The organism is Micrococcus luteus (assembly GCF_022664405.1).
Taxonomy (GTDB): Bacteria; Actinomycetota; Actinomycetes; order Actinomycetales; family Micrococcaceae; genus Micrococcus; species Micrococcus luteus.
The window spans coordinates 1-56926 of record NZ_JAKRLB010000018.1 but is presented as its reverse complement, the minus strand read 5'-3'; the positions used below and the strand labels follow the sequence as shown (position 1 = coordinate 56926).

At 74.8% G+C, this 56926-nt stretch carries 50 protein-coding genes; 18 read left to right on the top strand and 32 right to left on the bottom strand.

Annotation, left to right across the window (positions count from 1 at the left end; all coding sequences use genetic code 11):
• Positions 1-478, bottom strand: a 478-nt coding sequence (locus tag MF605_RS09085) for an FAD/NAD(P)-binding protein (protein ID WP_242821270.1), incomplete at its 3' end; no start/stop codon positions are given.
• A gap of 142 nt (positions 479-620) precedes the next feature.
• Between MF605_RS09085 and rarD the strand changes: the two genes are divergently transcribed.
• The 3 genes from rarD to MF605_RS09070 are packed head-to-tail and all read left to right on the top strand — an operon-like array spanning position 621 to position 2638.
• Positions 621-1640 (top strand): EamA family transporter RarD, encoded by a 1020-nt coding sequence (rarD, locus tag MF605_RS09080; RefSeq protein ID WP_134415914.1) that lies wholly within the window; start codon positions 621-623, stop codon positions 1638-1640.
• Between the two features lie 9 nt (positions 1641-1649).
• Positions 1650-2144: a hypothetical protein gene (locus MF605_RS09075; RefSeq protein WP_041104945.1), complete on the top strand. Its 495-nt coding sequence runs from the start codon at positions 1650-1652 to the stop codon at positions 2142-2144.
• Positions 2141-2638 carry an HIT family protein gene (locus tag MF605_RS09070; protein WP_134415767.1) on the top strand — a complete coding sequence of 166 codons (498 nt, stop codon included), beginning with the start codon at positions 2141-2143 and terminating at the stop codon, positions 2636-2638. The genes MF605_RS09075 and MF605_RS09070 overlap by 4 nt, the downstream gene beginning before the upstream one ends.
• A 43-nt stretch (positions 2639-2681) precedes the next feature.
• Here the strand turns inward: MF605_RS09070 and MF605_RS09065 are convergent, their stop codons facing one another.
• The 6 genes from MF605_RS09065 to MF605_RS09040 all read right to left on the bottom strand — a co-directional run bounded on the left by MF605_RS09065 (position 2682) and on the right by MF605_RS09040 (position 11407).
• Complete coding sequence (locus MF605_RS09065; RefSeq protein WP_134415769.1) at positions 2682-3746, bottom strand: polyprenyl synthetase family protein; 1065 nt, start codon at positions 3744-3746, stop codon at positions 2682-2684.
• Complete coding sequence (locus MF605_RS09060) at positions 3743-5143, bottom strand: geranylgeranyl reductase family protein (protein WP_036318070.1); 1401 nt, start codon at positions 5141-5143, stop codon at positions 3743-3745. The genes MF605_RS09065 and MF605_RS09060 overlap by 4 nt, the downstream gene beginning before the upstream one ends.
• A complete protein-coding gene (menD, locus tag MF605_RS09055) occupies positions 5140-7080 on the bottom strand; it encodes a 2-succinyl-5-enolpyruvyl-6-hydroxy-3-cyclohexene-1-carboxylic-acid synthase (RefSeq protein WP_134415771.1) in 1941 nt (646 codons plus the stop codon). Before menD ends, MF605_RS09060 begins: the two co-directional genes overlap by 4 nt.
• A gap of 116 nt (positions 7081-7196) precedes the next feature.
• On the bottom strand, positions 7197-9338 hold the full coding sequence (locus tag MF605_RS09050; RefSeq protein ID WP_134415773.1) for a PhoX family protein: 2142 nt from the start codon (positions 9336-9338) through the stop codon (positions 7197-7199).
• Between the two features lie 228 nt (positions 9339-9566).
• On the bottom strand, positions 9567-10640 hold the full coding sequence (locus MF605_RS09045) for an o-succinylbenzoate synthase (protein WP_134415775.1): 1074 nt from the start codon (positions 10638-10640) through the stop codon (positions 9567-9569).
• 80 nt (positions 10641-10720) lie between these two features.
• Positions 10721-11407, bottom strand: coding sequence for a hypothetical protein (locus tag MF605_RS09040; protein ID WP_036317999.1), 687 nt, complete (start codon positions 11405-11407; stop codon positions 10721-10723).
• A 110-nt stretch (positions 11408-11517) separates the two neighbouring features.
• Between MF605_RS09040 and MF605_RS09035 the strand changes: the two genes are divergently transcribed.
• Entirely contained in the window at positions 11518-12378 is an 861-nt protein-coding gene (locus tag MF605_RS09035) for a phosphatase PAP2 family protein (protein WP_041104931.1), read from the top strand.
• 126 nt (positions 12379-12504) lie between these two features.
• Here MF605_RS09035 and MF605_RS09030 read toward each other — a convergent pair whose 3' ends face one another.
• From MF605_RS09030 to MF605_RS09020, 3 genes are read right to left on the bottom strand one after another with little or no spacing between them, the layout of a single operon-like run.
• Positions 12505-13992, bottom strand: a complete 1488-nt coding sequence (locus MF605_RS09030; RefSeq protein WP_134415777.1) for a dihydrolipoamide acetyltransferase family protein — start codon at positions 13990-13992, stop codon at positions 12505-12507.
• Complete coding sequence (locus MF605_RS09025; protein ID WP_134415779.1) at positions 13989-15068, bottom strand: alpha-ketoacid dehydrogenase subunit beta; 1080 nt, start codon at positions 15066-15068, stop codon at positions 13989-13991. Before MF605_RS09025 ends, MF605_RS09030 begins: the two co-directional genes overlap by 4 nt.
• A 2-nt stretch (positions 15069-15070) precedes the next feature.
• Positions 15071-16273, bottom strand: a complete 1203-nt coding sequence (locus tag MF605_RS09020; protein WP_041104050.1) for a thiamine pyrophosphate-dependent enzyme — start codon at positions 16271-16273, stop codon at positions 15071-15073.
• A 189-nt stretch (positions 16274-16462) separates the two neighbouring features.
• Between MF605_RS09020 and MF605_RS09015 the strand changes: the two genes are divergently transcribed.
• A complete protein-coding gene (locus tag MF605_RS09015) occupies positions 16463-16936 on the top strand; it encodes an Lrp/AsnC family transcriptional regulator (protein ID WP_036316705.1) in 474 nt (157 codons plus the stop codon).
• A gap of 21 nt (positions 16937-16957) precedes the next feature.
• On the opposite strand, the gene MF605_RS09010 is transcribed toward MF605_RS09015, so the two are convergent.
• Complete coding sequence (locus tag MF605_RS09010; protein ID WP_134415781.1) at positions 16958-18256, bottom strand: MFS transporter; 1299 nt, start codon at positions 18254-18256, stop codon at positions 16958-16960.
• A 65-nt stretch (positions 18257-18321) separates the two neighbouring features.
• Between MF605_RS09010 and MF605_RS09005 the strand changes: the two genes are divergently transcribed.
• Both MF605_RS09005 and MF605_RS09000 read left to right on the top strand, forming a co-directional pair.
• Positions 18322-19812: an NCS2 family permease gene (locus tag MF605_RS09005; RefSeq protein ID WP_134415783.1), complete on the top strand. Its 1491-nt coding sequence runs from the start codon at positions 18322-18324 to the stop codon at positions 19810-19812.
• A 102-nt stretch (positions 19813-19914) separates the two neighbouring features.
• A complete protein-coding gene (locus MF605_RS09000; protein ID WP_113913867.1) occupies positions 19915-22161 on the top strand; it encodes a S9 family peptidase in 2247 nt (748 codons plus the stop codon).
• 12 nt (positions 22162-22173) lie between these two features.
• Here MF605_RS09000 and MF605_RS08995 read toward each other — a convergent pair whose 3' ends face one another.
• Positions 22174-24057, bottom strand: a complete 1884-nt coding sequence (locus tag MF605_RS08995) for a glycoside hydrolase family 15 protein (RefSeq protein WP_010080321.1) — start codon at positions 24055-24057, stop codon at positions 22174-22176.
• A 162-nt stretch (positions 24058-24219) separates the two neighbouring features.
• On the opposite strand from MF605_RS08995, the gene MF605_RS08990 reads away from it, so the two are divergent.
• The 5 genes from MF605_RS08990 (at position 24220) to MF605_RS08970 (ending at position 30626) form a co-directional block, all read left to right on the top strand.
• Positions 24220-25620 (top strand): glucose-6-phosphate dehydrogenase, encoded by a 1401-nt coding sequence (locus MF605_RS08990; protein WP_010080320.1) that lies wholly within the window; start codon positions 24220-24222, stop codon positions 25618-25620.
• 190 nt (positions 25621-25810) lie between these two features.
• On the top strand, positions 25811-26782 hold the full coding sequence (locus tag MF605_RS08985) for a 1,4-dihydroxy-2-naphthoyl-CoA synthase (RefSeq protein ID WP_134415785.1): 972 nt from the start codon (positions 25811-25813) through the stop codon (positions 26780-26782).
• 30 nt (positions 26783-26812) lie between these two features.
• Positions 26813-28378 (top strand): aspartate:alanine exchanger family transporter, encoded by a 1566-nt coding sequence (locus MF605_RS08980; protein WP_020627260.1) that lies wholly within the window; start codon positions 26813-26815, stop codon positions 28376-28378.
• A gap of 66 nt (positions 28379-28444) precedes the next feature.
• Positions 28445-29626, top strand: a complete 1182-nt coding sequence (locus MF605_RS08975; RefSeq protein ID WP_134415787.1) for an AMP-binding protein — start codon at positions 28445-28447, stop codon at positions 29624-29626.
• 127 nt (positions 29627-29753) lie between these two features.
• Positions 29754-30626, top strand: coding sequence for a 1,4-dihydroxy-2-naphthoate polyprenyltransferase (locus MF605_RS08970; protein WP_134415789.1), 873 nt, complete (start codon positions 29754-29756; stop codon positions 30624-30626).
• 57 nt (positions 30627-30683) lie between these two features.
• On the opposite strand, the gene MF605_RS08965 is transcribed toward MF605_RS08970, so the two are convergent.
• Positions 30684-30959 carry a DUF4229 domain-containing protein gene (locus MF605_RS08965; protein WP_134415791.1) on the bottom strand — a complete coding sequence of 92 codons (276 nt, stop codon included), beginning with the start codon at positions 30957-30959 and terminating at the stop codon, positions 30684-30686.
• A 65-nt stretch (positions 30960-31024) separates the two neighbouring features.
• On the opposite strand from MF605_RS08965, the gene MF605_RS08960 reads away from it, so the two are divergent.
• On the top strand, positions 31025-31429 hold the full coding sequence (locus tag MF605_RS08960) for a PLDc N-terminal domain-containing protein (protein WP_134415793.1): 405 nt from the start codon (positions 31025-31027) through the stop codon (positions 31427-31429).
• A 15-nt stretch (positions 31430-31444) separates the two neighbouring features.
• Here the strand turns inward: MF605_RS08960 and ccsB are convergent, their stop codons facing one another.
• The 5 genes from ccsB to MF605_RS08935 form a co-directional block, all read right to left on the bottom strand.
• Positions 31445-32545: a c-type cytochrome biogenesis protein CcsB gene (gene ccsB, locus MF605_RS08955; RefSeq protein ID WP_134415795.1), complete on the bottom strand. Its 1101-nt coding sequence runs from the start codon at positions 32543-32545 to the stop codon at positions 31445-31447.
• A 2-nt stretch (positions 32546-32547) separates the two neighbouring features.
• Positions 32548-34245, bottom strand: coding sequence for a cytochrome c biogenesis protein ResB (gene resB, locus MF605_RS08950; RefSeq protein WP_134415797.1), 1698 nt, complete (start codon positions 34243-34245; stop codon positions 32548-32550).
• Positions 34242-34997, bottom strand: a complete 756-nt coding sequence (locus MF605_RS08945) for a cytochrome c biogenesis CcdA family protein (RefSeq protein WP_134415799.1) — start codon at positions 34995-34997, stop codon at positions 34242-34244. Before MF605_RS08945 ends, resB begins: the two co-directional genes overlap by 4 nt.
• 15 nt (positions 34998-35012) lie before the next feature.
• Positions 35013-35624 carry a TlpA family protein disulfide reductase gene (locus MF605_RS08940; protein ID WP_134415801.1) on the bottom strand — a complete coding sequence of 204 codons (612 nt, stop codon included), beginning with the start codon at positions 35622-35624 and terminating at the stop codon, positions 35013-35015.
• 153 nt (positions 35625-35777) lie between these two features.
• Positions 35778-36452 (bottom strand): histidine phosphatase family protein, encoded by a 675-nt coding sequence (locus MF605_RS08935; RefSeq protein WP_134415803.1) that lies wholly within the window; start codon positions 36450-36452, stop codon positions 35778-35780.
• Between the two features lie 125 nt (positions 36453-36577).
• Here MF605_RS08935 and MF605_RS08930 point away from each other — a divergent pair, with 125 nt between their 5' ends.
• Entirely contained in the window at positions 36578-37318 is a 741-nt protein-coding gene (locus MF605_RS08930; protein WP_134415805.1) for a Bax inhibitor 1 family protein, read from the top strand.
• A gap of 6 nt (positions 37319-37324) precedes the next feature.
• Here MF605_RS08930 and MF605_RS08925 read toward each other — a convergent pair whose 3' ends face one another.
• The 3 genes from MF605_RS08925 to MF605_RS08915 all read right to left on the bottom strand — a co-directional run bounded on the left by MF605_RS08925 (position 37325) and on the right by MF605_RS08915 (position 39205).
• Positions 37325-37594, bottom strand: a complete 270-nt coding sequence (locus tag MF605_RS08925; RefSeq protein ID WP_122054565.1) for a glutaredoxin family protein — start codon at positions 37592-37594, stop codon at positions 37325-37327.
• Between the two features lie 95 nt (positions 37595-37689).
• On the bottom strand, positions 37690-37788 hold the full coding sequence (locus MF605_RS08920; RefSeq protein ID WP_005504750.1) for a 30S ribosomal protein bS22: 99 nt from the start codon (positions 37786-37788) through the stop codon (positions 37690-37692).
• A 163-nt stretch (positions 37789-37951) separates the two neighbouring features.
• Positions 37952-39205, bottom strand: a complete 1254-nt coding sequence (locus tag MF605_RS08915) for an acetoin utilization protein AcuC (RefSeq protein ID WP_101966214.1) — start codon at positions 39203-39205, stop codon at positions 37952-37954.
• 137 nt (positions 39206-39342) lie between these two features.
• Here MF605_RS08915 and MF605_RS08910 point away from each other — a divergent pair, with 137 nt between their 5' ends.
• Positions 39343-40818, top strand: a complete 1476-nt coding sequence (locus MF605_RS08910; protein ID WP_101966215.1) for a TrkH family potassium uptake protein — start codon at positions 39343-39345, stop codon at positions 40816-40818.
• Positions 40811-41488, top strand: coding sequence for a potassium channel family protein (locus MF605_RS08905; protein ID WP_010080303.1), 678 nt, complete (start codon positions 40811-40813; stop codon positions 41486-41488). Before MF605_RS08910 ends, MF605_RS08905 begins: the two co-directional genes overlap by 8 nt.
• 15 nt (positions 41489-41503) lie before the next feature.
• Here MF605_RS08905 and proC read toward each other — a convergent pair whose 3' ends face one another.
• The 6 genes from proC to trhO form a co-directional block, all read right to left on the bottom strand.
• Positions 41504-42334 carry a pyrroline-5-carboxylate reductase gene (proC, locus tag MF605_RS08900; protein ID WP_101966216.1) on the bottom strand — a complete coding sequence of 277 codons (831 nt, stop codon included), beginning with the start codon at positions 42332-42334 and terminating at the stop codon, positions 41504-41506.
• Complete coding sequence (locus MF605_RS08895) at positions 42331-43218, bottom strand: sugar phosphate isomerase/epimerase family protein (protein ID WP_101966217.1); 888 nt, start codon at positions 43216-43218, stop codon at positions 42331-42333. The genes proC and MF605_RS08895 overlap by 4 nt, the downstream gene beginning before the upstream one ends.
• A gap of 2 nt (positions 43219-43220) precedes the next feature.
• Positions 43221-44243, bottom strand: a complete 1023-nt coding sequence (locus MF605_RS08890; RefSeq protein WP_101966218.1) for a Ppx/GppA phosphatase family protein — start codon at positions 44241-44243, stop codon at positions 43221-43223.
• Positions 44244-44248: 5 nt separating this feature from the next.
• Positions 44249-47083, bottom strand: coding sequence for a type I DNA topoisomerase (gene topA / locus MF605_RS08885; protein ID WP_101966219.1), 2835 nt, complete (start codon positions 47081-47083; stop codon positions 44249-44251).
• 143 nt (positions 47084-47226) lie between these two features.
• Positions 47227-48903, bottom strand: coding sequence for a DUF7059 domain-containing protein (locus tag MF605_RS08880; protein ID WP_134415807.1), 1677 nt, complete (start codon positions 48901-48903; stop codon positions 47227-47229).
• Positions 48900-49829, bottom strand: a complete 930-nt coding sequence (gene trhO, locus MF605_RS08875) for an oxygen-dependent tRNA uridine(34) hydroxylase TrhO (protein ID WP_134415809.1) — start codon at positions 49827-49829, stop codon at positions 48900-48902. Before trhO ends, MF605_RS08880 begins: the two co-directional genes overlap by 4 nt.
• Positions 49830-49921: 92 nt before the next feature.
• On the opposite strand from trhO, the gene MF605_RS08870 reads away from it, so the two are divergent.
• Positions 49922-50695 (top strand): GNAT family N-acetyltransferase, encoded by a 774-nt coding sequence (locus MF605_RS08870; RefSeq protein ID WP_134415810.1) that lies wholly within the window; start codon positions 49922-49924, stop codon positions 50693-50695.
• Positions 50692-53292: a DNA 3'-5' helicase SftH gene (locus tag MF605_RS08865; protein ID WP_134415812.1), complete on the top strand. Its 2601-nt coding sequence runs from the start codon at positions 50692-50694 to the stop codon at positions 53290-53292. Before MF605_RS08870 ends, MF605_RS08865 begins: the two co-directional genes overlap by 4 nt.
• On the opposite strand, the gene MF605_RS08860 is transcribed toward MF605_RS08865, so the two are convergent.
• The 5 genes from MF605_RS08860 to MF605_RS08840 form a co-directional block, all read right to left on the bottom strand.
• A complete protein-coding gene (locus tag MF605_RS08860; RefSeq protein WP_134415814.1) occupies positions 53208-53651 on the bottom strand; it encodes an Rv3654c family TadE-like protein in 444 nt (147 codons plus the stop codon). The genes MF605_RS08865 and MF605_RS08860 overlap by 85 nt on opposite strands.
• Positions 53648-54100 (bottom strand): TadE family type IV pilus minor pilin, encoded by a 453-nt coding sequence (locus tag MF605_RS08855; RefSeq protein ID WP_134415816.1) that lies wholly within the window; start codon positions 54098-54100, stop codon positions 53648-53650. The genes MF605_RS08860 and MF605_RS08855 overlap by 4 nt, the downstream gene beginning before the upstream one ends.
• A complete protein-coding gene (locus tag MF605_RS08850; RefSeq protein ID WP_010080291.1) occupies positions 54093-54326 on the bottom strand; it encodes a DUF4244 domain-containing protein in 234 nt (77 codons plus the stop codon). Before MF605_RS08850 ends, MF605_RS08855 begins: the two co-directional genes overlap by 8 nt.
• 176 nt (positions 54327-54502) lie before the next feature.
• The gene (locus MF605_RS08845) at positions 54503-55630 is read right to left on the bottom strand and encodes a type II secretion system F family protein (RefSeq protein ID WP_134415818.1); all 1128 of its coding nucleotides are present in this window, start codon (positions 55628-55630) and stop codon (positions 54503-54505) included.
• A partial coding sequence (locus MF605_RS08840; RefSeq protein WP_277933440.1) for a TadA family conjugal transfer-associated ATPase occupies positions 55627-56926 on the bottom strand: 1300 nt, incomplete at its 5' end. The genes MF605_RS08845 and MF605_RS08840, both read right to left, overlap by 4 nt.

Genomic DNA, 56926 nt, shown 5'->3' with positions numbered 1-56926 from the left:
CCACGTTCCCGTTGCCGATCACCGCCACCTGCGTGGCCTCCAACGGCCAATGCCGCGGCACATCCGGGTGCCCGTCATACCAGGACGCGAAGTCCGCGCCACCGAACGAGCCGGCCAACTCCACCCCGGGCACGTCCAGGGCCGCGTCCCGCACAGCCCCGGTGGAGAACACGATCGCGTCGTAATGCCGACGCAGATCCGCCAGGCTCAGGTCCGTGCCGTAGTCCACGTTGCCCAGGAAACGGATGTCGCCGCGGTCCATGACCTTGTGCAGGGCGGTGACGATGCCCTTGATGCGCGGATGGTCCGGGGCCACCCCGTAACGGATCAGACCGAACGGGGCCGGGTACCGGTCGAACAGGTCGATGCTGACACGGAAGTCCCGCTCCTCCTTGGTCAGGATGTCCGCCGTGTACACCCCGGCGGGTCCGGCACCGATGATGGCGATGCGCAACGGGCGGTCAGGGCGAACGGTCACGGCGGGTGGGTCCTTTTCGACGACGGCGGGGCGCGCCGGCAGGACGCAGGGCGGGGCCCGGCGCCGGCGCGCGGGATCGACCCCCCAGTCTACCGCCGTGACCGGGAGGAACCTGGGTGAGAGTGCTCACCCGGACCGTACAGTGGTCCGCGTGAGCCCCTCCTCCCCCGCTGCCCGGCCCGGCGCGACCCCCGACGGCGCCGCCCCCGACACCGGCGCCCTGCCCACCGTCTCCCCTGCCCCGGACGACGACCCGCGCGGGCTGGCCCTCGGCTTCACCGCCTACTTCGTGTGGGGCCTGCTGCCGCTCTACATGGCGATGCTCGCGCCCGCCGGGACCCTGGAGATCGTGGTGGTGCGCATCGGCTTCGCCCTGATCTTCTGCCTGCTGCTGCTGACCGTGATGCGCCGCCTGCGCGAGCTGGGGACGGCGCTGGCCACGCCCGGCCGCTGGGGCACCACGGGTCTGGCCGCCGGGATCATCGCGGTGAACTGGCTGCTGTACGCGGTCTCGGTCACCACGGGCAACGTGCTCCAGGCCTCGCTGGGCTACTTCATGAACCCGCTGGTGAACGTCCTGCTCGGCGTGCTCTTCCTCGGGGAGCGGCTGCGGCGGGGCCAGTGGGTGGCCGTCGGGATCGCGGTGGCCGCCGTCGTCGTGATGTCCGCGGCGATGGGGCAGGTGCCGTGGATCGCGCTCGGGCTGGCCACCTCGTTCGGGCTCTACGGCTTCGTGAAGAAGCGCTTCCCCTCCCCCGTGCACGCAGTGACCGCGATGACCGCCGAGACCGTGGTGCTGATCCCCGTGTTCGTGGTGGGCAGCGTGCTGCTGGCGCAGGCCGGGCTGCTCACCACGGTCACCGAGGGGCCCGGCCACTTCTGGCTCATGGCCGGGCTCGGCGTGCTCACCGCCGTTCCGCTCATCCTGTTCTCGGCGGCGGCCCGCTCCCTGACGCTGACCACGCTCGGGATGCTGCAGTACACGGCGCCCATCCTGCAGTTCCTCGTGGCGGTCACGGTGCTCGGCGAGCAGATGCCCGCGGCCCGCTGGGCGGGCTTCGGGCTGATCTGGCTGTCCCTGGCGGTGTTCACCGTGGACCAGCTGAACGCCTCCCGCCTGCAGCGTCGGGCGGTCCGGGCCGGGCGGGGCGCGCACGCCTAGACTGACGACATGCCCGCCAAGCCCCCCGCCCCCGTGTACCTCCCGGCCTTCCAGCGGCTCGTCCCGGACCTGCTGGGCGACGCCTGGGCCGAGGACGACGGCCTCGCCCCCGCCGACGTCGACGCCCGGCTGGCCCAGTCCCCCGCGGCGGAGCAGCTCGGCGCCGGGCTCATGATCCCGGCTGCTCTCCGCGAGTTCTACCTCGCCCTGGGCAACTGCGGCGACCTCATGGAGACGGACCACTACGTGTGGGACCCCGAGGACCTCGAGGTGCGGGACGGCTTCCTCATGTTCCTGGAGGATGCGGACGAGACGGTCGTGTGGGGCCTGCCGGTGGACAACCTGGCGTTGCCGGACCCGCTGGTGTGGCGGCGCTCCGCCGGTGCCGACGCGCCCGAGGGCGAGTGGCAGGACGAGGGCGGCACCTTCAGCGAGTTCCTGACGGACCTGCTCGCGTGGACCTTCGAGGACCCCGAGGACGACGACGAGGGGCCGGACCGGTGACCGCGCCCGCCCCGGTCTCCCACGCCCCGGACGGCTACGTCTGCCCGTTCTGCGGGCTCGTGGCCGGCGACGTCTCCGACCCGGGCAACCGCTGCGAGCTCGGGGACACCGTCTACCAGGACGAGGACCTGATCGTGCTGATCGCCGTGGACGGGTTCGGCGACCACGAGGGCCACGCCATGGTCTGCCCGGCCGAGCACTACGAGAACCTCTACGACCTGCCCCCGCGCGTGCTGCAGCGCATCGCCCTGATGGCCCAGCAGGTGGCGCTGGCCATGAAGCGCGCGTGGGCCCCGGACGGGGTCTCCACGCGCCAGCACAACGAGCCCGCCGGCAACCAGCACGTGTGGCACTACCACCTGCACGTGTTCCCCCGCTTCGAGGAGGACATGCTCTACCGGCAGCTGCGCCACCCGGTGGCCCCGGAGGTCCGCGCCGGCAAGGCGCGGGAGCTCGCGGCCGCGCTGGACCCCGCCCCGACCCGCCTGGACTGAGCGGCCGCCCCGGATCGAGGCGGCGACGCCGCCGACCGCGGCGTCAGGCCGAGCGCCCGACCACGTAGTCGGCGAACGCCTCGAGCGCCGCCTTCACGGCGGAGTCCGGCAGCGGGGCGAGCGCCTGCTTGGCCTGCTCCGCCCAGCCGCGGGTGATCGCCCACGCCTCGTCGATGGCGGGGTGGCCCGTGAGCGCGGCGACGGCGGCGGCCAGCTGCTCGTCGGTGTCGAGCGGCCCGTCCACGAGCGCGCGCACCCGGCGGGCGTCCTCGGCCTCCGGCCCCTCGCCCTGCGCGGCGCGGGCCAGCAGCAGCGTGGTCAGGGTGGGCACGCGCTCGCGCAGGTCCGTGCCGGGGACCTTGCCGATCCGCTCGGCGTCGCCGGTGAGGTCGATCAGGTCGTCGGCGAGCTGGAAGGCCAGGCCCACCTTCTCGCCGTATGCGCGCATCACCTGGACGGCGGCCTCGTCGGCCCCGCCCAGCAGCGCGCCGAGCATGCCCGCCGCGGCGATCAGCGAGCCGGTCTTGCCGGAGAGCACCGCGTAGTAGTGCTCGATCGGATCCGCGCCCTCGGCCGGGCCGCGGGTCTCCCACAGCTGGCCCTGCACGAGGCGTTCGAAGGTGTCCGCCTGGATCTGCACGGGCCGCGGGCCGAGCTCGGCCATGAGCTGGGAGGCGCGGGCGAAGATCAGGTCGCCGGCCAGGATCGCCGCCGAGTTTCCCCACAGTCGGTGGGCGGCGGGGGCGCCGCGGCGCACGGGGGCCTCGTCCATCACGTCGTCGTGGTACAGCGTGGCCAGGTGCGTCAGCTCCATCACGACGGCGGCCTGGCGGGCGGGCGCGTCCACGTCGGCGACCTCGCCGGAGGCCAGGGCGGGGTCGCCCAGGAGGGAGGCGAGCACCGTCAGGACCGGACGGACCCGCTTGCCGCCGGCGGCCAGCAGGTGGTGGGCGGCGGTGTCGGAGAAGAGGTCGTCGAAGCCGAGGGCGCTGTCCAGCTGCTCCTCGACCTGCTCGAGCGCGGTCAGCACGACCTCCAGGACACGGCCGTGCTCGGCGAGGGGTTCGAAGCCGGAGGGCAGGGCGAAGCCGGGGTCTGCGGTGGTCACCGGGCAAGCCTACCCAACGGCGCGCCGCCCGCGGTCGTCAGCGCGGGGGTGAGCGCCTCGAGCACGCGGACGGCCCGGTCGACGGCGTCGCCGCCCCGCGCGTCCACCGTGTTGCCCATGACCTTCACCGCGGCCCGCAGCAGCGGGGGTGCGGCCATCCCGGCGCCCAGCGCCGCCTTCATCACGCGCGGATCGCCGATCAGGCGGGCGAACCGGGCGCCGAGGGCGAAGTGGCGGCCCCACAGGTGCTGGGTGATCACCGGGTAACGGGACAGGATCGCGTCCGCGGCGCCGTCGGTCCCGGCCGCGTGCGCCTGCACCGCCAGCTCCGCGGCGAGGCGGGCCGCCTCCATCGCGAACCCGATGCCCTCGCCGTTGAACGGGGACACCATGCCGGCCGCGTCGCCCACCAGGAGCATGCCCGGCACGTGCTGCGGGGTGCGGTTGAACGCCATCGGCAGGGCCGCGCCGAGGATCCGCGAGGTGCGCGTCTGCTCGGCGATCCCCCAGTCCGCGGTGAGCGCCCCGGTCCAGGACTTCAGCAGCCCGCGGTAGTCCAGCTTCCCGAACTGCGGGGAGGTGTCCAGGATGCCCAGGCCCACGTTCACGGTGCCGTCCGCGAGCGGGAACAGCCAGCCGTAGCCGGGCAGCGGGTTGCCCTCGGCATCCGGCAGGCGCAGCCAGGACTCCATCCACTCCCCCCGGTCGCCGGGCGGGGCGGGGATCGCCCCGTCGACGGCGGCGCCGGCGGTGTAGTAGGCCCGCACGGCCACGCCCATGGGCCGGTCCTCGCGGCGGTGCAGGCCCGCGGAGACGGCGGCGCGGGCGGAGACGCCGTCGCACGCGAGCACGATCGGTGCGGTGAAGCGGGCGGTCTCCCCGGTCTTGCGGCCGTTCGGCGCGATCAGCTCCGCGTCCAGCCCGACCACGCGTCCGGCCTCGTCCCGCACGACGCCGGTGACGGCGTGCCGCTCGCGGACCTCGGCGCCGCGGGTGCGCGCCAGGTCCGCCAGGAGGGCGTCGAAATCGCGTCGGGTGCGCGTGAGCGCGTAGTCCGGCCAGGTCTGGGTGGGCGCCCACGGCACGTCCACGCTGCGCTCGCCCGCGCGCAGCCGCAGGCCGCGGATGACGCGCCAGCCGCCGTCGTCGCCGGGCTCACCCCGGTGGGGCACGCCGAGCAGCTGCAGCTCCCGGACCGCCTGCGGGGTCAGGCCGTCGCCGCAGACCTTCTCACGCGGGTGCGCGGTCTTCTCGAGCACCACCACGTCCAGCCCCGCCGCGGCGAGGTGGGCGGCGGCGGTGGCGCCGGCGGGGCCGCAGCCGGAGATCAGCACGTCGGCACGGCGCACGACGGCGGGGGTCGAGGCGGGCGCGGGCGACGTCGGCGTGCCGGTCACTGGGGGGCCTCCTCGGCGGCGAGCTCGGCGGTGGGCGGGGCGGGGGCCGGGCCGGCGTCCGGCGCGGGGTCCGGGACGGGGCACGCGGGCGGGAACGTGGCGCGCACCGCCGCGGCCAGGGCGGCGGCGACGCGCGGGCGGTCGGCGCGGTCGCAGCGGACCTCGAGCAGACGCCGGCCGCGCACCGGGTCGGACAGGGCCCGGACGAGGTCGACGCGGTCGGTGACCCGCGTGTGCGGGACGCCGTACGCGGCGGCCAGGGCGGCCAGGTCCACGCCGTGCGGGGTGCCGAAGAGCCGTTCGATGGGGTCCGCCATGCCGGGCGCCTCGGCCACGGCCCCGTGTTCGAGGCTCGCGAAGATCGCCCCGCCGTCGTCGTTGACGACCACGAGGTCGAGGTCCGGCTCGGTCTCGGTGGGGCCCACGAGCAGGCCGCCCGCCTCGTGCAGGGCGGTGAGGTCGCCGAGCAGGGCCACGGTCCGCCGTCCGCGCGCCAGTGCGACGCCCGCGGCCGTGGAGACGGTCCCGTCGATCCCGGCGAGCCCGCGGTTGGCGTACACCTCCGCGTCCGGCGCCGAGGGGGGCCGCCAGGTCAGGTCCACGTCCCGGATCACCGAGGACGAGCCCAGCACGAGCGGACCCCGGACCATGGCGGCGCTCACGTGCGCCACCGTCTGCGGGCTGAGCCGGTCGCCGGCGTCGGTGGTGACGAGCACGTCCTCCACGGCGGCCTGGGCGCGCATCGAGGCGTGCTGCCACGCGGCGAGCCAGCCGGGCTCGCCCTGCCCGGCGAAGGCGGCGAGCTCCTCGAGGGTCTCCACGGGCGTCTCCCGGCGCCGGCCCGGCTCGAACCACGGTGCGGGCTCGGGGGCGTGCAGGGCCGTGGCGACGTCGGGGCGGGCCAGCAGCGCGTTGACCGTCCGGGTGAGCGTGGGCCGGCCGAACAGCACGACCCGTTCGATGCGGGCGGCCAGGGGGTGTGCGTCCGCGTCGCGCCCGCCGGCCGCGCCCAGCAGGAGCGGGTACGCGGCGATGGCGTTGGCGGAGAACCGCGCGTTCGAGGACGGCTCGGCCAGCAGGGGCAGGCCCAGGGACAGCGCGAAGGCCGCGGCCGCGGGGCCGGCACCGTGGCAGGCCAGCACGACGGTGCGCCGCTGGTCCAGGCGGGCGACGTCCAGCTCGGGCAGCCCCGAGAGCACCGCCCCGGGCGCCCGGTAGGCCGACGCGGCGGCGGCCGGGCTCGCGCCGGTCGGGGCGACGGCCGGAGCAGGGGTGTGCGGCGCCGCGGCGGCGGCGCCCATGGCGGCCGCCTCCTCAGGGCTCGGCACGAGCGGGTCGCGGAAGTGCAGGTTCAGGTGGACGGGTCCGGCCGGGGCCTCGGCCATCGTCACCGGACCGGGCGCGCCGTCGTCGGAACCGGTCTCGGCGACGACCCCCTCGGCCGCCAGCAGGGCCCGGCGCACGGTGGCCCGCACATGGCGCAGATGCTGCTCGGCGTCCACGCCGTCGGCCGCGTCGCAGCCGAGGGAGGCGGCATGGCGGACGTGCGTGCCGAACACGTCCCTCTGGTCCGTGGTCTGGTTCGCGCCGGTGCCGTGCAGCTCGGGCGGACGATCCGCGGTCAGCGCGATCACGCGCGTGCCGGCGTGGAAGGACTCCATCAGGGCGGGCACCAGGTTCCCGACGGCGGTGCCCGACGTGGTCAGCACGCCCACCGGGCGCCCCGAGGCCAGCGAGAGCCCGTGGGCGAGGAAGCCGGCCGAGCGCTCGTCCACCCGCACGTGCAGGCGGACCTCGCCGGCGTGCTCGAGGGCCGCGAGCGCGTAGGCCAGCGGGGCGGAGCGGGAGCCGGGGCAGACCACCGCGTCCCGCATGCCGGCGTCGATCAGGGCGGTGGCGACGGCGCGCGCCACGGAGAGGGAGTCGACGGAGGTCATGGTGGCCACCAGTCTAGGCCCGGGCGCGGGCGGGCCCCGGACGCGGCGAGGCCGCCACGGTGACGCGGTGGCGCCGGCCGTGACGGCCTCGTCGAGGGTCCGCGCGGAGGCGGGGGTCAGCCCTTCGGGCCCTTGCCGTTGCCGTTGCCCTTGCCCTTGCCGTTGTTGCCCTTGCCCTTGTTGCCCTTCTCCTTGCCGGCGCCCTTGCCGATGCCGTTGTTCCCGGTGGCGTTGAACACCTGGACGACGCTCGGACGCGGGGCCGCGACCTTGTCGCCCACCTGGACCGGGCCGGTCGGGCTCAGGAAGTCCGGGAAGGAGGAGGTGTGCGCGCCCCAGGTGCCGTCCTCGCCCGGGTGCTGGACGTTGACGAACACGGAGTTGTCGCGGTCGTGGATCACGGGGCCGCAGGTCTCGGCGTCGCGCGGGACGGCGAGGAACTGCTGGACGCGGCCGCGCTCGGCGCCGTCGAGGGTGACCTTGTGCAGCGCGTCGGCGTAGCCGATGGTGCCGGGCTGGCCGTCGGTGGAGATCCAGAGGTTGCCCTCGGAGTCGAACGCCAGGTTGTCCGGGCAGGAGATCGGGGAGACCTTCTCCTTCGGGTAGCCGGCGAAGTAGGCCGAGGAGGAGACCGCCGGGTCGCCGGCGAGCAGCAGGATGACCCAGGTGAAGGCGGTGGAGGTGTGATCCCCGCCCTGCTCGGTGATCTCGATGACGTGGCCGTCGCGGTTGCCGATGACCGGGTTGGCCTCGTCCACGGCGGTGCGCTTGGTGTTGTTGGTCAGGGCCGCGTAGACCTTGCCGGTGACCGGGTTGGTCTCGACGTCCTCCGGGCGGTCCATCTTGGTGGCGCCCATCTTGTCTGCCGCGAGGCGGGTGTAGACGAGGACCTCGGCCAGGGACATGCCCGGGACGAAGGACGTCTTCTCGTCGGCCAGGGCGATCCACTCTCCGGAGCCGTCGAAGGCGCCGTCCGAGGGCAGGGTGCCCCTGCCGTCGATCTGGGCGGCCGGGGAGTCGCCGGAGAACCTGGCCACGTAGAGGGTGCCCTTGTCCATCAGGCGCATGTTGTGCTTCTTGTCGCCCTCGCGGACCTTCTCGGCCGAGACGAACTTGTACAGGTAGTCGTGGCGCTCGTCGTCGCCGGAGTAGACCACGGCGTGGCCGGACGGGGAGATCACGGCGGTGCCGGCCTCGTGCTTGAAGCGGCCCAGGAGGGTGTGCTTCACGGGCGTGGAGGTGGGGTCCTCGGGGTCGATCTCGACGACCCAGCCGAAGCGGTTGGCCTCGTTCTCGTAGCCGGGCTTGGTCAGGTCGAAGCGGTCGTGGACCTTCTCCCAGCCGCGGCGGGTGGCGGAGGTGGAGATGCCGTAGCGCTTCTCCTCGGCGGTGCCGCGGCCCTTGAAGTACTGGTTGAAGTTCTCCTCGCCGGAGAGCACGGTGCCCCACGGGGTGGTGCCGCCGGCGCAGTTGTTCAGGGTGCCCAGCACGCGGGTGCCGGTCGGGTCCTCGACGGTCGTGAGCAGCGCGTGGCCGGCGGCCGGGCCGCGGACCTCGAACTCGGTGGTGCCGGTGATGCGGCGGTTGCGGCGGCCGCCGCGGACGTACTCCCACTGGGCGCCGCGCTTGGCACGCTTGAGGTCCACGATGGACAGGCCGTGGGCCTGGAGGCCGACGTTGACGACGTCCTCGAAGTTCGAGGCGATGTACTCCGGGGAGAACATGATGTTCTCGTTGGTGTACTCGTGGTTGGAGACGAGGTAGCCGGAGCGGTCGTTGCCGCCGTCGGTGATGATGTTCAGGTAGTCGTTGTTGTAGCCGAACTGGGCGGCCTGCGACGCACCGGTCTGGTGCTCGATGTCGAACTCCGGGGAGTCGGCGAACAGCGGGTCGCCCCAGCGGATCACGGTGCCCCAGTCGTAGCCCTCCGGCACGGTCATGGTGTCCACGGTGCGGGTCACCGGGGCGATGGGCTCGAAGGGGAGCTTGCCGCCGCCGGTCGGGCGCCGGCCGTTGTCTGCGAGCGCCTCGGGGGCCTGGGCCACCTGGGAGCCGATGACGACGGCGGCGGCGAGGCCGGTGCCGCCGACCAGGGCGGAGCGGCGCGAGATGGCGGTCTCCGCGATCTGCTGGAAGGTCGGGTTCGCCGAGGTGTTGGGCACCGGGTGGGCGCACGCGTTGCCGCACTTGAGCTCGCACGTGACGGCGGAGCGGTTGCCACGGGTGTGGCCGGCCATGGGGAGGAGGCGCTTCAGCATGACGGGGTCCTTCGCGTCGTGGGGATGGTTCGGGGTCCGGTGCCGGGCCGGAGGCGACCCCGGGGGTGAGGCCGGCCGGGGCTGCCATCACCTTGGCCCCTCGCTCCGAGCGGCGAGCCACGCCCAGGTGGCCGCGAGTTGAACTCTTCCCGGCCGCCGGATTTCGTCCCGTTGACGTGCTGTAATCCGGCTCACATTCCCCGCGTCGACGGGGACCGGGCGGGCCCGTCAGCCCTGCGCGGCCAGCACCGCGTGGGCCGCGCGCAGGCGGTCGGCCCACCACGCCTGCCGCGCCCCGTCCGCCCGGACGCGGTCGAGCAGCTCCGGGTCGGGGGCGGGGGCCCGCTCCCCCGGTGCCGGGAGGGCCCCCGCGCGTGGGCGCCAGGCCGGGGCGACGACGTCGTGCTCGAAGAGGGCCGCGGTGCCGAGCCCGCATGCGTGCGGCAGGGACGGCAGGCAGGCGGCGAGCGCGGCGCCGCCGGCAATGCCCACGGAGGTGTCCAGCGCTGAGGAGACCACCGCGGGCAGCCCCGCGGCCGCCACGATCGCCGCGGCCCGGCGCACGCCCCCGAGCGGCTGGACCTTCACCACGATCAGGTCCGCGGCGCCGGCGGCCGCGACGGCGAGGGGGTCCTCGGCCTTGCGGACCGCCTCGTCCGCGGCGATCGGGGTGGGGACGCCCCGGGCGCGCAGCTCCGCGCGGACCTCCGCGAGGTCGGTGATGCCGGGCACGGGCTGCTCGGCGTACTCGAGGCCGACGTCGGCCAGCGCGGTGAGCACGTCGACGGCCTCGGCGGGCGTCCAGCCGGCGTTGGCGTCGACGCGGACCTGCGCGTGGGGCAGCAGCGCGCGCACCCGCCGCACGCGGGCCAGGTCGGCCTCGCGGCCGCCGGGGACGAGACCGCCCTCGGGTCCGTGCTCGGCCACCTTGACCTTGACCGCGGTGATGCCGTCGCCGTAGCGGGCCAGGACGGCCTCGACGTCGTCCGCGGCCACCGCGGGCACGGTGGCGTTGACGGGGACGGTCTGGCGGACCGGGCCGGGCCAGCCCTGCCAGCCGGCCTCGATCGCGGCGGCCAGCCACGCGGCGCACTCGTGCGGACCGTACTCCGGGAACGGGGAGAACTCGGCCCAGCCCGCCGGGCCGCGCAGCAGCAGGGCGTGACGGAGGTCCGTGCCGCGGAACCGCACGCGCATCGGCAGGGCGACCGCGACGGCGTCGGCCAGCAGCTCCTCGACGCTCGGCAGGGCGGGACCGCCCGGCGCGCCGGGCAGCGGGGGCAGGGCGGGGGCGGTGCTCATGCGGCCAGTGTAGGAAGGGCGCTCGGCTCCCGTTCCGACGGGCGCCGGCGGGGTGGGACTGTCTGTGTCGGCGCCGACGCTCAGACGGCGCGGAGGTAGCCGAGGGCTCGGGCCAGGTCCACGGCGCGGTCGTGGGCGCCGAGCACCCCCTCCAGGCCGGCGACGACGGCGGCCGTCACCTCCTCGGTGAGATGCCAGTCGGCGGTGAACGGGTCGTCGAAGCGCGCCCACGCCGTGCCCACGGCCGCGAGCGCGCGGGTCATCTCGGTGAGGTCCCGGAAGACCGGTCGCGGCTCGTCCAGGCGGTCCTCCCAGCCCTCGTCTCCCGGGGCCATGAGCACCTGGCCGGTGGAGGCCGCGTGGATGAACGGGTCGGCGCCCTGCTTGGCCACCACGGTCCAGTCGTCGTTCCAGTCCACCAGCAGCGCACCGGTTCGGGGGTTCCACCGGTAGCCGGCCTGCTCGTCCCACAGGCGGTCCAGCGGGAAGAACATCACAGGCAGGCCGAGGGTGTCGATCTCCAGCCACTCCGGTCCCACGTAGCGGTAGAAGTCGGCCAGGTCCGGGGCGAGGGGCTCCTCGGCGGCCCACTCGATGGGCTCCTGCCGGCTCAGCCGGCCGAAGGGGGCCAGGGCGTCCCGGGCGGCCAGCAGGTCCTCGGCCGAGAGACGGGGCCGGGCGCCCGGCTCGACGCCCGGGCCGTGAGCCGAGCCGGTGGAGTCGCGGAGGGCCGGGCGATGTCCGTGGGCGGGGGGCACGCGGGTCATGGCCCCAGGCTAGGCAGGCGGCTCAGGGGCGCGGAGGACGGGACGGCGACGGGGGCGTGACCGTCCGATGAAGCCTGCATGACGGCTGCGCGTCCGACACAATGGAACCCATGCCCCCCACCGCCCGCGCCCCCCGCCGCCTCCCCTCGTGGACGTGGTGGCTGGCGCTGGCCGCGTGCGTGGCCGGCGTCGTGCTGGTCTACGCCGCCCTGGTGTGGTCCTCCGCCGGCCAGGTGCTCGAGTACCAGGTGTTCCGCGCCGTCGAGGAGCGCTACGCGGACACCGTGCCGGACGTGACCTCCCAGGTGGTGCGGATCCTGCCGCTCGCGTTGGCGGTCGGCATGGCGCTGGCCTCGCTCGGCGCGCTCGCCGTGGCCCGGTGGCGGCGGCGGGGGCTGCTCGCCCTCCTCGTGCTGGCCGGGTCCAACCTCACCACGCAGCTGCTCAAGGCGGCGCTTCCGCGGCCCGAGCACGCCGACGGGGTCCCGTGGTCCGGCGGCAACTCACTGCCCTCGGGCCACATGACGCTCGCGACGGGCGCCGCGGTGGCCGCGCTGCTGCTCGTGCCCGCCCGGTGGCGACCTCTCACCACCGTCCTCGGCGCCGTGGTGAGCTCCTGCACCGGCGCCGTCGCCTACACGGAGGCCTGGCACCGGCCGTCGGACATGGCCGCCGCGGCGCTCGTGTCCGCCGCCTGGGGCCTGCTCGCCGTGCCGTTCGCCCGGTACGACGGCGCACCGCGGCCCGTACCGCGCGGCGCCCGCGGCGTGGAGGCCACGCTCTGGTCCCTGGGCGTCGCGGGCCTGGCGGCCGGGCTGACGCTGCTGGCCCTCACCCTCGACACCCCCGCGACCAGCGGCGCCGGCCCCCACCCGGCGGCCGAGCCGGCCGGGATCCTGCTCAGCGCCTCCCCCGCGGTCCTGCTGTGGGGCGCGCTCGGCACGGCCTTTCGCCGCGGCCGCGCGGACTGACCCCTCCCCGCACGCTCACCGCACCCCCACCACGCGACGAGCCCTGCGATGTGGCGGCCATCCGCGAGGTATGGCCGCCACATCGCAGGGCTCGTCCGGGGTCGGGGCGGGCGGGGATCGTCCGGATCAGATCCGGGCGAGGGCCGCCGTCGGGTCGTGGAGGCAGTCCGCCACGAACGTGAGGAACGCGCTCGCGGTGGCGCCGTCGGTGACGCGGTGGTCGAAGGTCACGGTCATCTCGGTGACCTTGCGGACCACGATCTCCCCGTCCACGACCCACGGGCGGTCGATGATCCGGCCGATGCCGAGCATCCCGGCCTCGGGCACGTTGATGATCGGCGTGGCGCCGTCCGTGCCCAGCGGGCCGTAGTTGTTCAGCGTGAACGTGCCGCGGGTGAGCTCGGCCGGGGCGGCCCTGCCCGCGCGGGCGCGGCTGACGGTGTCGTTGATCGCGGCGGTGAGCTCGTCCGCGGACAGCTTCTCCGCGTGCTCGACGGACGGCACCATGAGGCCGCGGTCGGTCTGCACGGCCAGGCCGAGGTGGACGCCGTCGACCTCCACGATCTCGTCCTGGCCGTCCGCCCCGGCCTCGATGCGCGCGTTCATCACCGGGTACCGGCGCAGGCCGGCCAGGGTGAAGCGGGCAATCAGGCCGAGCAGCGAGGGCGCGTTCTCCGGGTCCTTCGCCTTGAGCGCGGCCCGCAGCTCGAGCAGGGCGGTGACGTCGACGTCCAGCCACGCCGTGACCTCCGGGACCTCGCGGCGCGAGCGGGAGAGCTGGTCCGCGATCACCTTGCGCACCCCCGAGATCGGGGTGCGGGCGACGACGGCCAGGCCGGTCCGCCCGTCCACGGCGCCCGGCTGCGCGGTGGCCGCGGCCGCCGGGGCGGCGGCCGACGGGGCCGGGGTCGGGGCGGTCTGCGGCGCGGAGCCCTCGGCCGCGGCGAGCACGTCGGCGCGGGTGATCAGGCCGTCCGGGCCCGTGCCGGTCAGCGCGGCCACGTCCACGCCCTTCTCGCGGGCGAGCTTGCGGACGATCGGGGAGGTCACGCGCGGGGCGCCGGCCCCGGCCGTGGGGGCCGGTGTCGGGCGGGCGGCGCCGCGGCCGCGCTTGGACGGACGGCTGCGGGAGGTGGCCCTGTGGCCGGAGGTGCCGTAGCCGATGAGCACGGCGCCGGAGGCCTCGTCGTCGGAGCCGGCGACGTCGCCGTCGCCGCCGCGGGCCTTGTCCGGCTTCGGCTGGACGCCGGCCATCTCCTCCTCGCGGTAGCTCAGCGCGCCCGGGCGGGCGGCCTCGGCCGCCGCCGCACCGGTCGACGGCGGGACGGCGAGGGTCTCGGTGCCGGCGACGGGCGCGGAGCCCTCACCGGACTCGCCGGCCGCGCCGATGGTGATCAGCGGGCTGCCGACGTCCATGGTCTCGCCCTCGGCGCCGTGCAGGGTCAGCACGGTGCCGGCGTACGGGCTCGGCACCTCGACGAGGGCCTTGGCGGTCTCGACCTCGACCATGGGCTGGTCGACGGCCACGGTGTCGCCCTCGGCGACGAGCCAGCGGACGATGTCGGCCTCGGTCAGGCCCTCGCCCAGGTCGGGCAGCAGGAAGGTGTTGCTCATGCGCGGGCCTCCTCGGCGTCCAGGTCCCAGTTCAGGTCGTCGATCGCGTCCAGGTCCCAGTTCAGGTCGTCGATCGCGTCCAGGATGCGGTCGATGTTCGGCAGGTGGTGCTCCTCGAGCTTCGGCGCGGGGAACGGGATGTCGAAGCCGGTCACGCGGCCCACGGGCGCCGCCAGCGAGTGGAAGCAGCGCTGCTGGATCCGGGCCACCAGCTCGGAGGCCACGGACGCGAAGCCCTGCGGCTCGGCGACGACGACGGCGCGGCCGGTCTTGGTGACCGAGGCGGTCATCGTGTCCTCGTCCAGCGGGTTCACGGTGCGCAGGTCCACGACCTCCACCGAGAGCCCCTCCTCCGCGGCCGCCTGGGCGGCGGCGAGGCAGGTGGGGACGGAGGGGCCGTAGGAGACGAGGGTGACGTCCGTGCCCTCGCGGACGACGGCGGCGCGGGCCCAGGCCTCGCCGTGCTCCTTCTTGTCCTCGACGCGGGCCCAGCCCTCCTCGAACTCGGCGCGCAGCTGGTCGAGGTCGAGCTCGGCCTTGGTCCAGTACATCTTCTTGGGCTCCATGAAGACCACCGGATCGTCCAGGCGGATGGCCGAGCGCAGCATCATGTACGCGTCCTTCACCGAGGCCGGGGTGTACACCTTCAAGCCCGGGGTGTGCGCGTAGTAGGACTCGGAGGAGTCGCAGTGGTGCTCCACGCCGCCGATGCCGCCGCCGTAGGGGATGCGGATGGTGATCGGCATGGGCGTGGCGCCCTTGGTGCGGTTGCGCATCTTGGCCACGTGCGAGGCGATCTGCTCGAAGGCCGGGTACGCGAACGCGTCGAACTGCATCTCGATCACGGGGCGGGCGCCGCCGAGGGCCATGCCCACGGCCATGCCCGCGATGCCGGACTCGGCCAGCGGGGTGTCGAAGCAGCGCTCCTCGCCGAAGCGCGCGGTCAGCCCGTCCGTGATGCGGAAGACGCCGCCGAGGGTGCCGACGTCCTCGCCGAACACCACCACCATGTCGTCGGCGGCCATCTCGTCGGCCAGCGCCGCGTTGAGCGCGGCGGCGAAGGTCAGGGTCGCCATGCTCAGGCCTCCTGGTTCTCGGAACGGGACAGCTCCTCGGCCAGCTGCGCGCGCTGGGCGGCGAGCTGCGGGGTCTGCACGGAGTAGACGTGGTCGAACAGCTCGAGCGGATCGAGCTCCGTCTCGGCGTTCATGGCGTCACGCAGCTGCTGCGCGACGTCCTCCGCGTCGCGGGCGATCTGGGCCGAGACCTCCTCGGTGAGGGCGCCGGTGGACTCGAGGTAGGCGGTCATGCGGCGCAGCGGGTCGCGCGCCTCCCACTCCTTCACCTCGGCGTCGTCGCGGTAGCGCGAGGGGTCGTCCGTGTTGGTGTGCGCCTGCATGCGGTAGGTGTCCGCCTCCACGAGGAAGGGGCCCTGGCCCTGCCGGCACAGCTCCACGGCGCGGCCCAGCACGGCCAGCAGGGCGCCGAGGTCGTTGCCGTCCACGCGCTCGCCGGCCAGGCCGTAGCCCACGGCCTTGTGGGCCAGGGACGGGGCGGCCGACTGCTTGGCGAACGGCACGGAGATGGCGAACTTGTTGTTCTGCACGAAGAAGATCACCGGCAGCTTGAACACGGCCGCGAAGTTCAGCGCCTCGTGGAAGTCGCCCTCGGAGGTGCCGCCGTCGCCGACCATGGCCAGGCACACGACCTCCTCGCCGCGCAGGCGGGCGGCCTTGGCCATCCCGACGGCGTGCAGCATCTGGGTGGTCAGGGGCGTGGACTGGATGGAGACGTGGTGCTTCTGGGGGTCGTAGCCCTGATGCCAGGTGCCCTGGTAGGCCACCATCACCTCGAGCGGCGGGACGCCGCGGGCGATCACGGCCACGGTGTCGCGGTAGGTCGGGAACAGCCAGTCGTCCTCGCCCAGGCAGACGGCGGCGGCGACCTCGGAGGCCTCCTGGCCATGCGAGGACGGATAGACGGCCATGCGACCCTGGCGCACCAGGGCGTAGGCCTGGTCGTTGACGCGGCGGCCGATGACGAGGTGGCGGTAGGCGGCCAGCAGCTCCTCGTCGGAGGGCAGGGGATACTCGTGGCCGGGCTCGGTGCCCTGCTCCTCCGGGGCCAGCAGAGTGCCGTCCTCGCCGATCAGCTGGATGCGGCGGGCGGCGGGGAGCAGGTACTCCTCGAGGGAGATGCCGAAGGCGGCGCCGGCGTTCGGGCGGGTCTCGGCCTCGTCGGTCCGGACGGCCCCGGGCACGGCGGGGGTGGGGTCACTCATGGCGGGTCCTCTCGATCTGTGGCCTTCAGTGTGCCCAAGAGGATCAATGTGTCGCTCGCCCGCCCGGGATCACGAGACAATCGGGTGCAAACCAGGCACTCCATCGGACGAACTGCTATTGTGACTCGTGCCACGTAGACGGTCCGCCGCCGCGTGGCCGACCCCGTCCGCCCCGCCCCAGGAGGAGCCATGGCCGCCGAGCCGCTGGACCGCGTGGACCGCGCGATCGTCCGCGAACTGACGCAGGACGGGCGGATGTCCGTCGCGGCCCTGGCCGAGCGCGTGCACATCTCCCGCGCGCACTGCTACTCGCGTCTGAACCGCCTGCAGGACGCGGGCGTGATCACAGGCTTCACCGTGCGGGTCGACCCCGTCAAGGTCGGCTTCGGGGCCTCCGCCCACGTGACCATGAAGCTGCGTCAGCACGACTGGCGAGAGCTGCGCGCCACGCTCCTGGCCATCCCCGAGGTCTCCCACGTCTCCCTCGTGGGCGGGAACATGGACGTGATCCTGCTGGTCCGCGCGCGGGACACCGCCGACCTGCGCCGTGTGATCTTCGACGAACTGCAGACCCTGCCGAGCGTCGTCGACACGCAGACGTACATGGTCTTCGACGACCAGGCCTCCGGGCAGACCATCCCCCCGGACGAGACCGCCGACTGAGCCGACGGTCCGGCGCCCCGGTCAGCGCGAGCGCACGACGACGGGCGGCGGGTCCGCCACGGCCCCCGGCCCGCGCGGCAGCACCGCGGCGAACACGACCGCTCCGACACCGCAGACGACCGCGAGGGAGCCGACGCCGACGGCCAGCCCGGCCGCGGCGGTCGCCCCGGAGAGCAGCAGCGGCCCGGCGAGCATCCCCGCGTCGGACATCGAGCGCCACAGACCGAGGAACGGGGCGCGCGCGTTCGGCGGCGAGTGGTCCGCCCCGAGGGTCATCACGATCCCCGCGCCGAAGCCGTTGCCGATGCCCAGCAGCACCGCCGCCGCCGCGAACGCCGTCGGCTCCCGGGTGAGGCTGATCGCCAGGAACCCCGCCCCCAGCAGGGTCAGGCACGGCACCGCCACAGCGCGCCGGCCGAAGCGGTCCATGAGCCGACCCGAGGGGTAGAAGAGCAGCAGGTCCGCCGCGCCGGCCAGGCCGAAGACGAGCGACGCCGTCGCCGCGTCCAGGCCCAGGTGCGTGGCCCACAGCGGGATGACGGCGTTGCGCGCCGCGCGGGCGGCGGAGACGGCCACGACACCGAAGCCGGCCGTGAGCAACGCCCCGCGTCGGGCGCGCGCCACGTCCAGCAGCCGGGGTCGACCGGCCGGGCCGGGCTCCTCCCCCGCCGCCGGATCGGACGCCGGCACCGGCAGATCCCGGATCCGCAGGCACAGCAGGGCGCCGACGGCCATGGCCGCGGCGGCCGCGGCGAACGCGCCGTCCAGCCCGAGCGGGGCCTGCGCGGCGGCACCCAGGAACGGGCCCAGGAACGTCCCGATCCGCACGGTCCCGCCGAGCGTGGACATCGCGCGGGCCCGGTGCGTGGCCGGCACCGCCACCGCCAGGTACGCCTGGCGGGCCAGGTTGAACCCGGCCCCGGCCATGCCCACGGCGAGCACCGCGGCCAGGAACAGCGCCAACCGCCCTGGCTCGGCCACCCCCGCCGCCGACGGCCCGGAGGACACCCCGGCCGTCGTCGCCCAGGCCAGACCCGCGCCGACCGTGCCGAGCCCGGCGGAGACGACCATGGTGACCCGCTCCCCCGCCCGGGCCGCGAGCGCCGAGGCCGGCCCGTTGGCCACGAGCGAGCCGAGCCCCACCAGCAGCACGACGGCAGCCGCCCGCGCCGCGTCCAGGCCGAGGGCCAGCGCCGCCACCGCGAGCGCGGGCGTCATGGCGCCCAGGCCGACGGCGTAGACGGTGGAGGGGGCGTAGATCTGCACGGCGTCGCGCAGCGCCTCCCGGGTGCGGGCGGCGGAGGCGGAGCGGGGACGCATGCCCGCGAGCGTAGCGGGACGGCACGCGCGCGATCGTCGTGGGACCGGGTCACTACGCTGGTGCCATGGCCTCCCGCACCGCCTCTCCACCGCCCTCGCCCGCCCCGTCCCCCGCCGCTGCCCGCGGCGCCCTGGACCGGTACTTCCGCATCACCGAGCGCGGCTCGTCGGTGGGCCAGGAGTTCCGCGGCGGCCTCGCCACGTTCCTGGCGATGAGCTACATCGTGGTGCTGAACCCGCTGATCCTGTCCGGGCCCGACTCGGCCGGGAACACCCTGGGCATCCCCGCCGTGGCCGCCGTCACCGCGCTCGTGGCGGGCGTCATGACCATCGTCATGGGCGTGTGGGCGCGGCACCCGTTCGCGGTGGCCGCGGGCCTGGGCGTCTCCGCGTTCGTCTCCATCACCATCGCCACGACGCCGGGGCTCACCTGGCCCCAGCTGATGGGCCTCGTCACCCTCGCCGGTCTCGTGATGCTGGTGCTCGTGGTGACCGGCTTCCGCCGTGCCGTGTTCGACGCGGTCCCGGAGGCGCTGAAGTCCGGCATCGTGGTGGGCATCGGCCTGTTCATCGCACTGATCGGCCTCGTCAACGCCGGGTTCGTGCGGCGGCTGCCGGACGCCGCCGACACCACGGTCCCGGTGGGCCTGGGCACGGGCGGCGAGCTCGAGGGCTGGCCCGTGCTGGTCTTCGTCGTCGGGCTGCTGCTGACCGCGGTCCTCGTGATCCGCAAGGTGCGCGGCGCCATCCTGATCGGCATCGTCGTGGCGACGATCCTCGCCAACGTGCTGGAGGCCGTGTTCCACATCGGCCCCTCCGTGGACGCCGACGGGAACGCGGTGCCCACCGGCTGGTCCCTGATCGCCCCCTCCCTGCCCGAGTGGACCGCCCCGGACCTGCACCTGCTCGGCAGCGTGGACCTGTTCGGCGCCTTCACCTCCGTGGGCGGGCTGATGGCCTCCCTGCTCGTGTTCGCGATCCTGCTCTCCGTGTTCTTCGACGCGATGGGCGTCTCCGTGGGCCTGGCCCGCGAGGCCGGCACCGTGAACCCGGACGGCTCCATCCCCGACCTGAACCGGGTGCTCGCCGCGGACGCGCTCGCGGTCGCCGTGGGCGGCGCCGCCTCCGGCTCGGCGCACCAGATCTTCGTGGAGTCCGGCACCGGCATCGGCGAGGGCGCCCGGACCGGCCTGGCCTCCGTGTTCACCGGCCTGTTCTTCCTCGCGGCCGTGTTCCTCTCCCCGCTCATCCACCTCGTGCCGTTCGAGGCCGTGGCCCCCGCGCTCGTGGTGGTCGGGTTCATGATGTGCCAGCACGTGGTGCAGATCGACTGGTCCGACCCGGGCGCGGCCTTCCCGGCGTTCCTCACGTTCATCCTCATGCCGTTCACCTACTCGATCGTCAACGGCATCGGCGCCGGCGTGGTGGCCTACGCGGTGATCCGCACGGGCCAGGGCCGCGGCCGCGAGGTGCACCCGCTGCTGTGGTTCGTGGCGCTCGCGTTCGTCGCGTACTTCGGGCTCGGCGTGGTCCGGGCGGCGCTCGGCCTGAACTGACCCGCCACCCCCGACGGCGGCGCACCGGACCGGTGCGCCGCCGTCGTCGTGTGCGGCGCGGGGTGTCGGCCCCGCCCCGCGCGGCGTGATGGGATGGGCCGCATGCCCCAGACCACGTCGCACGCCCCCGTCCCGCCGTCCGCCTGCGCCGAGCCCGTGACCCGCCGCCACCACGGCCACACGTTCCAGGACGACTTCGAGTGGCTGCGCGGCAAGGCGGAGCCCCGCGTGCTCGAGCACCTGGCCGCCGAGAACGCGTACACCGAGGCCGTGACCGCGGACCAGGCGCCGCTGCGCGAGGCGATCGTCGGCGAGATCAAGGCCCGCACGGTGGAGACGGACCGCTCCGTGCCCGCCCGCCGGGACGGGTGGTGGTACTTCGTGCGCACCCGCGAGGGCGCCGAGTACCCGATCCACTGCCGCGTGCCCGCACGCGACACCGGCGACCTCGAGGCCGACTGGACCCCGCCCGTCATCACCCCGGACGCCGCCCTGCCGGGCGAGCAGGTGATCCTGGACGGCAACGCCGAGGCCGAGGGCCACCCGTTCTTCGCGCTCGGCGGCCTGCACATCAGCCCGGACGCCACCCGGGTGGCCTACGCCGTGGACCACACCGGCGACGAGCGCTTCACCCTGCGCGTGCGCGAGATCGCCACGGGCGAGGACCTGCCGGACGCGGTCGAGAACGTGGCCCACGGCGTCCGCTTCGACCGCTCGGGCACCCGCGTGTTCTACACCGTGTGGGACGACTCGTGGCGGCCGTACCAGGTCAAGGCCCACGTGCTCGGCACCGACCCGGCCGAGGACGTGATCCTGCACGAGGAGGCCGACCCGGGCATGTGGACCGGCTTCGAGGGCGTGGCCGACCGCACCCAGCTGCTGATCGGCGTCGGCAACTCGGAGGTCTCCGAGACCCTCGTGGTCGACCTGCCGGAGGACCCCGCCGCGCCCCTGCCGGCCCCGCGCGTGCTGATCCCCCGCGCGTGGCGGATGCTCGCCGACGTCGAGCCCGTCACCGACGCCGACGGCGTCCGCCGGCTGCTCGTGGTCCACGACCGCGCCCTGGACGACGACGGCGCCCCCGTCGCCGCGCCCAACGGGATGCTCTCGGTGGTCGCCGAGGCGGACGTCGCCGACCGCGGCGCCTGGCGCACCGTCGTGCCGCACCGCGAGGACGTGAAGGTCGACGGTGTCATGGTCACCCTGACCCACGCCGCCCTGGCCGTGCGCCGGGAGACGACCCCGCGCGTCGTCGTCACCGAGCTGGACGCCGTGCTGGCCGGGCAGGCCGCGCACTGGCGCGAGCCCGCGTTCGACGAGGAGCTCTACGCGTGCCATCTGTCCGCGACGGCGGCCGAGTCCCCGTTCCTGCGGCTGGCCTACACGTCCTGGATCACGCCCGCGCGCGTGCTGGACGTCTCGGCGGCGACGGGCGAGGTGCACCTGCGCCGCGAGACGGAGGTGCCCGGCTACGACCCGGCCGACTACGTGGCCGAGCGCGTGTGGGCGCCGGCGTCCGAGCCGTCGTCGGTGACCGGGGAGGACGTGCGGATCCCCGTCACCGTGATCCGGCGCCGCGACGTGAAGCCGGACGGGACGGCCCCGTGCGTGGTGTACGGCTACGGCTCCTACGAGATGTCCATGGACCCCGTGCTGGGTGTGGCCCGGCTGTCCCTGCTGGACCGGGGCGTGGTGTTCGCGGTCGCGCACGTGCGCGGCGGCGGCGAACTGGGCCGGCGCTGGTACGAGGACGGCAAGAAGCTGGCCAAGCGGCACTCCTTCACGGACTTCGTGGACGCCACCCGGCACCTCGTGGACCTCGGCTGGGCGGACCCGGCGCGTGTGGCCTGCATGGGCGGCTCGGCCGGCGGCCTGCTCATGGGCGCGGTACTGAACCTCGCGCCGGAGCTGTACCGGGCGTGCCTGGCGGTGGTGCCGTTCGTGGACGCGCTCACCACCATCCTCGACCCGGAGCTGCCGCTGTCCGCGCTCGAGTGGGAGGAGTGGGGCAACCCGATCGAGGACGCGGCCGTGTACGAGGCCATGCGCGCCTACACCCCGTACGAGAACGTGCGGGCGGTGGACTACCCGGCGATCGCCGCGGTCACCAGCCTGCACGACACCCGCGTGCTCTACGTGGAGCCCGCCAAGTGGGTGGCGCAGCTGCGCCGCACCGTCACCTCGGACCAGGCGAGGCCGCTGGCCGACGGCGGCGCGCCCGTGCTGCTGCGCACCGAGATGGACGGTGGGCACGGGGGCGCCTCCGGCCGGTACCAGGGCTGGGAGGACACCGCGTGGGAGTACGCGTTCCTGCTCACGGCGCTGGGGGCCGTCGAGCGGCTGGACTGACGGGGCGGACGGTCAAGCCTCGGCCGCGCCGCGGGCGTCCTCCAGGGCGTCCACGGCGCGGATCAGGCCCAGGTGGGAGAACGCCTGCGGGAAGTTGCCCGCCATCCGGTCCAGCTCGTCGTCGTACTCCTCGGCCATGAGCAGCAGGTCGTTGGCACAGTCGTCCAGGCGGGCCATGAGGCGCTCCGCGTCCTCGACGCGGCCGGATCGGGCGTACTGCTCCACGAGCCAGAAGGCGCACATGATGAACGGCGCCTCCTCGCCCGGCAGCCCGTCCATGCCGGTGGCGCGGTACCGCATCACCAGGCCGGTCTGGGTGACGAGGTCCTCCTCCACGCGGGCCACCGTGGCGAGCATGTGCGGATCGTCGTGGGGCACGAAGCCGGTGTGGGGGATCTGCAGCAGGGAGGCGTCCGTCTCCGTGGAGCCGTAGGTCTGCCGGAAGGCGCCGTCCTCGTCCACGCCCTCGGTGAGGATCTCCTCCCGCAGCTCCTCCCGCGCCCGCTCCCAGGCCTCGAGCTCGTCGTCGCGGGCCGGCAGCCCGTGGTCCCGGGCGGCGTGCAGGGCCTGGTCCAGGGCGGCCCACATCATCACGCGGCCGTGCGTGAAGAACGCGGGCTCGCCCCGCATCTCCCACAGGCCGTGCTCCTTCGTGTCCCGGTGCGCCAGCAGGCGCTCCACGAGCCGCTTCTGCAGCGTCCAGGACCACGGGTCCTCCCCCACGCCCGCGTCCCGCAGCTTCCCGAGGGCGAGCATCACCGTGCCGATCACGTCCGCCTGCCACTGGTCCGCGGCCCCGTTGCCCACGTGCACGGGGCGCGAGCCCTCGTAGCCGGGCAGGTGCTCGAGGTCCCGCTCGGGCATGCGGCGCCCGCCGGAGAGCGTGTACATGATCTGCACGTCCTGCGGGTCGCCGGCGATCGCGCGCAGCAGCCAGTCCCGCCAGGCCTTGGCGTCCTCCGTGTGGTTGTGGGCCATGAGCGCCTCGAGGGTGAGGGCGGTGTCCCGCAGCCACACGTAGCGGTAGTCCCAGTTGCGCACGCCCCCGATGTCCTCCGGCAGGCTCGCGGTGGGGGCGGCCACGATGCCGCCCGTGTCCCGGTGGGTCAGGCCCTTGAGCACCAGCAGGGAGCGGGCCACCCGGTCGGCGCGCGGGCCGGTGGCCTCCAGCTCGCCCAGCCACTCCACCCAGCCGGCCACGGTGGCCTCGAGGGCCCGCTCCGCGTTCGGGGCGGCCGGCGCCATGAACCACGAGGGGTACCAGGCGAGCGTCCATGCGGCGGACCCGCCCTCCTCCAGCGGGGTGCTGCCGCGGTGGCTCAGCCCGTCCGGGCTCAGGTCCGGCCCGTGCACGGCCAGGGCGTCGCCGCCGGCGACCACCGCGAGGAAGGACTCCCCCGCCGGGTCGGTCTGCCGGGACACCCACGGGGTCACCTCGCCGTAGTCCAGCCGGACGTGGAGCCGCTGCTCCACGCTCACGCGGCCGGCGGTGCAGCGCACGAGCCGCACCAGGTCCGCCCGGGCCTGTTCGCCCTCGCCCGTCGAGGCGAGCGCGCCGCCGTCGTCGTCCACCGCCACGCCGGAGCCGCGATGGCTGGTCAGCGGCATGAACTCGAGGACCTCCGCCTCCCCCTCGGGGCCGCGCCAGCGCGTGCGCAGCACGAGCGTGCCGGGCAGGTAGGCGCGCTCCACGACCTCGCCGTCGGCGATCCGCAGGCTCCACTGCCCGTGCTCCGGCTCGCCCAGCAGGGAGGTGAATACGGACGGGGCGTCGAACCGGGGCAGGCACAGCCACGTCACGTCCCCCTCGCGGGTGACGAGCGCCCCCGAGTGCTGGTTGGACAGGTACGCGTGGTCCTCGATGAGCGGCGGGCGGCGGGGGGTCGTCGTGGTCATGCCCTCCAGTCCATCATCCGCGACGCGCGGCGGGCCAGGGCTGAGGCCGCGCCCGGCCCGGCGGGCATGGACGGGCACGCATGGACGGGCACGCATGGACTGGATCGGCGGGCCGACGGGAGACTGGCCGGGACCGCCCGCCGCCGACGCCGAAGGACACCCATGACCTCCCCCGCCGACCGCGACGATGTCGCCCTGATCATCCTGGGCGCCACCGGTGACCTCACCTCGCGCCTGCTGCTGCCCGGCCTGGCCGGTGCGCTGGCCGCCCACGACCTGCCGCGGGTGACGCTCGTGGGCTCCTCCCACAGCGAGCACAGCACGGACGAGTGGCGCTCGATCGTGCGCGAGGGCCTCGCGGGCGCCGCCCTGGACGAGGACGAGGTCGAGGACCTCGTCGCGCGCGCCGCGTGGCACACCGCCGACGCCACGGACGCCGACGACCTGCGCGCCCTGTTCGAGACGGCCCGCGAGGCCGCCGGCCCGGACGCCGCGCCCGTGCTGTACTTCGCCCTCGGCCCCGGCATCACGCGGGAGGCCGTGGGCGCGCTCGCCGGCTTGGAAGACCTGCCGGACGGGCTGCGCCTGGCCCTGGAGAAGCCGTTCGGCGAGGACGAGGAGAGCGCCCGCGAGCTCAACGCGGTGCTGGCCGACGTCGTCGAGGAGGACCGCGTGTTCCGCGTGGACCACTTCCTGGGCGAGTCCATGGTCACCGCGCTGCTCGGGCTGCGCACCGCGAACCGGCTGCTGGGGCGCGTGTGGGGCGGGCGTGACGTGGAGCGGGTCGACGTGGTGGTGGACGAGACGATCGCGCTCGAGGGGCGCGCCGAGTTCTACGACGGCACCGGCGCGCTAAAGGACATGGTCCAGTCGCACCTGCTGCAGGTGCTGGCCATGGCGGCGCTCGAGCCGCCGGAGCGGCTGCGTCCGCAGGAACTGCACGACGCCGTCGTCGAGGTCCTGCGCGCCACCCGGGTGTGGCAGGACGACCCCGTGGCCGCCTCCCGCCGCGCCCGCTACACCGCCGGCGAGGTGGACGGCGAGCGGATCCCCGCCTACGCGGAGGAGGAGGGCGTGGACCCCGGGCTGCGGACCGAGACGCTGGCCGAGGTCACCCTCGCCGTGGACACCGAGCGGTGGCGCGGCGTGCCGTTCCGGCTGCGCTCCGGCAAGGCGCTGGGCCGGAAGCGGTGGGAGGTGGCGCTGACCCTGCGGGCGCCCGAGGACGTGCCGGAGGGCCTCTCGCCCGCGGAGGGCCGGGACCGGATCGTGGTGGGCCTGGACCCGCGCGAAGTGCGGATCGAGCTCGCCGTGGACGGGGCCGACACCCCGTTCGACGCCGAGCGGCGCACCCTCGCCGCCGACCTGGGCGAGGAGCAGGTGGACGCCTACGGGGAGGTGCTGCGCGGCATCCTCACCGGGCAGACGCTGCTGAGCGTGCGCGGCGACGCCGCCGAGGAGTGCTGGCGGATCCTGGCGCCGGTGCTCGCCGCGTGGGAGGCCGAGGAGGTGCCGCTGGACGAGTACCCGGCCGGGTCGGCGGGGCCGGCGGGCTGGGGGTGAGGGGCGGGGCCGAGAGGCGCCGTGGCACCGATATGACCCTTCTCAGCGCTCTTCAGTCCCTGAGAAGGGCCGTTCCGGTGCCGAGGATGCTGCGCGGCTGAGCTCCCGTTCCTCGAACGAGAGCGCCGCTGGGGGCTCCCGTTTCCCGAACGAAGGCGCGGGGTGGCGGGCCGCCGGTACTGTTCTGGGCATGAGCGAGCAGCACCGCCTGGACCGTGACCGCCTCCCCGAGCAGGTCTCCGACATCTTCGACCCCACGCGCTGGCGCGTGGTCGAGGGCTTCGACTTCGAGGACCTGACCTACCACCGCCAGGTGGAGCGCGACGCCGACGGCCGCTGGGTGCGCGACCTGCCGACGGTGCGCATCGCCTTCGACCGTCCCGAGGTCCGCAACGCGTTCCGGCCCGGCACCGTGGACGAGCTCTACCGCGCCCTCGACCACGCCCGCATGACCCCGGACGTGGGCACGGTGCTGCTCACCGGCAACGGCCCCTCCCTCAAGGACGGCGGCCACGCGTTCTGCTCCGGCGGGGACCAGCGCATCCGCGGCCGCGACGGCTACCGCTACGCCGAGGGGGAGACGGCCGAGACCATCGACCCGGCCCGCGCCGGACGCCTCCACATCCTCGAGGTCCAGCGCCTGATGCGCACCTCCCCCAAGGCGATCATCGCCGTCGTGAACGGCTGGGCGGCCGGCGGCGGCCACTCACTCCACGTGGTCGCGGACCTCACCCTGGCCTCCCGCGAGCACGGGAAGTTCAAGCAGACGGACGCCACCGTGGGCTCCTTCGACGCCGGCTACGGCTCGGCCCTGCTCGCTCGGCAGGTGGGCCAGAAGCGCGCCCGCGAGATCTTCTTCACGGCGCGCGAGTACTCGGCCGAGGAGATGGTGGCCATGGGCGCGGTGAACGAGGCCGTGGACCACGAGCGCCTCGAGGAGGTCGCCCTCGAGTACGCCGCGGACATCAACCGTCAGTCCCCCCAGGCCCTGCGCATGCTCAAGTTCGCGTTCAACCTCCCCGACGACGGCATGGCCGGCCAGCAGGTCTTCGCCGGCGAGGCCACGCGCATGGCCTACATGACGGACGAGGCCGTGGAGGGCCGGGACGCGTTCCTGCAGAAGCGCGACCCGGACTGGTCCGCCTTCCCGTACCACTTCTGACCGACCACCAGGCAGGACGGAGACCCGCCCATGCTCGCACTGCTCAACGACCAGCCCATCCTCGTCCTCATGGCCACCGTCGCCCTGGGCGCCGCCGTCGGCACCATCCCCCTGGGCAAGATCCGCCTCGGCGCCTCGGGAGCACTGTTCGTGGGCCTGCTCGTCGGGGCGGTGCTGCCCGACGTCGGCGACCGGCTGGCCCTGTTCCAGAGCTTCGGCCTGGCCCTGTTCGCCTACCTGATCGGGCTCGGCGCCGGCAAGGTGTTCTTCCGGGACCTGCGCCGCAACCTGCCCCTGATGCTGGCCGCCGTCGTCGTGGTGATCCTCACCGCCTTCACGGTGCACCCCCTGGCCGCGCTGCTCAACCTGGACCTGCCGACGGCGATCGGCGTGTGGACGGGTTCGCTCACCGCGACGCCGGCGATGGCGCTGGCGAACCAGCTCACCGGCGGGCAGGCCCCGGCCGTGGGCTACGGGCTGTCCTACCTGGTGGGCGTGGTCGGCACCATCATCGCGATCACCGTGCTCGCCGCCCGCCCGTGGAGCAGTTCCCCGCGCGATCCGGCGCCGGTGACCGACGGCAAGCTGCGCTTCACCGCCGCGGTCGCCACCTCCGCCCTCGCCGTGCGGGAGATCCCCGGGATCTCCGAGGGGCTGGTGCGCGTCGTGGCGCTGCGCCACGGCGGCGTGGCCCGGATCGCCGGCTCCGCCGACCGGATCGAACCCGGGGACGAGGTCGTCCTGGACGGCACGGAGAAGAACATCGACGCGGCCGTGCAGGCCTTCGGCCGACGCACCGGCGCCGACCCCGCGCGGGTGATGAACCCGCTGCAGACCTCCATGGTCATCGTCACGGCCCGCGCCCTGGCCGATCGCCGCCTGGGCACGCTGTCCCTGCGCGAGCGCTTCGGCACCGACGTCGCCCGGCTGCGGCGCGACGACGTCGAGTCGCTGGCCACCCCGCAGACCGAGCTCAAGGTCGGCGACCGGGTGCTCATCGTGACCACCGCGCCGCGGATGGAGGCGGTGCGCGACTTCTTCGGCAACTCGACGCGCGGGCTCTCGGACCTGGACTGGATCTCCCTGGGCACGGGCATGGCGCTGGGCTACCTGCTGGGCATGGTGACGATCCCGCTTCCGGGCGGGGCCTCCTTCTCCCTCGGCCCGGCGGCCGGGTGCATCCTCGTCGGCCTCGCCCTCGGTGCGATCGGCCGAACGGGACCCACGGTGTGGGAGCCGTCCACGGAGATCGCACTGACACTGCGGCAGTTCGGCCTCATGCTCTTCCTGGGCGTGGTGGGCCTGGCCGCCGGCCCGGCGTTCATCGAGACGGTGTTCACCCGGGTCGGCGGGCTGGCCATCCTGATGTCCGCCGTGCTCACCGCGCTGACCGCGGCCCTGCTCATCGCCGCGGCACGGCTGCTGGGGCAGTCCGTGGATCGCACCTTCGGGGCGCTGGCGGGCATCACGGGCCAGCCGGCGATCCTGGACTACGCGCTCTCCCGGTCCACCGACGCCCGCGTGACCGAGGGGTACGCCCAGCTGTTCGCACTGATCATGGTGGTCAAGATCGCCACCGTGCCGTTCCTGCTCTGACCGGCCGGGCGGATCCGGTCCGCCGGGCGGGTCCGTCCGACCGTCGGGCCTCCTACACTCGGGGCCATGCCCGCCACCGCCGATGCCCTCGCCCGCGCCACGGACGCCCTCGCGGCGGCCTTCGACGGCGGCGCCCCCGTCGAGCTGACCGCCGACGGCGCCGCGCTCCCCCGGCCCGAGGCCCGCGACCCGCGCCGCTGCGGGGACCCGGACGCCGTCGCCGTGGTGCGCAGCTCCGGGTCCACGGGCACGCCGAAGCAGATCGTCCTGACCGGCGCGGCCCTGCGCGCCTCGGCCGCGGCCACGGCCCGGCGGCTCGGCGGCGAGGGGGCGTGGCTGCTGGCCCTCGGCGTGCACTACGTGGCCGGGCTCGCCGTGCTCTCCCGCTCGATCGCGGCCGGGACCGCACCCGTGGCCCTGCCACCGGGCCCGTTCACGCCCGCGGCGTTCGCCACCGGGGCGGCCGCCCTGCCCGACGACGCCGGCCCCCGGCTCGTCTCGCTCGTCCCCACCCAGCTCGCCCGCCTCCTCGCGGCCGACGCCGACCCGGCCGGGCGGGCGGCCCTGCGCTCCTTCGACCGCGTGCTCGTGGGCGGCGCCCGGCTCGATCCCGCGCTGCGGGCCTCGGCCGAGGCGGCGGGGGTGCGCCTCACCGCCACCTACGGCATGGCCGAGACGTGCGGCGGCTGCGTCTACGACGGCGTGCCGCTGCCCGGCGTCGCCGCCGCGGTGGCCCGGGACGGCCCCGACGCCCCGCCGCGCGTGCGCCTGGCCGGGCCCATGGTGGCCGCCGGCTACCTCGACGACCCCGCCCGCACCGCCGCCCACTTCGTCCCCGCCGCGGACGGCGCCCGCACCTTCCTGACCGAGGACACGGGCATCCTCTCCCCCACGGACGACGGCGGCGTGCGGCTGGCCGTGACCGGCCGCCTGGACGACGTGGTCATCACGGGCGGGGTGAAGGTGTCCGCGGCCGCGGTGACCGCGGCGCTCGAGGCGCACCCGGGCATCGCGGCGGCCCACGTGGCCGGCGTGCCGGATCCCGAGTGGGGCGCCCGGCTGTGCGCCGCCATCGTGCCCGTCCGCCCGGCCGCGGCCCCCGACGAGGCCGTCCTGCGCGCCCACGTGCGCGAGGCGCTGGGTGCGGCCGCGGTGCCCAAGACCTGGCTCCTCCTCGAGGCCCTGCCCCTGCTCTCCACCGGCAAGACCGACCGGCAGGCCCTGGCCGCCCGGTTCACCGCCGGCTGAGCGCCGCCCCGCCCGCATGGGAGAATGACCCGGGCCCGGCCGACGTCGGGCCCCGGCCGCGCGCCGCCGTCGACCCGGCCCGCCGCGCGCCGCTGCCCACCCCGCTCCCCAGGAGGAACCCCCGCCCATGGCCGCCACGCTCTCCCAGTGGGTCGCCGCCGCCCGCCCGCGCACGCTGCCCATGGCGATCGCCCCCGTGATCGTCGGTTCGGCCGCCGCCGCGGAGCTCGGCTCCTTCCACCTCGGCGCGGCGCTGCTGGCCCTCGTGGTGTCGCTCGCGCTGCAGATCGGCGTGAACTACGCCAACGACTACTCGGACGGGATCCGCGGCACCGACGACGAGCGCGTCGGCCCCTTCCGGCTCACCGTCTCCGGGCTCGTGCCCGCGGTCCGGGTGAAGCAGGCGGCCTTCGCGTTCTTCGGCCTCGCCGGGCTGGCCGGCCTGGGACTCATCCTGCTCTCGGGGCACTGGTGGTTCCTGTTGATCGGCGTCGCCTGCGTGCTGGCCGCGTGGTTCTACACCGGCGGGAAGCGGCCGTACGGGTACCTCGGCCTCGGCGAGGTGTTCGTGTTCGTGTTCTTCGGGCTGGTGGCCGTCCTCGGCACCACGTACACCCAGGCCGACGCCGTCAGCGGCCTGGCCTGGGCCGGCGCGATCGGCTGCGGGCTGATCTCCACGGCCCTGCTCATGGTCAACAACATCCGGGACATCCCCACGGACCGCGAGGTCGGGAAGATGACGCTGGCCGCCCGCCTGGGCGACGGACCCGCGCGGGCGTCCTACGGCGTCATGCTGGCCGTGGCCCTGCTGCTGCCGCTGTTCTGGGTGGCGGTGCACCCGGGACTGCTGCTCGTGCCGATCGGCGGCCTGCTCGCGATCCGGCCGATCCGCACGGTGCTGCGCGCCGACGACCGCCGGGCGCTGATCCCGGTGCTGCGCGCGACCGGCGTGATCGGGATCGTCTACGCGATCACGTTCACCCTCGGCGCGCTGCTCTGAGCCGCACGGGATGACGGCGGCGTCGGCGGCGGCATCCGCCCCGTCGCCCCGCGGGGTTCACTCGCGGAACCGGCCCTCGGTGTAGGCGTCCTCGGCCTCGGCGTCGGCGGTCTCGGTGCGGCCCCGGCGGCCCGGGCGGCCCTCCCACGCGGCGGACAGGTCCTCGGTGGCCCCCGTGCGCAGGCGGCCGAGGAAGAGGTAGCTGACGGCGAACGCCAGGATCGTGGCCGCGATCACCGCGAAGATCATCCCGAGGTTCATCACGTAGTAGAACAGGGCCCACAGGGCGACGAAGACGACCACGCGGACCAGACCGTAGAAGAAGATGCGCACCGGTCCATCCTACGAGGACGGACGGCCCGCCCGCCGACCCCCCAGCCCGCGCCTAGACTGGCGGGATGGGCCGCTTCATCATCCCCGCCGCGATCATCCTCGCGGGCCTGACCCTCTACGCGCTGTTCGAGGCGCTGCTGACCCCCGCCCGCGAGGTGCGCAGCCTGCCGAAGGCGGCGTGGGTGGCGGTCATCGTGCTGGTGCCGCTCGTGGGGCCGCTGCTGTGGCTGCTGCTCGGGCGCGCTCGCCCGGCCGGCGCGGGCGGCCGCCCCGCGCCCCGACCCACCGGGGCCCCGGACGACGACGAGGCCTTCCTGCGCAGCCTGCGTGCGCAGCGCCGCCAGGACGCCCGCGAGCAGGACCTGGACCGCCGCGAGGCCGAGCTGCGGGCCCGCGAGGAGGAGCTGCGCCGTCGTCGGGAGCAGGGCGACGACGACGCCGACCCGGACGGCGACGGGCCGCGTGCCTGAGGGGCCCCGCCGGACTCAGCCGGGCAGACCCGCGTACGAGTGCAGGCCCGGGAAGTACGTGTTGACGATCGTGTAGTTGAACACGATGCACGCGAAGCCGACGATGCTCAGCCACGCGGCGCGGGCACCGGTCCAGCCGCGGGTGGCGCGGGCGTGCAGGTACGCCGCGTAGACCACCCAGATCACGAAGGACCAGACCTCCTTGGTGTCCCAGTTCCAGTAGCGGCCCCACGCGGCCTCGGCCCAGATGGCGCCGGCGATCACGGTGAACGTCCACATCACGAAGGCGATCGCGTTGAGGCGGTAGGACCAGTTCTCCAGCCCCTGCGCGGCCGGCACGAGGCGCAGGAACGCCCACGAGCGCTCGCCCGCCGCGGCGCGCTTCTCCGCGCGGTCCTGCAGCAGCTGCAGCACGGACATCGCGGCGGTCAGCGCGAACAGCGAGCTGGCCAGCACGGCGATGGACACGTGGATGACGAGCCACGGCGACTGCAGCGGCGGCTGGAGGTGGCCCACCGGCGTCGGGAAGCCCATGGTGGCCGCGCACATCATGGCCACCGTCAGACCGGTGACGAACGTGCCCACGAAGCGCAGGTCCTTGCGGAAGAGGAACAGCAGGTAGACGGTCGTGATCACGAGCGCGCCGGTGGTCATGAACTCGTAGAGGTTGCCCCACGGCACACGGGCTGCGGCGAGGCCGCGGGAGACCACGGCGAACGCGTGCAGCGCCCAGCCGACGGCCAGCACGGCCACGGCCACGTTGGCGACCGGGCGGCGGCCGCCGCCGGTGTAGTCCATGTCCTCGTCCACGAGGGCGCCGTCCGCGTCGACGCCGCGCTCGGCGGCGCCGGTCGGACGAGCCGCGTCGGAGGCGCTCGCGCCGGCCGCCGTGGACCCGCCGACGGCGGCCCCCACGGTCTCGCGGGCCGGAGCGGTGCGCACCTGCCCGCGCTGGGCCGCGAGGTCGGCCTCGAGGCGGCGGATGGTGGCCGAGGCGGTGGCCATGTCGATGGTGAACAGGATGAACGCCGCCGCGTACACGAGCGCGGCGATGAGCATGAAGAGGTCGCTGTACAGCGCCAGCTGCTCGTTCACGGGGGCCGTGGGGTTGAACACTGTCAGTCTCCTGATCGGGCGTCGGCGGGGCCGGCGGGGGTCTCGGGGGCGGTGGGGGTGGACTGGGGGGCGGCACCGGCCGCGGCGTCGTCGGCCGTCTCGGTGGCGGCGACGATGGGCCACCACTTCTCCATGGCGGCGCGCAGGGCCACGTGCTCCTCGTGGAGACCGAACTCCTCGCCGCGGGCGAGCAGCGCGTACTCCACGCGGGTGCGGCCGTCGTCGTCGGTGCGGGCACGCACCCACACGCGGCGGCGGCGGACGAACAGACTGATCGCCAGGCCGAGCAGGGCGGTGCCGGCGAACACGCCGACGCCCCACTTGCCCGGGTCGTAGTGGATGTCCAGGCCGACGTAGCGGCGGACGCCGTCGAAGCTGATGGAGCCCTTGCCCTCGGGCAGCTCGTACGTCTGGCCCGGGCTGAGCACGATGCCGCCGTTCTCGTTGGTGCGGCTGTTGAGCTCGGTGAGGGATGCGGTGTCCAGCACGTACACGTTCTGCGGGCGGCCGGTGTCCAGGCCGAGGTCCCCGTAGTACGAGTTCAGCTGCAGCTCCGGGTTGAGCAGCTCGGGGTCCGCGGAGAACGCGGCGCCTTCCTCGTCCTCCACCGCCGAGGGCAGGAAGAAGCCGACGAAGCCCAGCTGGTCCGGCCGCGCGTCGGGGACCTTGATGGTGGCCTGCGAGCCGTAGTTCTGGTCGAGCACGCGGGTGACCACGGGGCCCTGGAAGGCCACGTCCCCGGCGCCGTCGCGGATGGTCACCACGGGCGCGTAGCCGTTGCCCACGAGGTAGACGCGCACGCCGTCGATGTCCAGCGGCTGGTTGACCTTGAGGATCTGGCGCTGGAGCTCGCCGCCGGAGCCCTCGCGGACGTCCATGACGGCGGTGTAGTCCAGCGGCTGGCCGTAGTGGGTCTCAGACTCGCGGTCGAACACGGCGTCGAAGGAGTCGAGGGTGAGGGAGAACGGCTGGAGGTCGTCCGCGCTGAAGTAGGTGCCGGGGGTGAAGGAGTCGTAGGCCACGAGGTTGTTGGCGAAGCCCTCGCCCTCCACGATGATCTTCTGCCCGCCGTACTTGGTCATGCCGCCGTAGGCCATGAACACGAGCACGCCGATCAGCGAGACGTGGAACAGGATGTTGCCGATCTCGCGCAGGTATCCGCGCTCGGCGCCCACGGAGGCGCCACCGTCCTCGAGGCGCCGCTCCACACGGTAGCGCCGCTTGCGCAGCCACGCCTGGGCGCGGGCCACGGCCTCCTCGGGGCCGGGGCCGCCGTCCTCCAGGACCACGACGCCGGAGGCCGGCAGGCGCGTCAGGTTCCGGGGCGTGCGGGCCGGGGGGCGGCGCAGGGCCCGGGCGTGCTGGACGGCGCGGGGCCACACGCAGCCCACCAGCGAGACGAAGAGCAGCAGGTAGATCGCCGAGAACCAGACGGAGTTGTAGACGTCGAAGAACTGCAGGGCGTCCAGGACGGGGCCCCAGAAGGGGTTGTCCTCGATCCACTGGTCCACGATCTCGGGGCCGGCGCGGCGCTGGGGCACGAGCGATCCGGGCACCGCGGCGACCGCGAGCAGCAGGAGCAGCATGAGCGCGGTGCTCATGCTGGTCAGCTGGGTCCAGATCCAGCGCAGGGTCCCGGTCAGGCCCAGCTGAGGGAGGGCGACGTCCTCCGAGCGGGCGCGGTCGGCCTTCGAGCTCACAGGGGCATCCTCCATTCGTTGGCGAACCAGAACTGCAGCTGCGTGGTCCAGTGGGTCCACACGCCGGTGACCATGAGCAGGCCGAGCAGCACCAGCAGGGCGCCGCCGAGCCGCATGATCAGCACGCGGTGCCGCGTGAAGAACCCGACCGCCCGCATGCCGCGCTCCATGCCGACGGCGATGAGCACGAACGGCACGCCGAGGCCCAGGCAGTAGAGGAAGGCGAGCAGGGCGCCGCGGCCCACGGAGCCGGAGCTGGCCGTGGACATGGCCAGGACGGCCGCCATGGTCGGGCCGATGCACGGGGCCCACCCGAGTCCGAAGGTCATGCCGAGCAGCGGCGCCCCGGCCAGGCCGGCGGCGGGCTTGAGGTGGAGGCGCCGCTCCTGTTGGAGGCGCCCGCCACCGCCCATGAACACCAGACCCATGAGCGCCACGAGCACGCCGAGCACGCGGGTCACCCACTGGCCGTCGCGCTGCAGCCACACCATGGCCTGCGTGAAGACCACGCTGATCGCCACGAACACCACGGCGAAGCCGAGCACGAACAGCACGGCGCCGAGCACGAGACGGCCGCGACGCCGGGTGGTGAGGACGTCACCGCCCAGGCCGGTGACGTAGCCGAGCCAGCCGGGCACGAGCGGCAGGACGCACGGCGAGAGGAAGGAGATGAGCCCGGCGAGCAGGGCGATCGGGGCCGCGAGCAGCAGTGAGCCGTCCAGCGCGATCTCGGCGAAGGGATTGTTCTGCATGGACTCGGCGGCCGGTCAGGCCGCGGCCTCGTCCACCACGGTGGTGAGCAGGGCGCGCAGGGTGGACTCCTCCACGGCGCCGAGCACGCGGGCGGCCACGCGGCCCTCGACGTCCAGGACGAGGGTGGAGGGCACGGCCTGCGGGGGCACGTAGTCGGTCATGTTCAGGAGCACGTCCCCGCGGGCGTCCTCGATGGACGGGTAGGGGATCTCGAAGGTGCGCTCGAAGGCCTGCGCGGTGGTGACGGTGTCCCGGACGTTCACGCCGAGGAACCGCACCCCCTGCGGCTCGAACTGCTCGTGCAGGGCCACGAGGTGGGGGGCCTCGACGCGGCACGGCGCGCAGGCGGCGTACCAGAAGTTCAGCAGGGCGGGGGTGCCGCGCAGGCTCGCGCCGGTCACGGGGGTGCCGTCGAAGAGCTCGGCGGCGAACTCCACGGGGGCGCCGCGCTCCTCCGGGGCGATCTCCAGCACCGAGCCGTCGCCGGCGATGTAGTTCTTGCCGTCCGCGTTGCCGGCCTGCCGCGTCAGCGAGTCGTCCCCCGAGCACGCCGCGAGGACGGGCGCGAGGCCGAGCAGCGAGAGGCCGGTCAGCACGGTTCGACGGGACGGACGGGGGGTCTGCATGGCGGGCTGCCCTCCAGGGGATGCGCGGCGCTGGATTCCGGGGACCTGGGAAGTCTACTGTCCGCCCCGCATTCTGACTGAACCCTGGACGTCACACCCCCACCCCGTGGGAGGCCGCGGCCGGCGCCGTCGACGCCGGCCGCCGTCGGGGCCTCAGGCGCCCGGCAGGGAGGAGGCGTCCTTGAGCAGGGCCTGGTTCGGCTCGTGGTACTCGACGCGCGGCACCCTGCGCCCTTCCTCGTACACGAGCGAGGTCACGGAGGTCAGCGAGCACTCACGGCGGCGCGGGTCATGCCACAGCGGACGGCCCTCGACGGCCAGGCGCGTCACCCAGATCGGCAGCTGGTGGGAGACGAGCACGGACTCGGCGCCGGGCCCCTCGGCGGCCACGGCCTCGCCGCGGAGCCGGTCGACGACGGCCAGCATCCGGGCGACCTGCGCGCGGTAGGGCTCACCCCAGGACGGGCGCAGGGGATTGCGCAGCCGGGGCCACAGCCGCGGGTTCCGCTTCAGCGACGCCGCCACCTGGGACATGCCCTCGAAGGCGTTCTCCGCCTCGATCAGGTCCGGCTCGGTGACCAGCGGCAGGTCGAACGCGGCCGCGATGGGCGCGGCGGTCTGCTGCGCGCGGGTCAGCGGGGAGGCCGCGACGACGGCGGGCGCCCGGCCGGTCTGCGCGGTGCGCTCCGCGAACCACGCGGCCACGCCCCGGGCCATCTCGTGGCCGAGCTCCGAGAGCCCGAACTCCGGCAGGCGGCCGTAGAGGACACGATCGGGGTTGTGGACTTCTCCGTGGCGGACCAGGTGGACGGTGGCGAGCGTCTGCATGGGGCCAGTCTGGCAGAGGCGGACCGGTGGCCCCGGCGGTAGCGTGGGGCACAGCTCGGCGCGACCGCGCCGCCACCCCCGTCCGCACCGAGGCGCCGCGAGCGTCGGCGTCGCTAGGAGGCCCCATGTCCGGCACCTCGCCCACCGATCCCCACGGCAGCCAGAGCCCGTACGGCACCGACCCGTACGGCGCCGCCCCGCAGGGGCCGACCCCGGGCTCCCCCGGCCCGGCGGGCGCGAGCCCGTACGGCCAGGACCCCTACGGCGCACCGCCGGCGGCTCCGTACGGCGCCCCGGGCCAGGCGGGGATGCCCCAGGCCCCCTCTCCCCACGGCCCGGCCGACTGGCAGTCTCCCGGCCCGGTCGAGCTGCCCCCGCGGCCGCGCTCCCTGACGGCCGCGTTCTGGCTGATCGTCTCGGGCGGCCTCCTGCTGCTGGCGACGACCCTGCTGGCGGCCTTCGCCATCACCCAGCCGGAGGGCCAGGCCGCGATCCAGCAGGAGCTGGACCGGTCCGTCGAGCAGATGGATCTGCCCGCCGACCAGGCGGAGCAGATGCGCGCCATGATGGACGGGATGCTCCCGGCCCTCGCCACGACGGCGGCCGTGTTCGGCGTGCTCGCGTTCCTCGTCTACCTGTGGGTGGCGTTCGCGATCCGCGGCGGCTCGCGCGCCGCGCGCATCGTCGGAACGGTGCTGGCGTCCCTGTCCGTGCTGGTGCTGGTCTCCAACGCGGTGATGGGGGCGTTCAGCCCACTGGACCTGGTGTGGGTGGGCCTCGGCGTCGCCGGCATCGTGCTCGCCTACCGCCCGGACGCCACGGAGTACATGCGGCTGAAGGCCTGGCAGCGCTTCGCGCGCCGCTGAGCCCGCTCAGGCCCGCGGGGCGTCCAGGAGCCGGCCCAGGCGGGCCGGGTCCACGCGCCAGAAGTCGCGCTGGACGCCGTCGACGAACAGCACGGGCACCTCGTCCGCGAACCGCTCGAGCAGGGCCGGGTGCGCGGCGCCGTCGACGGCCTCCCAGGCCTCGCCCCGCGCGTCGCACACCTGCGCCACCGTGGCCTCGGCCTCGGCGCACAGGTGACAGCCGGGCTTCACGAGCAGCTGGACGCGGGCGGTGGCGGCGGGCAGGTCGGCGGTCATGGCCCCACTCTACGGATCGCCGTCCACGACGAAGCCGCCGTCCCCTCGGAAGGGGACGGCGGCTTCGTCTCGTCAGCGCCCGGAGGGCGCGGGCGTCACTTCTTGTTGCGACGCTGGTGACGGGTCTTGCGAAGCAGCTTGCGGTGCTTCTTCTTCGACATGCGCTTGCGGCGCTTCTTGATCACAGATCCCATGGGGACTCCTTGAATCGGGGCGAGGGTCGGCGGTCGTGGGACCGCAGGCATCCGGGGCGCCGGACACGCCGACCCGCATTCCACCGGATGTGGAACGCCTGGAAACGTTCTCGGCCACAATACCGGCCGCACGGGCCGCGGTCGAACCGGGACGCGGGCCGGCTCAGTCGAACCAGGGGTCCAGCCCGTGCAGCGGGAACACCTCGCGGCGCGTGGCCATGATCGACTGGTCCACCGGGTCGGCCGGGTCGTAACCCACCTCCCACGAGCGCCACCACACGTCCGCGTCCTCGCCCATCACGGTGGGGATCCGCTCGGCGTCGTCCCCCACGTGCACGGACATGTCCCCGGTCAGCTCGTCCGCGGTGAGGGCCCGGACGTGCTCGATCCAGGCGGCGGGGATCTCCCTCTTCACCGGGATCGGGGTCTGCAGGACGGCGGCGGTCAGGTGGGTCCACGCGCGCGGCACCACCCGCAGCGGGTTGTAGCCGCCGCCCCCGGTGGCCAGCCACCGGCCGTACGCGAACCGGTCGGCCCAGTCGCCGACGTCGAATGCGAGCTGGCGCTGGCCGTCCACGCTCAGCCGCAGGTCGGCGAGCGGGTCCGTGAGGTGGCCGTCGCAGCCGTGCTGGCTGACCAGCACGTCCGGGGCGAACGCCTCCAGCAGGGGCGGGACCACGGCGTGGGCGGCGCGCAGGAAGCCGGCGTCACCGGTGCGCGGGGGCAGCGCGACGTTCACCGCCGTGCCCTGGGCGGCCGAGCCGCCGATCTCGTTGGCGAAGCCCGTGCCCGGGAACAGGCTGATGCCCGTCTCGTGCAGGGAGATGGTGAGCACGCGGGGGTCGTCGTAGAAGATCGACTGCGTGCCGTCGCCGTGGTGCGCGTCCACGTCGACGTAGGCCACGCGCTCCGCGCCGAGGTCCAGCAGGCGCTGGATGGCCACGGCGCAGTCGTTGTAGATGCAGAACCCGGACGCCGAGGACCGGGCGGCGTGGTGCATGCCGCCGGCGAAGTTCACGGCGCGGTCCACCTCGCCGGACCAGATCGCCTCCGCGGCGACGAGGGAGCCGCCCGCGATCCGGGCGGCGGACTCGTGCAGGTCCGGGAACACGGGACAGTCCTCGGTGCCCAGGCCGAAGCGGCCGTCCTCGGCCGACGACGTCGCCGCGGCCCGGCGGACGGCGGCGACGTACTCGGGGTCGTGGACGAGGGCGAGCTGCTCGTCCGTGGCCACGGGCGGCTCCACGATCCGCACGTGGGGCGCGTCCAGCAGGCCGAACGCCTCCACGAGCCGGTGCGTGAGATCCAGCCGCAGGGGCGCCATCGGGTGCTCCGCGCTGAACCGGTAGCGGAGCAGGCTGGAGTCCCACACCACAGCAGCGGGGGTGGGAGCGGGAGGGGTGGACGTGGTGCTCATCACGGTCCAGCCTAGGGCTCCGGGCGGCACGGTGGCGACGATCGCCTCGGATGTCTCGCCCGCGTGACGCGCGGGCCACGGCGCGCGCGATACTGTGGAGCCGGTCCGTTTCCCGTCCCCCGTGCAGGAGGTGCCCCGTGGCAGGTCCCCGTCCGACTCCGCACGCCCGCCGACACGGCGGGGTGCGCCGGCCCGGCGGCCTCCCCCGGCCCGGCCAGGCCTCCACGCTGGAGTCCTCGACCGACCTGCGCACGGTGCTGCGGCGCTCGGGCCGCGCCGTCAGCTCGGTGGTGGGCGGCTCCCCGGCCCGCGCCGCCCTCTCCGCCTTCGCCCTCATGGCCCTGGTGTTCACCGGGCTCCTCGCCCTGCCGTGGGCCGCGGCGGACGGCCACGCCACCCCCCTGCACGACGCCATGTTCACCGCGGTCTCCGCCTTCTCCGTGACCGGTCTGACCACCGTCAACACGGCCGCGCACTGGTCCCCCGCGGGCCAGGTGATCATCCTCGTGGCCATCCAGATCGGCGGCCTGGGCATCCTCTCGATTGCCTCGCTGCTCACGCTGGCCGTCTCCCGGCATCTGGGCCTGAGGTCGAAGCTGGCGACGCAGCAGGCGGGCATGACCTCCGGGAATCTCGGCGAGGTCGGCCAGCTGCTGCGCGTCGTCGTCGTGACGGTGCTGACCGCCGAGGCCGCGCTGGCGCTCGTCCTCGTGCCGCGGTTCGCGGCCATCTCCGGCTCGTGGCTCACCGGCCTGTGGCACGGGGTCTTCTACTCGGTCAGCGCCTTCAACAACGCGGGGTTCACCCTGCACGTGGACGGCCTGCCGGAGATCATGCACGACCCGGTGATCATCACGGTGCTCGGCGTCGGTGTGTTCCTCGGCGCGCTCGGCTTCCCCGTGGTCATGGTGCTGCTGGAGAAGGGGTGGCGATTCCGGGAGTGGAACCTGCACACCAAGCTCACGGTCGAGGTGACGCTGGCCCTGCTGGTGCTCGGCGCCGTCGCCCTCTTCTTCTTCGAGGCGGGCAACCCGGCGACCCAGGCCGGCATGGGCTTCTGGCAGCGGGTCGGGCACTCCCTGTTCGGCTCCATGATGACCCGCTCCGGAGGCTTCGCGATCGACGACACGAACGCGCACCAGCCCGAGTCCCTGTTGCTCATGGACGCGCTGATGTTCGTGGGCGGTGGGTCCGCCTCCACCGCGGGCGGCATCAAGGTGACCACGCTGGCGATCATGTTCCTCGCGATCGTGGCGGAGGCGCGCGGCGACCGCGAGGTGACGGCGCACGGCCGCACGATCGCCCCCGAGTCCCTGCGCGTGGCCATCGCGGTGCTCGCACTCGGGGCCACCCTCGTGCTCGTGGCCACTCTGGCGCTGGTGCACATCACCGACGAGTCCCTCCAGCGGCCCCTGTTCGAGGTGATCTCCGCGTTCGGCACGTGCGGGCTCTCCGTGGGCGTCTCAGCGGAGAGCCCACCGACCGGCAAATACGTCCTGACGGCCATGATGTTCGCGGGCCGCGTTGGTACGATAACGTTCGCCGCCGCCCTGGCCCTGCGCCAGCGGCGCGTGCTCTACCGCTACCCCGTCGAGAGGCCGATCATTGGCTGACACCCCGCAGCGCACCGATCCCAACGCCCCCGTGCTCGTCGTGGGGCTGGGCCGCTTCGGCGCCGCCACGGCGGAGGAGCTCGTCGCGCAGGGCCGCGAGGTGCTCGCCGTCGAGCGGGACCCCGTCCTCGTGCAGCGCTTCGCCCCCTCGCTCACCCACGTGGTGGAGGCGGACGCCACCGACTCCGAGGCCCTGCGCCAGCTCGGTGCGCAGGACTTCGCGACGGCGGTGGTCGGCGTGGGCACCTCCATCGAGGCATCGGTGCTGATCACCGTGAACCTCGTGGATCTGGAGATCCCCCACATCTGGGTGAAGGCGATCAGCGAGGCACACGGCACGATCCTCAAGCGGATCGGGGCGAACCACGTGATCTTCCCGGAGCACGACGCCGGTGTGCGCGCCGCCCACCTCGTGAACGGGCGCATGCTCGACTTCATCGAGTTCGACGACGACTTCGCGATCGTGAAGATGTACCCGCCGGCCGAGTGCGTGGGCTTCACGCTCGCCGAGTCCCGCGTGCGCTCCAAGTACGGCGTGACCGTGGTGGGTGTGAAGACCCCGGGCGAGGACTTCACCTACGCCCAGCCGGACACCCGGGTGGGCCCGCGCGACACCCTCATCGTCTCCGGGCACACGGACCTCATCGACCGGTTCGCGGCCCGGCCCTGAGGCACACCGGAGCCGTCAGGCCCCGAACTCCTCGGCCATCTCCTTGTCGCGCTGCGCGGCCGCGTCCATGGCACGGTTCACGAGGTCGCCCATGCCGCCGTCCAGGAACGCCTCCACGGCCTTCTCGGTGGTGCCGTTCGGGCTCATCACGGCCTTGCGCAGAGCCTCGGCCCTGGCCCCCTCCTGCTGGAGCATGATGCCGGCGCCCTTGACGGTGGCCGCGGCCATGGCCTCGGCGGAGGCGGCGTCCAGTCCCATCTCCGCACCGTGGGCGGCGATCAGCTCGGCCAGCAGGAACACGTAGGCCGGGGCGGAGCCGGCGGTGGCGACCACGGCGGAGAGCTGCTCCTCGGCCACCGGCACCACCAGGCCGGAGCCCTCGAAGAGGGCGCGCACGGCGGTGGTCTGCTCCTCGGTGACGCCCGGCCCGGGGGCCATGCCGACGACGCCGGAGCCCACCGTCAGGGGCGTGTTCGGCATGGTCCGCACGATCGGCTGCCCCGCCGGCAGCACGGCGGCCATGGTGGCGGAGGTGACGCCGGCTGCCACGGACACCACCACGGTCTCGGGGCGCAGCGACGGCGCCAGGTCCGTGAGGGTGGCGACCATGTCCTTCGGCTTCACGCCCACCAGGACGATGTCCGCCTCGGCGACCGCGGCATGGTTGGCGCGTTCGTCCCGCTCCTGGGAGGTCACGGTGACGCCGTGCTGCGCGGCGGCCTTCTCGGCGGAGGCGGCGGAGCGGGTGGTCGCGGTGACGTCCTCAGCGCGCACGGCGCTGGCCTCGAGGGCTCCGGCGAGGATGGCCCCGGTCATGGTGCCCAGGCCCAGGATGGTCAGCTTCATGGTTGGTCCGTCTCCTTCGTGGTCGGGCGCGGAGCGCCGTCGTCGTCGTGGTGGTCGGTCCCGCCGGCGGCCAGATGCTCGCGCGCGAAGGCGAGCGAGACGGCCAGCTTCTCCTCGCGCTGGCCCGCGTACTCCACGCCGCGGGTGCCCACCTCCACGCACACCGCGCCGGCCAGGCCCTCGGTTGCCAGGTGGCGCAGGGTCTCGGCCACGCGCTGCGTGCCCTCGCCGGGGACCAGGTGGTCGTCCTTGCCGGAGTCGTTGCCGTCGGTGAGGTGGACGTGCCGCAGCCGCGGGCCGAGCTCGCGGACGGCCGCCAGGGAGTCCGCCCGCGCGATGGCCGCGTGGGAGAAGTCCCAGCAGACGTGCTCGTACGGCTCGGGCAGCGGGTTCCAGTGCGGCAGGTACATCTTGGCCTCGCGGCCGTAGGCCCGCCACGGGTACATGTTCTCCACGGCGATCACGACGCCGGTCTCCGCCATGAGCTCGTGGATGCCCTCGGCGAAGCGCACCGCGTACGTGCCCTGCCAGCGGAACGGCGGGTGGGCGACCACGGTGGCTGCGCCCACGTCCTGCGCCAGCTCCACGGAGCGGCGGATCTTGGACCACGCGGAGCCCCAGACCTGCTGCGTGAACAGCAGAGTGGGCGCGTGGATGGAGTCGATGGGCATCCCGTGCCGCTCGGACAGCCGCGTCAGCCGCCGCGCGTCCTGGCTCCACGCGTTGTGCGTGACCATGACCTCCACGCCGTCGTAGCCGAGGTCCTCGGCGGTGGCGAACACGTCCTGGGTGCCCAGGGGGAACACGGACGAGGAGGACAGGGTCACGGGGATGTCCGTGCCGAAGCGCACCGCGGGGGCCACGTGCGCGGTGGAGTCCGCCACGGTCAGCGCACCCCCAGGCTCAGTCCCGGCAGGAGGGTGTCCGGGTTGAGGTTCACGTGGCCGACACCGGGCAGGCCGTCCCGGGTGAGGTGGCCCTCGAGCATGAGCGCGTCGAGGCGGTTGAGGATCAGGCCCTCGCGCAGCGCCCACGGGCAGATCTCGAGCTGGGCGATGCCGAACGTGCGCATGGCCGTCAGCGCGACGATCGCCCCCGCGAACACCTGATGCGCGCGCACGTCCGAGACGCCGGGCAGCTCCGCCCGCTCCGCGATGGTCATCGCCGCGAGGCGGTTCACCCATAGGTGCAGGTCGTCCGCGTGCAGGTGCCGCTTCACGAAGGGTCCCGCCGCCGACGGCGCCGCCCCGGTGATCCGGGCGAGGGAGCGGAACGTCTTCGAGGTGGCGGTGACCACCACGGGCGACTCAATGCGCGGGAAGGCCGTATACGCCTCCTCGAGTCGCTTCTCCACGTGCTTGCGGAGCTTCTTCACCGCCTTGGGGCTGGGCGGGTCCTCGGGCACCCAGTCGCGGGTGAGGCGGCCGGCGCCCAGCGGCAGGGACAGGGCGTGCGAGGGCAGCTCGTCCTGGCCGTAGGCGATCTCGAAGGAGCCGCCGCCGATGTCGAAGTTCAGGATGGAGCCGGCGCCCCAGCCCTGCCAGCGGCGCACGGCGAAGTACGTCATGGCCGACTCCTGGTCCCCCGTGAGCTCGGAGAGGTGCACACCGGTCTCGGCCTGCACGCGGGCCAGCACGGCGGCACCGTTCGCGGACTCGCGGATCGCCGAGGTGCAGAACGAGATCATGTCCTCCGCCCGGTGCTCCTCCGCGAACGCGGCGGCCTCACGGACGAAGTCCACGAGCTCCCGCTGACCCTCCTCCGTGATCGCCCCGTCGGCGTCCTGGTAGCGGATCAGCGGGAGGGAGCGCTTGTGCTCCGCGTAGGCGACGGGGCGGGCCCCCGGGTGGGCGTCCACGAGCAGCAGGTGGACGGTGTTGGAGCCGATGTCCAGGACACCGAGGCGCATGGCGCTCAGGCCTTCTTCCGCGTGGTGGTCCTCTTGGCCGGGGTCTTGCGCGCCGCCGGCTTCTTGGCACCGCCGCGGGTGGCCGGGCCCTTGGCGCGCTTGTCCGCGAGCAGCTGGTAGGCCTCCTCCGCCGTGAGCTCCTCGGGCTGGCGGCCGCGCGGGACGGTGATGTTGGTGACGCCGTCCGTGATGTACGGGCCGAAGCGGCCCTCCTTCACGGTGACCTTCTTGCCGGAGACCGGGTCCTCGCCGAACTCGGCCAGCGGCGGCTTGGCGGCCCCGCGGCCACGCTGCTTCGGCTGGGCGTAGATCTCGAGGGCCTGCTCCTGCGTGATGCTGAAGATCTGGTCCTCGGACTCGAGCGAGCGCGAGTCCGAGCCCTTCTTCAGGTAGGGCCCGAAGCGGCCGTTCTGGGCGGTGATGACCTCGCCCTCGGCGTCCGCGCCCACGACGCGCGGCAGGGACATCAGCTGCAGCGCCTGCTCGAGGGTCACGGTGTCCACGGACATGCTCGTGAAGAGGGAGCCGGTGCGGGGCTTCTCCTTGGCCGGCTTCTTCTTCGGCTTGGGCTTGCCGTTCTTGTAGTACTCGGTGGGCTGGGCGTCGAGCCAGGCCTGCAGCTCCTCCTCGGTCATCTCGGGGATGACCTCGGTGACGTAGGGCCCGTAGCGCCCGTCCTTCGCGACGACGGTCCGGCCCGTCTCCGGGTCCGTGCCGAGCTCGCGCTCGGAGGGCTGCGCGGTGGCGAACAGCTCTTCGGCCTTGGCCGGGGTGAGCTCGTCCGGGGCCAGGTCCTCGGGGACGTTGGCGCGCGGCGGGGTGGCGCCCGCCTCCGCGTCGGACGGCAGCGACCGCTCCAGGTAGGGGCCGTACTGGCCCACCCGCAGGGTGATGTCCTCGGTGATCGGCAGGGAGTTCACGGCCCGCGCGTCGATCTCGCCGAGGTTGTCCACCACGTGCTTGAGGCCCTCGACGCCCTTCTCCGTCTCCGCGGCGGGGGCCCCGAAGTAGAAGGTCTGCAGCCAGGCCTCGCGGCCGAGCTCGCCGGCGGCGATCCGGTCGAGGTCGTCCTCCATGCGGGCCGTGAAGTCGTAGTCCACGTACTTCGCGAAGTAGTCCTCGAGCAGGCCGATCACCGCGAACGCGGTCCACGACGGGACGAGCGCGGTGCCGCGCTTGGACACGTAGCCGCGGTCCATGATCGTGGAGATCGTCGGGGCGTACGTGGAGGGACGCCCGATCTCGCGGCGCTCCAGCTCGGCGACGATCGACGCCTCGGTGTAGCGGGCCGGCGGGGAGGTCTCGTGCCCGGTGGCCTCGATCGGGTCACCGGTGAGGCGCTCGCCCTGGGCCACCTGCGGCAGGCGGCGGTCCTTGGCCTCCGCGTTCTCGCCGTCGACCTCGGCGTCCCGACCCTCCTCGTACGCATCGAGGAAGCCCTTGAACGTGATGACCGTGCCCGAGGCGCTGAACTGCGCGAGGCGGCCGTCCTGCGCGGTGGCCGAGAGCCGCAGCGTGGCGGTGTAGCCCTTGGCGTCGGCCATCTGCGAGGCCACGGTGCGCTTCCAGATCAGCTCGTACAGGCGGAACTCGTCCGGGCGCAGCTCGGCCTTGACTTGGGCCGGGGTCCGGAAGGAGTCCCCCGCGGGTCGGATGGCCTCGTGGGCCTCCTGCGCGGTCTCGTTGCGCTTGGCGTAGACGCGCGGCTGGGCCGGCACGGCGTCCGCCCCGTAGAGCTCGGTGGCCTGGCGCCGGGCGGCCTGCACGGCCTCCTGCGAGAGGTTCACCGAGTCCGTGCGCATGTACGTGATGTAGCCGTTCTCGTACAGGCGCTGGGCCACCTGCATGGAGACGCGGGAGCTCATGCGGAGCTTGCGGGCGGCCTCCTGCTGCAGCGTGGAGGTGGTGAAGGGGGCGGCCGGGCGGCGGGTGTACGGCTTGTCCTCCACCGAGTCGACCGTGAAGTCCGCCCCGCGCAGACCCTCGGCCAGCGAGCGGGCGCCGGACTCGTCCAGGTGGGTCACCTTCTTGCCGGCGGAGGCCTTGAGCCGCCCGGCGTCGTCGAAGTCGCGGCCCGTGGCCACACGCTCGCCGTCCACGGTGCTCAGACGTGCGGTGAAGGAGCTGCCCACGGCCTCGGCGGCCTGGGCGCCCTCGGCGACGGTGAACGTGCCCTCCACGCCCCAGTACTGTGCGGAGACGAAGGCCATGCGCTCGCGCTCGCGCTCGACGACGAGGCGGGTGGCCACCGACTGCACGCGACCCGCCGAGAGCCCGCGCGAGACCTTGCGCCAGAGCACCGGCGAGAGCTCGTAGCCGAACAGGCGGTCGAGGATGCGGCGCGTCTCCTGGGCGTCCACGAGGGCCGTGTCCAGCTCACGGATGTTCTCCAGTCCGCGGCGCACGCCCTCCTTGGTGATCTCCCCGAAGGTCATCCGGTACACCGGCACCGTGGGCTTGAGGGTGTCCAGCAGGTGCCAGGCGATGGCCTCGCCCTCCCGGTCCGCATCCGTGGCGAGGTAGAGGGCCTCGGCGTCCTTGAGCTCGCGCTTGAGCTCCGTGACCTTCTTCTTCTTGTCCGGGTGCACCACGTAGTACGGGGTGAAGCCGTGCTCCGTGTCCACGGCGAACTTGCCGAACGGGCCCTTCTTCATGTCCGCCGGCAGGTCCGAGGGCTTGGGAAGGTCGCGGATGTGCCCCACGGAGGAGTCCACCACCCAGCCGGAGCCCACCGCGTTGAGGTACTTCGCGATGGACTTGCTCTTGGCCGGGGACTCCACGATGACCAGCTTCTTGCCCTCGGGCACGGAAGCGGTCACGGAAGCGGGGGTAGTGGACAACGGGTCCTCCTGGGACGGGATTGCTGCGGGTCCGGGGCCGACGCGAGCCGACCCGTGTCCGCCGGGGGCGGACGTCCCCACATCGTAGGGCGCGCTGACCACGATAACGCCCGGCGTCCCCGCGCCCGCCACCGCCCGTCCGCTCAGCCCTCCACAAGGAACCCGTCCTCGTACAGCTCCCGCAGCGCGGCCAGCAGGCCGGCCCGGCCCGCTTCGTCCAGCTCCAGCAGCGCGGCGACCGCGCCCACCAGCTGCCCCACGGACAGCTCGCCGTCGCTGGCCGAGAGGACGCCCGCCGTCGCGGTGTCCAGGCGCGCCACACGCCGGAACCCGGAGCCCTGACGGGCCAGGATCACCTCGGGGTGCTCCGCCCCGAAGCGCTGGTGCCGCTCCTCCGTGACGTCCGGGGCCACGCGCAGGTGCAGTCCGCGCAGCGCGGCCAGGGCCGGGTCTCCCACGGCGTCCCCCGCCCCGGGGCCCGCGGCGAGCCGGTCCCGGCGGGCGACGGCGGCGGCCCACGCGGCGCCGAGGGCCTCGTCCACGGGCTGGGTCAGCTCCTCGGCGACCACCCACCCCCGGCCCTGGGAGCCGTCCGCAGCGGGCCGGCGCAGCCACACGTGTCCGAAGCCGACCCCGGCCACGCCGCGGGCGTCGAAGTCCTCCAGGTACCCGCGGTAGGCGGCCTCATAGGCGGGCGGGTCGAGCTCGAGCGAGGAGTCCTGCAGCCACGTCTCCGCGTAGCCCGCGGGGTCCTGCCGGTCGCGCTGGAGCAACCAGGCCTGCATCCCCGGCGCCACCCACGAACGCGGGCGCGCGTTCCACGGTGCGGTGTCGGCGTCGGTGGTGTCCCCCGCCGGGATCTCCCAGTTGGCGAGCAGCTGCGCGGTGCCGCCCTCGGCGAGCACGTCCGGCAGGGCCGCGATCAGCTCCGCGACGATCCGGTCGCCCTCGCGGCCGCCGTCGCGGTAGGTCAGCACGGGCGCGTCCGGGTCCGTGCGCGGGGTGATCACGAACGGCGGGTTCGAGACCACGAGGTCGAACCGCTCCCCCGCCACCGGCGCCAGCAGATCGCCGGCCGCCAGCCGGACCCGGTCCTCGAGCCGCTCCCGGTCGAGGCCGAGCACGTCCGCGTTGAGCAGCAGGTTGAACCGGGTGAAGGCGAGGGCGCGCTCGGAGAGGTCCGTGGCGGTCACGTGGTCGGCGTGGGCGAGCAGGTGCAGGGTCTGGATCCCGCAGCCCACCCCCACGTCCAGGGCGCGGGCCACGGGACGGCGCTGCGTGGCGCCGGCGAGCGTGAGGGAGGCCCGACCGATGCCGAGCACGTGCTCGGGAGGCAGCGGGCCGCGCCGCTGCAGGGCCGTCAGGTCCGAGGCGATCCACATCCGGCCCGGCTCGTCCGCGTCGTACGGCGAGAGGTCCACCGCGCCGCGCACGCGCCCGTCCGGCCCCTCGACGACGAGCCCGGCCGCCACGGCCCCGGCCAGACCGAGGCTGGGCAGCGCGGCGTCGAGGTCGGCGGCGGGGACGGGGTCGCCGAGCAGCCAGGCCCCGACGGCGGCGGCGAGGCCCCGCGTGCCGTGCCGGTCGCCGGGGCCGGCTGCGTCGTCGTGCCGGCCGGGGCCCGCCAGGTGACCGGCGACGACGCGGCGGGCGGCCTCGGCGTGCTCGCGGTCCAGGGCGAGCGTGGCCACGGGTCCGAGCAGCCCCTCGACGGCGGCGGTGGTGAACGGCAGGGCTGCCAGGTCCGCGGCGAGGGCCGCGGCCGTGGCCGGGGTCAGCCGCGGGGCGGGGGGCGACGGGGGTGTCGGGACGGGACTCATGCCTCGGTCCTCTCGGCGGGGTGGGGGCGGTGGGCGCAGACGGGGCAGCGGTGCTCGGGGTCGTCGGCGGCGCAGGCCGCGCAGCGGACCTCGAGCGTGGTGCAGGCCGGGTCGGCGCAGTTGCGCAGCGCCGAGGTCGGGGCCTCGCACGTGACGCACCGGCCGATGGTCTCGGCATCGGCGGTGAAGCGGGTGGACAGGCGTCGGTCGAACACGGCCAGCTCGCCCCGCCACAGTCCGGCGTCGCCGCGGGCCTCGCCGTAGCGGACGATGCCGCCGTCGAGCTGGTAGACCTCGGCGAAGCCGCGGTCCTTGAGCAGGGCGGAGAGGACCTCGCAGCGCACGCCGCCCGTGCAGTAGGTGATCAGCGGCGCGTCCTTGAGGTGGTCCAGGGCCCCGGAGTCGACGGCGGCGAGCAGGTCGCGGGTGGTGTGCGCGTCCGGGACCACGGCCCCGTCGAAGCGGCCGATGGCCGCCTCCACCGTGTTGCGGCCGTCGAGGAAGCGCACGGGGTTCGCGGTGCCGGCGCGCTCGGCGACCAGCGCGTCCACCTGGACGGGCGTGAGCCGCTCCCCCGTGCCGACGATCCCGTCCGCGTCCACGGTGACGCGCTCGGGGGCCCCGAACGCGACGAGCTCGGGCTTGACCTTGACCGAGAGGCGGGGGAAGTCCGCCGCCGAGCCGTCCGACCACTTCACTTCGAGGTCCCGGAACGCCGGATGCTCCCGCGTGCCGCGCATGTAGCGCTTGACGGCGTCGACCGGTCCGCCGACGGTCCCGTTGATCCCCTGCGGCGACACGATGATCCGGCCGGTCAGGCCGAGGGACGCGGCGAGCGTGCGCTGCCACAGCCGCACCGCCTCGGGGTCGGCGAGCGGGGTGAACCGGTAGTACAGCGCGATGCGGGAGAGGGGGGCGGTGCTCATCGAGGTCCAGGCTAGTGCGCGACCCCGGACGCCACGGCCGTGAGGGCGGGCGGGGCCTGGCCCGCACCGGCCACACGCCTTACCCTTCAGACATGACTGAGCATCTGGATCCGGCACTGGTCGACATCTGGTTCGCGGCCTGGTCGCGATCGCGCGGCTACCGTACGAGCCAGGAGGCGGGGCGACGCGCGGCCCTGCGCACCCCTCGCCCCGCCCGCATGATCCCCGGCGGCTCCGGTCGCGCCACGGTGGACGTGCCGGCCACGTGGGAGCACGTGGTGGTGAACCCCTCCCGCGGGGAGCTGGAGGACCTGCGCGAGGCGGTGCGGGACCAGGAGCAGATCCTGCTCACAGTGTTCGGCGACGCCGGCGAGGACCCGAAGGCCATGGGTCTGAAGGCCCAGGCCGAGCCGGAGCGCTTCATGACCATGGACATGGACCCCGAGCTGCAGGACGTGGAGCCCCCGCTGCTGCCCGAGGGCTATGAGGCCCGCGTGGACCAACCGATGGAGGGCAGCCGTCGCCTGCGCATCCTGGCCGTCGGCGCCTCGACCGTGCCCGAGGGCGAGGAGGAGCTCGCCGCCCTCGGCTGGGTCACCGAGGAGGGCGGCACCGCCGTCTACGACCGGATCTGGACGTCCCCGAACCACCGTCGCCGCGGCCTCGGCTCCCTCGTGATGCGCTACCTCACCTCCGAGGTCATGAGCGACGGTGAGATCAGCCGCGGCCTGCTCGTCGCGTCCCCGGACGGCCAGAAGCTGTACCGCCACCTGGCCTGGACCGACCTCGGCCCCGTGTCCATCTGGGGTCGCGGCCTGGCCGAGGACAACCCCGCCGCCGAGCACACCGGCACCATGGGGGCGTGACCGGCCACCTCCCGGAGCACGATCCCTGGGCGGATCCCGCGGGCGGCTGGGGGCCGCCCGGCACGGCGGATTCCGCGCCGCCCGTCGACGACGCCGCCCCGGACTTCTCCGGACCGGAGCCGCAGCCCGTCGGTGAGGTGCTGGCCGACGTCGTGGCCGGGCTGTCCGTCACGGCGCCCGGCGACCTGCGCCCGGACACGCCGGCGGGGGCCGGACTCCGTGCGGCGCTGGGCCGGACCGGGCTGCCCGAGCAGATCCGCCACGTCACCGAGCTGCCCGCACGGCAGGCCCGGCACACGGACTGGCCCGCGGACGCTCCGGAGGGCCTGGTCAGGGCCTTCGCGGCGCGCGGCGTCGAGCGGCCGTGGCTGCACCAGGTACGGGCGGCGGCCCTGGCCGGCGCGGGGACGCACACCGTGCTCGCCACGGGTACGGCGTCGGGCAAGTCGCTGGGCTACCAGCTGGCGGTCGGCACCCGGCTGGCCGCCGACCCCCGGGCCACCGCGCTCTACCTCGCCCCCACCAAGGCCCTCGCGGCGGACCAGCTGACCTCCTGGCGCGCCCTCGAGCGGGACGGTGCCCCGGGGCTGCGCGCGGCCCCCTACGACGGCGACACCGCACCGCAGGATCGGATCTGGGCCCGCGAGCACGCCACCGTGCTCATGACCAACCCGGACATGCTCCACGTGGGGATCCTGCCGCACCACGAGCGGTGGGCCGCGTTCTTCCGGAATCTGACGTTCGTGGTGGTGGACGAGTCGCACACGTACCGGGGCGTCTTCGGCTCGCAGGTGGGGATCCTGCTGCGTCGACTGCGGCGCATCGCCACCCACTACCGCGGGGACCGTCCGGAGACCGTGTTCATCGGGGCGTCGGCGACGTCGGCGGATCCGGCCGGGCACTTCGCCCGACTGATCGGGGCGCCGGCCACGGCCGTCACGGAGGACGCGTCCCCGCACGGGGCGGTGACGGTGGCGTTCTGGGAGCCGGAGCTGACGGACCGCCGGGGCGAGAACGGCGCGCCCGTCCGCCGCTCGGCGATGGCCGCCGCCGCCGACCTGGTCACGGACCTGGCCCTGCAGCAGGTCCGCACGCTGGCGTTCATCCGCTCGCGGCGCGGTGCCGAGGCCATCGCGAGCGCGGCCAAGCGGCAGCTCGAGGAGGTCGAGCCGGGGCTCGGCACGCGGATCGCGGCCTACCGCTCGGGCTACCTGCCCGAGGAGCGGCGGGAGCTGGAGGCGGACCTGCGCTCGGGTCGGCTGCTGGGCATGGCCTCGACGCCGGCGCTGGAGATGGGCATCGACGTCGCAGGGCTGGACGCGGTGGTGGTGGCCGGCTGGCCGGGCACCCGCGCGTCGTTCTTCCAGCAGATCGGCCGCGCCGGGCGCGGCGGCCAGGACGCACTCGCGTTCTTCGTGGCCTCGGACGACCCCCTGGACACGTTCGTGGTGGACCACCCGCAGGCCGTGTTCGACCTGGGCGTGGAGGACACCGTGGTGGACCCGGAGAACCCGCACCTGCTCGGCCCGCAGCTGTGCGCGGCCGCCGCGGAGCTGCCGATCACGCCCGAGGCGTTCGGCTGGTTCGGGGAGCCGGAGCGGGTGCGCGCCCTGCTGGACGTGCTGGTCGCGCAGGGGCTGCTGCGCCGTCGGCCGGCCGGCTGGTTCTGGACGCACCCCGAGCACGCCGCCGGCATGGTCTCCCTGCGGGACGACGGGGGCGGTCCCATGGACATCATCGACGCCGAGTCCGGCGCCCTGCTGGGCACGATGGACTCGCCCCAGACCCACTACCAGGCGCATCCCGGCGCGGTGTACGTGCACCAGGACCGCACGTACCTCGTGGAGGAGCTGGACGAGGACGCGCACGCGGTGGTCGTCACGCGCGCCTGGCCGGACTTCACCACGCAGGCCCGGGACGTCACGGAGATCGAGATCGTGGCGGTGCACCGCCGCCTGGACGCGCGCGCGGGCACCCTGCGCTGGTGCCTCGGGGACGTGCAGGTCCGCACCCAGGTGGTGTCCTTCCAGCGCAAGGCCCTGGTCTCCGGGGAGGTGCTCGGCGAGGAGCCCCTCGACCTGCCGGCACGGGACCTGTTCACCTCCGCGGTGTGGTTCCAGGCAGCCTCGGACGAGCTCATCGCCGCGGGACTGACCACGGATCGCCTGCCCGGCGCCCTGCACGCGGCCGAGCACGCGATGATCGGCATGATGCCGCTCGTCGCCTCGAACGACCGCTGGGACATCGGCGGCGTCTCGATGGTCCTGCACCCGGACACCGGCTCCCCCGCCGTGTTCGTCTACGACGGCCGGCCCGGCGGGGCGGGCTTCGCCGAACGCGGCTTCGAGCAGGCGCGGCGCTGGGTCGAGGCGACGGCGGGGGCCATCGCGGCCTGCGAGTGCGCGGAGGGCTGCCCGTCCTGCGTGCAGTCCCCCAAGTGCGGCAACCGCAACAGCCCGCTGGACAAGGCCGGCGCGCTGACCGTCCTGCGGTTCCTGATGGACCACGCCGATCACCTCGTCCCGGCGGACGCCTCGACCGACGGCTCGGGCGGCGGTGCCTCCGGCGGGGCCACGGACGCGGCGCCCGGGGCCTGAGACCGCGGCGGACCCGCGACGGCATCGGCCGTGGCCGCCGGCAGCGGGGCGCGGGCGAGCTCGACCGCGACGCGCACGGTCCCGTCCTCGCGCACCTCGCACGCCACGACGGCGGCCCCGTTGCGTTCGGCGGTCCGCCCGGCCAGCACGCACGGCTCGTGGTCGGAGAGCCCGCGCCGGGCGTCGGAGGCGGCGAGCGCCGCCAGATCGGCAGCCCCGGCCGCCCGGGAGCCGGTGGCCGAGGCCTGCCCCAGCGCCGCGACAGCCAGCAGCAGCCCCGCCCCCAGAGCGGCCGTGCCCAGGACGGACACGGTGCCCGAGCCGCGTTCGCCCCGCGCGGGCGCCCTCCCACGGGTCATGACCGGTCCTCCGGCCCGGCGGCGGGCGTTCCGGGCCGCTGGTCGGGGGCGGCGGCGTGCGCGGTGAGGGTGAGCACCTCGGCCCAGGCGAGCGGCCCGGGGCCGGGCTGGACGACCTCGACGGTCACCCACCCGCCCTCGACGGTGTGCGAGAGCGAGGCGTCGTCGCCGGCCATGCGCGCCACGGCGTCCCGGGCCGCCGCCTCGTCGTCGCCCCGGGCGAGGATGCGGGCGGCCGACGCCGCCGCGTCCTGACCCCGCACCTGCTGCACCGCGGCGGCCCCGGCCAGCAGGACGGACACGAGCACGAACGCGATCACGGGCAGCAGCACCGCGTACTCGGCCGTGACGGCCCCGGTCTCGCCGCCCCGGAGCGCCCGGGGCCACCCCGCCGTCCGGGCGCCCGTGCGGCGCCCGGACGGCGGGGCGGAGGTCGGGTGCTCAGTCACGCTGGAGCGCCCCGGAGACGAGGTCCACGAGCAGCGACTGCACGTCCGGGCTGGTGAGCACGACGGCCAGCACGCCCGCGAAGCCCACGGCGGCGAGCGTGAGGATGCCGTACTCGGCCGTGATCGCGCCGGTCTCCTCGCCCGCGGCGTCGACGACGCGGGCGAGGCGGTCGCGGTCGCTCGGGCGGGTGACGGCGGGCTGGGCGGTGTGGGAGCGGTGGGTCATGGTGGTCCTCCTGGAGTGGGCCCCGCGGTGCGGGGCGGTGATGACGGCCCGGCCGGGCCGCTGGTCCCAGGCTGGCCCGCTCGAGGGCTCGCGCGCCGGGGGTGGCGCGGATCCGGGGATGGGGCGGGGCGATCGGGGCCCTGTGCAGGACCGGACGCCCCGGCGTCGCCGCCGCCTCAGCCCGGTCCCGCCCCGAGCAGGGCCATGACGACGGGCACCACGCCCCAGCACACGAAGGCGGGCAGCAAGCACAGCCCCAGCGGCATCACCAGGCGCACGGCGAGCTCCTCGGCCGCCCGTTCGTCGGCCCGTCGGGTCTGCTGACGGACGGCGGCGGCGGTCTCGGCCAGCGTGCGGGCGCCGGCCATCCCGGACCGGTGCAGCGGTCGCAGTCGGGCGGCGGTCTCGACCCACACCGGGTGAGCGTCGAGCCCCGCCCACGCCTCGTCCCAGTCCCGGCCCCATAGCAGCAGCGTCGCGGTGGTGCGCAGGCCGCGGGCGCCCGGCAGGGTTCGGCCGAGGTCGTCCAGCGCGGCGGGCAGGGATCGGCCGGCGCTGAGCAGCGCCGCCAACACGTCCAGCACGACGGCGGCGCCCACCGCCGCCGGTTCGCGCGCGGCCGCACGCAGCAGCAGGCGCGTCCAGGACCGCCCGGCCAGCCAGAACAGCAGCCCCACCGCGGCGACCACGGCACCGAAGGGCGAGCGGGCCAGGTCCCACGGGGAGGTGCCGAGCAGCCACGCGAGGCCGAGGCCGCCCAGGGGCAGCCACTGCAGCAGTCGGGACGTCGCGCCCGGCCCCGCCGCGGCCGAGCGGCGGGCCCGGGCCGCGTCCACGTCCGCCTCGAGACTGTGGGCCAGCCGCCGGGCCACGGCAGCGGGAGCGGCACCCGCCCGGGCCCCGGCCGCGAGCGCCGCGTCGACCAGCGCCCAGCCCGGGTCCCGTGCGGGGGTCCGCCAGGGCAGGGTCCCGCCGCCGCGCGCCGCCTCCCCGGTCGGCGCATGCGACGCCGGCACATCCCAGGCCAGTGCCTCGGCCCGGCGTCGGGCGCGGTGATGGGCACAGCACGCGGTGCCCGCCTCGCTCGGGCCCGGCCCGCAGGCGGGCAGGGTGCACGCGGTCTCCCGCCAGGCCTGCTCCTCGGTCAGGCCGGCCGAGACGAGGGCGGCCCAGCGGCGCAGCACGCCGACGAGCACCTCCGTCTCCTCCTCCGGCCTCGCCCGCCCCGCCCGCCAGGGCAGCAGCGGCACGGCACGCCCAGCGCGCGACCGTCGTGCCTGCCCGGCCGCCGTCGTCGTGCTCACCGGCCGCTCCGCCCCGCCAGCCGGGCCGCGAGCGCGGGCATGCCGGGTCCTTCGACGGTCCGCCCGCCCGTCGCCTCCGTCCCGGGCCGCCACGTGAGGGCGGGCAGCAGGGCGAACCCGTCGGCGCGCGGGTCCGAGACGGCGAGCTCCACGGGGTGCCGCCCGTGGCCGTCGCGGGCGATGTGCAGCACGGCGTCCACGCCGGCGCGGGCCTGCGCGGCCACCGTCTCGGGCCGCCAGCCGGCCAAGGAGGCCATGGCCGTCAGCCGGGCGGGCACCTCGGCGGCGGCGTTGGCGTGCAGGGTGCCCCACGCGCCCTGGTGGCCGGTGTTCAGGGCGGTGAGGACGTCGGCCACCTCGGCGCCGCGGCACTCGCCGACCACGAGCCGGTCCGGCCGCATCCGCAGCGCGTGGCGGACGAGCTCGGCCAGTCCGACCTCGCCGGCGCCCTCCGCGTTGGCGGCGCGGCACTGCAGGGCGACCACGTGCGGGTGATCGGGCGCGGCCTCGGCCGTGTCCTCCACGACGACGATCCGTTCGTCCCCCGGCACCCGGCCGAGGGCCGCGGAGAGCAGCGTGGTCTTGCCCGCCCCGGTCGCGCCGCTGACCAGGACGGTGGCGCGGTCGCGCACGAGCGCCTCGAGGGCGTCGGCCCAGAGGGCGCCGTCCGGCCAGCCGTCGGCCAGCGCGGCCAGCGACGGCGTCGTGGCGGCCGGGATCCGCAGGCTCAGCAGGGTGCCGCCGCCGCTGACCGGGGGCAGGACCGCGTGGACGCGCACGCCGCCCACGCGGGCGTCGGCCAGCGGCACCGCCGCATCGAGGCGGCGGCCGGCCCGGTGCAGCAGCCGCACCGCGAGCGCCCGGGCGGTCTCGGGGTCGAGCCGACCGGGGCGGCGGACGAGGCCCTCGTCCCCGTCGGTCCACACCGCGCCCGCGCCGTCCACGAGCACGTCGGTCACGCCCGGGCTGCGCACCCAGGGTGCGAGCGGGCCGAAGCCGTCGAGCTCATCGACCAGCGCCGCCACGCGCGGGTCGTCGATCGGCGCGTCGAGGGCCTCGGCGATCAGCGGGGCCAGCGGCGGCTCCGCCCCGTCCGCGGCCGAGGCACGGGCCTCGGCCACGCGTCGGCGCACGACGGCGGCGTCCAGCCCGTCGGGGCCCGCTGCGGGTGCGGCGAGCGGCGGCGCGGCGACCTGCGTGCGTCCCGGCTCGGCCGGGCCGGTGCGGGGCCACGGGAACCGCCGGTCGCCCTCGGGCGGGGCGGGGCGGCGTCGTCGGCCCCAGATCGGAAGAGCA

Bases quoted from the DNA above. Each gene is read 5' to 3' on its own strand.
- MF605_RS09075 (WP_041104945.1), top strand. From the start codon at position 1,650: ATGCCCGCCAAGCCCCCCGCCCCCGTGTACCTCCCGGCCTTCCAGCGG.
- menD (WP_134415771.1), bottom strand. From the start codon at position 7,080: ATGACCTCCGTCGACTCCCTCTCCGTGGCGCGCGCCGTCGCCACCGCC.
- MF605_RS09050 (WP_134415773.1), bottom strand. From the start codon at position 9,338: ATGCTGAAGCGCCTCCTCCCCATGGCCGGCCACACCCGTGGCAACCGC.
- MF605_RS09045 (WP_134415775.1), bottom strand. From the start codon at position 10,640: ATGAGCACCGCCCCCGCCCTGCCCCCGCTGCCCGGCGCGCCGGGCGGT.
- MF605_RS09040 (WP_036317999.1), bottom strand. From the start codon at position 11,407: ATGACCCGCGTGCCCCCCGCCCACGGACATCGCCCGGCCCTCCGCGAC.
- MF605_RS09035 (WP_041104931.1), top strand. From the start codon at position 11,518: ATGCCCCCCACCGCCCGCGCCCCCCGCCGCCTCCCCTCGTGGACGTGG.
- MF605_RS09030 (WP_134415777.1), bottom strand. From the start codon at position 13,992: ATGAGCAACACCTTCCTGCTGCCCGACCTGGGCGAGGGCCTGACCGAG.
- MF605_RS09025 (WP_134415779.1), bottom strand. From the start codon at position 15,068: ATGGCGACCCTGACCTTCGCCGCCGCGCTCAACGCGGCGCTGGCCGAC.
- MF605_RS09020 (WP_041104050.1), bottom strand. From the start codon at position 16,273: ATGAGTGACCCCACCCCCGCCGTGCCCGGGGCCGTCCGGACCGACGAG.
- MF605_RS09015 (WP_036316705.1), top strand. From the start codon at position 16,463: ATGGCCGCCGAGCCGCTGGACCGCGTGGACCGCGCGATCGTCCGCGAA.
- MF605_RS09010 (WP_134415781.1), bottom strand. From the start codon at position 18,256: ATGCGTCCCCGCTCCGCCTCCGCCGCCCGCACCCGGGAGGCGCTGCGC.
- MF605_RS09005 (WP_134415783.1), top strand. From the start codon at position 18,322: ATGGCCTCCCGCACCGCCTCTCCACCGCCCTCGCCCGCCCCGTCCCCC.
- MF605_RS09000 (WP_113913867.1), top strand. From the start codon at position 19,915: ATGCCCCAGACCACGTCGCACGCCCCCGTCCCGCCGTCCGCCTGCGCC.
- MF605_RS08995 (WP_010080321.1), bottom strand. From the start codon at position 24,057: ATGACCACGACGACCCCCCGCCGCCCGCCGCTCATCGAGGACCACGCG.
- MF605_RS08990 (WP_010080320.1), top strand. From the start codon at position 24,220: ATGACCTCCCCCGCCGACCGCGACGATGTCGCCCTGATCATCCTGGGC.
- MF605_RS08985 (WP_134415785.1), top strand. From the start codon at position 25,811: ATGAGCGAGCAGCACCGCCTGGACCGTGACCGCCTCCCCGAGCAGGTC.
- MF605_RS08980 (WP_020627260.1), top strand. From the start codon at position 26,813: ATGCTCGCACTGCTCAACGACCAGCCCATCCTCGTCCTCATGGCCACC.
- MF605_RS08975 (WP_134415787.1), top strand. From the start codon at position 28,445: ATGCCCGCCACCGCCGATGCCCTCGCCCGCGCCACGGACGCCCTCGCG.
- MF605_RS08970 (WP_134415789.1), top strand. From the start codon at position 29,754: ATGGCCGCCACGCTCTCCCAGTGGGTCGCCGCCGCCCGCCCGCGCACG.
- MF605_RS08960 (WP_134415793.1), top strand. From the start codon at position 31,025: ATGGGCCGCTTCATCATCCCCGCCGCGATCATCCTCGCGGGCCTGACC.
- MF605_RS08945 (WP_134415799.1), bottom strand. From the start codon at position 34,997: ATGCAGAACAATCCCTTCGCCGAGATCGCGCTGGACGGCTCACTGCTG.
- MF605_RS08940 (WP_134415801.1), bottom strand. From the start codon at position 35,624: ATGCAGACCCCCCGTCCGTCCCGTCGAACCGTGCTGACCGGCCTCTCG.
- MF605_RS08935 (WP_134415803.1), bottom strand. From the start codon at position 36,452: ATGCAGACGCTCGCCACCGTCCACCTGGTCCGCCACGGAGAAGTCCAC.
- MF605_RS08930 (WP_134415805.1), top strand. From the start codon at position 36,578: ATGTCCGGCACCTCGCCCACCGATCCCCACGGCAGCCAGAGCCCGTAC.
- MF605_RS08925 (WP_122054565.1), bottom strand. From the start codon at position 37,594: ATGACCGCCGACCTGCCCGCCGCCACCGCCCGCGTCCAGCTGCTCGTG.
- MF605_RS08920 (WP_005504750.1), bottom strand. From the start codon at position 37,788: ATGGGATCTGTGATCAAGAAGCGCCGCAAGCGCATGTCGAAGAAGAAG.
- MF605_RS08915 (WP_101966214.1), bottom strand. From the start codon at position 39,205: ATGAGCACCACGTCCACCCCTCCCGCTCCCACCCCCGCTGCTGTGGTG.
- proC (WP_101966216.1), bottom strand. From the start codon at position 42,334: ATGAAGCTGACCATCCTGGGCCTGGGCACCATGACCGGGGCCATCCTC.
- MF605_RS08890 (WP_101966218.1), bottom strand. From the start codon at position 44,243: ATGCGCCTCGGTGTCCTGGACATCGGCTCCAACACCGTCCACCTGCTG.
- MF605_RS08880 (WP_134415807.1), bottom strand. From the start codon at position 48,903: ATGAGTCCCGTCCCGACACCCCCGTCGCCCCCCGCCCCGCGGCTGACC.
- trhO (WP_134415809.1), bottom strand. From the start codon at position 49,829: ATGAGCACCGCCCCCCTCTCCCGCATCGCGCTGTACTACCGGTTCACC.
- MF605_RS08870 (WP_134415810.1), top strand. From the start codon at position 49,922: ATGACTGAGCATCTGGATCCGGCACTGGTCGACATCTGGTTCGCGGCC.
- MF605_RS08860 (WP_134415814.1), bottom strand. From the start codon at position 53,651: ATGACCCGTGGGAGGGCGCCCGCGCGGGGCGAACGCGGCTCGGGCACC.
- MF605_RS08850 (WP_010080291.1), bottom strand. From the start codon at position 54,326: ATGACCCACCGCTCCCACACCGCCCAGCCCGCCGTCACCCGCCCGAGC.